This is a genomic window from Actinacidiphila alni (assembly GCF_900112845.1).
Classification (GTDB): Bacteria; Actinomycetota; Actinomycetes; order Streptomycetales; family Streptomycetaceae; genus Actinacidiphila; species Actinacidiphila alni.
On the sequence record NZ_FONG01000008.1, the window covers coordinates 230,687 to 283,638 of the forward strand.

69 protein-coding genes and 1 tRNA gene (2 of these 70 running past the window's edge) are annotated in these 52,952 nt (G+C 71.0%); 16 read left to right on the top strand and 54 right to left on the bottom strand.

Annotated features, from left to right (window positions below; genetic code table 11):
• A protein-coding gene (locus tag BM076_RS15785; RefSeq protein ID WP_093714164.1) for a TetR/AcrR family transcriptional regulator crosses the window boundary here: on the bottom strand, positions 1-75 show its start. It extends 594 nt beyond the left edge of the window; the window shows 75 of its 669 coding nt (coding positions 1-75); its start codon is at positions 73-75; the stop codon falls past the left edge of the window.
• A 212-nt stretch (positions 76-287) separates the two neighbouring features.
• Here BM076_RS15785 and BM076_RS15790 point away from each other — a divergent pair, with 212 nt between their 5' ends.
• A complete protein-coding gene (locus BM076_RS15790) occupies positions 288-773 on the top strand; it encodes a MarR family winged helix-turn-helix transcriptional regulator (RefSeq protein ID WP_093714165.1) in 486 nt (161 codons plus the stop codon).
• Between the two features lie 38 nt (positions 774-811).
• On the opposite strand, the gene BM076_RS15795 is transcribed toward BM076_RS15790, so the two are convergent.
• A complete protein-coding gene (locus tag BM076_RS15795; RefSeq protein ID WP_093714166.1) occupies positions 812-1,609 on the bottom strand; it encodes an ABC transporter ATP-binding protein in 798 nt (265 codons plus the stop codon).
• A 58-nt stretch (positions 1,610-1,667) separates the two neighbouring features.
• Positions 1,668-3,239, bottom strand: coding sequence for an MFS transporter (locus BM076_RS15800; RefSeq protein WP_093714167.1), 1,572 nt, complete (start codon positions 3,237-3,239; stop codon positions 1,668-1,670).
• A 642-nt stretch (positions 3,240-3,881) separates the two neighbouring features.
• Here BM076_RS15800 and BM076_RS15805 point away from each other — a divergent pair.
• A complete protein-coding gene (locus BM076_RS15805) occupies positions 3,882-5,219 on the top strand; it encodes a hypothetical protein (RefSeq protein WP_245796080.1) in 1,338 nt (445 codons plus the stop codon).
• A 52-nt stretch (positions 5,220-5,271) separates the two neighbouring features.
• Here the strand turns inward: BM076_RS15805 and BM076_RS15810 are convergent, their stop codons facing one another.
• Both BM076_RS15810 and BM076_RS15815 read right to left on the bottom strand, forming a co-directional pair.
• Complete coding sequence (locus BM076_RS15810) at positions 5,272-6,015, bottom strand: FMN reductase (protein ID WP_093714168.1); 744 nt, start codon at positions 6,013-6,015, stop codon at positions 5,272-5,274.
• The gene (locus BM076_RS15815) at positions 6,012-7,127 is read right to left on the bottom strand and encodes an LLM class flavin-dependent oxidoreductase (protein ID WP_093714169.1); all 1,116 of its coding nucleotides are present in this window, start codon (positions 7,125-7,127) and stop codon (positions 6,012-6,014) included. The genes BM076_RS15810 and BM076_RS15815 overlap by 4 nt, the downstream gene beginning before the upstream one ends.
• Positions 7,128-7,299: 172 nt before the next feature.
• On the opposite strand from BM076_RS15815, the gene BM076_RS15820 reads away from it, so the two are divergent.
• Positions 7,300-8,001: a type 1 glutamine amidotransferase domain-containing protein gene (locus BM076_RS15820; RefSeq protein WP_093714170.1), complete on the top strand. Its 702-nt coding sequence runs from the start codon at positions 7,300-7,302 to the stop codon at positions 7,999-8,001.
• A gap of 47 nt (positions 8,002-8,048) precedes the next feature.
• On the opposite strand, the gene BM076_RS15825 is transcribed toward BM076_RS15820, so the two are convergent.
• Positions 8,049-8,744 carry an NAD(P)-dependent oxidoreductase gene (locus BM076_RS15825; protein WP_093714171.1) on the bottom strand — a complete coding sequence of 232 codons (696 nt, stop codon included), beginning with the start codon at positions 8,742-8,744 and terminating at the stop codon, positions 8,049-8,051.
• Between the two features lie 75 nt (positions 8,745-8,819).
• On the opposite strand from BM076_RS15825, the gene BM076_RS15830 reads away from it, so the two are divergent.
• A complete protein-coding gene (locus tag BM076_RS15830) occupies positions 8,820-9,452 on the top strand; it encodes a TetR family transcriptional regulator (protein WP_093714172.1) in 633 nt (210 codons plus the stop codon).
• A 73-nt stretch (positions 9,453-9,525) separates the two neighbouring features.
• Here the strand turns inward: BM076_RS15830 and BM076_RS15835 are convergent, their stop codons facing one another.
• On the bottom strand, positions 9,526-11,529 hold the full coding sequence (locus BM076_RS15835) for a lamin tail domain-containing protein (RefSeq protein WP_093714173.1): 2,004 nt from the start codon (positions 11,527-11,529) through the stop codon (positions 9,526-9,528).
• Between the two features lie 174 nt (positions 11,530-11,703).
• Here BM076_RS15835 and BM076_RS15840 point away from each other — a divergent pair.
• A tRNA-Arg gene (locus tag BM076_RS15840) sits at positions 11,704-11,776 on the top strand.
• 515 nt (positions 11,777-12,291) lie between these two features.
• Positions 12,292-12,567: a helix-turn-helix transcriptional regulator gene (locus BM076_RS15845; RefSeq protein ID WP_093714174.1), complete on the top strand. Its 276-nt coding sequence runs from the start codon at positions 12,292-12,294 to the stop codon at positions 12,565-12,567.
• A 10-nt stretch (positions 12,568-12,577) separates the two neighbouring features.
• On the opposite strand, the gene BM076_RS36615 is transcribed toward BM076_RS15845, so the two are convergent.
• From BM076_RS36615 to BM076_RS15855, 3 genes are all read right to left on the bottom strand, one after another.
• Entirely contained in the window at positions 12,578-12,715 is a 138-nt protein-coding gene (locus BM076_RS36615) for a hypothetical protein (protein ID WP_177246459.1), read from the bottom strand.
• A 182-nt stretch (positions 12,716-12,897) separates the two neighbouring features.
• On the bottom strand, positions 12,898-13,080 hold the full coding sequence (locus BM076_RS15850; protein ID WP_093714175.1) for a hypothetical protein: 183 nt from the start codon (positions 13,078-13,080) through the stop codon (positions 12,898-12,900).
• Positions 13,077-13,295 carry a hypothetical protein gene (locus BM076_RS15855; protein WP_093714176.1) on the bottom strand — a complete coding sequence of 73 codons (219 nt, stop codon included), beginning with the start codon at positions 13,293-13,295 and terminating at the stop codon, positions 13,077-13,079. The genes BM076_RS15850 and BM076_RS15855 overlap by 4 nt, the downstream gene beginning before the upstream one ends.
• 267 nt (positions 13,296-13,562) lie before the next feature.
• Here BM076_RS15855 and BM076_RS15860 point away from each other — a divergent pair, with 267 nt between their 5' ends.
• The 5 genes from BM076_RS15860 to BM076_RS15880 are packed head-to-tail and all read left to right on the top strand — an operon-like array spanning position 13,563 to position 15,940.
• The gene (locus BM076_RS15860) at positions 13,563-13,826 is read left to right on the top strand and encodes a hypothetical protein (RefSeq protein ID WP_093714177.1); all 264 of its coding nucleotides are present in this window, start codon (positions 13,563-13,565) and stop codon (positions 13,824-13,826) included.
• Positions 13,807-14,328 (top strand): DUF6879 family protein, encoded by a 522-nt coding sequence (locus tag BM076_RS15865; protein WP_322935542.1) that lies wholly within the window; start codon positions 13,807-13,809, stop codon positions 14,326-14,328. The genes BM076_RS15860 and BM076_RS15865 overlap by 20 nt, the downstream gene beginning before the upstream one ends.
• Positions 14,329-14,331: 3 nt before the next feature.
• Positions 14,332-15,177 carry a helix-turn-helix domain-containing protein gene (locus BM076_RS15870; RefSeq protein WP_093714178.1) on the top strand — a complete coding sequence of 282 codons (846 nt, stop codon included), beginning with the start codon at positions 14,332-14,334 and terminating at the stop codon, positions 15,175-15,177.
• A gap of 47 nt (positions 15,178-15,224) precedes the next feature.
• Positions 15,225-15,542 carry a hypothetical protein gene (locus BM076_RS15875; protein ID WP_093714179.1) on the top strand — a complete coding sequence of 106 codons (318 nt, stop codon included), beginning with the start codon at positions 15,225-15,227 and terminating at the stop codon, positions 15,540-15,542.
• 50 nt (positions 15,543-15,592) lie between these two features.
• Positions 15,593-15,940 (top strand): DUF6233 domain-containing protein, encoded by a 348-nt coding sequence (locus tag BM076_RS15880; protein ID WP_093714180.1) that lies wholly within the window; start codon positions 15,593-15,595, stop codon positions 15,938-15,940.
• A 48-nt stretch (positions 15,941-15,988) separates the two neighbouring features.
• On the opposite strand, the gene BM076_RS15885 is transcribed toward BM076_RS15880, so the two are convergent.
• From BM076_RS15885 to BM076_RS15980, 20 genes are all read right to left on the bottom strand, one after another.
• Positions 15,989-16,303, bottom strand: coding sequence for a hypothetical protein (locus BM076_RS15885; protein ID WP_093714181.1), 315 nt, complete (start codon positions 16,301-16,303; stop codon positions 15,989-15,991).
• Positions 16,290-16,724, bottom strand: coding sequence for a hypothetical protein (locus BM076_RS15890; RefSeq protein WP_093714182.1), 435 nt, complete (start codon positions 16,722-16,724; stop codon positions 16,290-16,292). Before BM076_RS15890 ends, BM076_RS15885 begins: the two co-directional genes overlap by 14 nt.
• On the bottom strand, positions 16,724-17,230 hold the full coding sequence (locus BM076_RS37515; protein WP_245796081.1) for a hypothetical protein: 507 nt from the start codon (positions 17,228-17,230) through the stop codon (positions 16,724-16,726). The genes BM076_RS15890 and BM076_RS37515 overlap by 1 nt, the downstream gene beginning before the upstream one ends.
• Before the next feature lie 2 nt (positions 17,231-17,232).
• Positions 17,233-18,081: a hypothetical protein gene (locus tag BM076_RS15900; protein ID WP_093714183.1), complete on the bottom strand. Its 849-nt coding sequence runs from the start codon at positions 18,079-18,081 to the stop codon at positions 17,233-17,235.
• Between the two features lie 14 nt (positions 18,082-18,095).
• On the bottom strand, positions 18,096-18,632 hold the full coding sequence (locus BM076_RS15905) for a hypothetical protein (RefSeq protein ID WP_093714184.1): 537 nt from the start codon (positions 18,630-18,632) through the stop codon (positions 18,096-18,098).
• Between the two features lie 9 nt (positions 18,633-18,641).
• Positions 18,642-21,482 (bottom strand): hypothetical protein, encoded by a 2,841-nt coding sequence (locus BM076_RS15910; RefSeq protein WP_143120577.1) that lies wholly within the window; start codon positions 21,480-21,482, stop codon positions 18,642-18,644.
• 10 nt (positions 21,483-21,492) lie between these two features.
• Positions 21,493-24,954 carry a phage tail tape measure protein gene (locus tag BM076_RS15915; protein ID WP_093714186.1) on the bottom strand — a complete coding sequence of 1,154 codons (3,462 nt, stop codon included), beginning with the start codon at positions 24,952-24,954 and terminating at the stop codon, positions 21,493-21,495.
• A gap of 22 nt (positions 24,955-24,976) precedes the next feature.
• Positions 24,977-25,453, bottom strand: a complete 477-nt coding sequence (locus tag BM076_RS15920) for a hypothetical protein (RefSeq protein ID WP_093714187.1) — start codon at positions 25,451-25,453, stop codon at positions 24,977-24,979.
• A 204-nt stretch (positions 25,454-25,657) separates the two neighbouring features.
• On the bottom strand, positions 25,658-26,185 hold the full coding sequence (locus BM076_RS15930) for a hypothetical protein (protein ID WP_093714189.1): 528 nt from the start codon (positions 26,183-26,185) through the stop codon (positions 25,658-25,660).
• Positions 26,186-26,194: 9 nt separating this feature from the next.
• Positions 26,195-27,160 carry a phage tail tube protein gene (locus tag BM076_RS15935; RefSeq protein ID WP_093714190.1) on the bottom strand — a complete coding sequence of 322 codons (966 nt, stop codon included), beginning with the start codon at positions 27,158-27,160 and terminating at the stop codon, positions 26,195-26,197.
• Positions 27,160-27,444, bottom strand: a complete 285-nt coding sequence (locus BM076_RS15940; protein WP_093714191.1) for a hypothetical protein — start codon at positions 27,442-27,444, stop codon at positions 27,160-27,162. Before BM076_RS15940 ends, BM076_RS15935 begins: the two co-directional genes overlap by 1 nt.
• 14 nt (positions 27,445-27,458) lie before the next feature.
• Entirely contained in the window at positions 27,459-27,926 is a 468-nt protein-coding gene (locus BM076_RS15945; protein ID WP_093714192.1) for a hypothetical protein, read from the bottom strand.
• Positions 27,923-28,813: a phage gp6-like head-tail connector protein gene (locus BM076_RS15950; RefSeq protein WP_093714193.1), complete on the bottom strand. Its 891-nt coding sequence runs from the start codon at positions 28,811-28,813 to the stop codon at positions 27,923-27,925. Before BM076_RS15950 ends, BM076_RS15945 begins: the two co-directional genes overlap by 4 nt.
• 16 nt (positions 28,814-28,829) lie before the next feature.
• Complete coding sequence (locus BM076_RS15955) at positions 28,830-29,306, bottom strand: hypothetical protein (protein ID WP_093714194.1); 477 nt, start codon at positions 29,304-29,306, stop codon at positions 28,830-28,832.
• 72 nt (positions 29,307-29,378) lie between these two features.
• Complete coding sequence (locus BM076_RS15960; RefSeq protein ID WP_245796082.1) at positions 29,379-30,842, bottom strand: phage major capsid protein; 1,464 nt, start codon at positions 30,840-30,842, stop codon at positions 29,379-29,381.
• Between the two features lie 121 nt (positions 30,843-30,963).
• The gene (locus BM076_RS15965) at positions 30,964-31,674 is read right to left on the bottom strand and encodes an HK97 family phage prohead protease (RefSeq protein WP_093714196.1); all 711 of its coding nucleotides are present in this window, start codon (positions 31,672-31,674) and stop codon (positions 30,964-30,966) included.
• Positions 31,667-32,893, bottom strand: coding sequence for a phage portal protein (locus BM076_RS15970; protein ID WP_093714197.1), 1,227 nt, complete (start codon positions 32,891-32,893; stop codon positions 31,667-31,669). The genes BM076_RS15965 and BM076_RS15970 overlap by 8 nt, the downstream gene beginning before the upstream one ends.
• Positions 32,890-33,063: a hypothetical protein gene (locus BM076_RS36620; protein ID WP_177246460.1), complete on the bottom strand. Its 174-nt coding sequence runs from the start codon at positions 33,061-33,063 to the stop codon at positions 32,890-32,892. The genes BM076_RS15970 and BM076_RS36620 overlap by 4 nt, the downstream gene beginning before the upstream one ends.
• 9 nt (positions 33,064-33,072) lie before the next feature.
• The gene (locus BM076_RS15975; RefSeq protein ID WP_245796083.1) at positions 33,073-34,731 is read right to left on the bottom strand and encodes a terminase large subunit domain-containing protein; all 1,659 of its coding nucleotides are present in this window, start codon (positions 34,729-34,731) and stop codon (positions 33,073-33,075) included.
• A complete protein-coding gene (locus BM076_RS15980; protein ID WP_177246461.1) occupies positions 34,721-35,110 on the bottom strand; it encodes a phage terminase small subunit P27 family in 390 nt (129 codons plus the stop codon). Before BM076_RS15980 ends, BM076_RS15975 begins: the two co-directional genes overlap by 11 nt.
• Positions 35,111-35,388: 278 nt before the next feature.
• Here BM076_RS15980 and BM076_RS15985 point away from each other — a divergent pair, with 278 nt between their 5' ends.
• Positions 35,389-35,622, top strand: a complete 234-nt coding sequence (locus tag BM076_RS15985; protein ID WP_143120578.1) for a hypothetical protein — start codon at positions 35,389-35,391, stop codon at positions 35,620-35,622.
• Here BM076_RS15985 and BM076_RS15990 read toward each other — a convergent pair.
• From BM076_RS15990 to BM076_RS16025, 9 genes are all read right to left on the bottom strand, one after another.
• On the bottom strand, positions 35,619-35,957 hold the full coding sequence (locus BM076_RS15990; RefSeq protein ID WP_245796084.1) for an HNH endonuclease: 339 nt from the start codon (positions 35,955-35,957) through the stop codon (positions 35,619-35,621). The two genes, BM076_RS15985 and BM076_RS15990, sit on opposite strands and share 4 nt — an antisense overlap.
• A gap of 2 nt (positions 35,958-35,959) precedes the next feature.
• On the bottom strand, positions 35,960-36,340 hold the full coding sequence (locus BM076_RS15995; RefSeq protein ID WP_093714201.1) for a hypothetical protein: 381 nt from the start codon (positions 36,338-36,340) through the stop codon (positions 35,960-35,962).
• A gap of 104 nt (positions 36,341-36,444) precedes the next feature.
• Positions 36,445-36,636, bottom strand: a complete 192-nt coding sequence (locus BM076_RS16000; protein ID WP_093714202.1) for a hypothetical protein — start codon at positions 36,634-36,636, stop codon at positions 36,445-36,447.
• Positions 36,637-36,650: 14 nt separating this feature from the next.
• Positions 36,651-36,836: a hypothetical protein gene (locus BM076_RS16005; protein WP_093714203.1), complete on the bottom strand. Its 186-nt coding sequence runs from the start codon at positions 36,834-36,836 to the stop codon at positions 36,651-36,653.
• 189 nt (positions 36,837-37,025) lie between these two features.
• Positions 37,026-37,670, bottom strand: coding sequence for a hypothetical protein (locus tag BM076_RS16010; protein WP_093714204.1), 645 nt, complete (start codon positions 37,668-37,670; stop codon positions 37,026-37,028).
• Positions 37,667-38,158 (bottom strand): hypothetical protein, encoded by a 492-nt coding sequence (locus BM076_RS36130; RefSeq protein WP_093714205.1) that lies wholly within the window; start codon positions 38,156-38,158, stop codon positions 37,667-37,669. The genes BM076_RS16010 and BM076_RS36130 overlap by 4 nt, the downstream gene beginning before the upstream one ends.
• Entirely contained in the window at positions 38,155-38,682 is a 528-nt protein-coding gene (locus BM076_RS16020; RefSeq protein WP_093714206.1) for a hypothetical protein, read from the bottom strand. The genes BM076_RS36130 and BM076_RS16020 overlap by 4 nt, the downstream gene beginning before the upstream one ends.
• A complete protein-coding gene (locus BM076_RS36625; RefSeq protein WP_177246462.1) occupies positions 38,675-38,848 on the bottom strand; it encodes a hypothetical protein in 174 nt (57 codons plus the stop codon). The genes BM076_RS16020 and BM076_RS36625 overlap by 8 nt, the downstream gene beginning before the upstream one ends.
• Positions 38,849-39,006: 158 nt before the next feature.
• Positions 39,007-40,068: a hypothetical protein gene (locus BM076_RS16025; protein WP_245796085.1), complete on the bottom strand. Its 1,062-nt coding sequence runs from the start codon at positions 40,066-40,068 to the stop codon at positions 39,007-39,009.
• 499 nt (positions 40,069-40,567) lie between these two features.
• On the opposite strand from BM076_RS16025, the gene BM076_RS16035 reads away from it, so the two are divergent.
• Positions 40,568-40,759 carry a hypothetical protein gene (locus BM076_RS16035; RefSeq protein WP_093714208.1) on the top strand — a complete coding sequence of 64 codons (192 nt, stop codon included), beginning with the start codon at positions 40,568-40,570 and terminating at the stop codon, positions 40,757-40,759.
• A gap of 2 nt (positions 40,760-40,761) precedes the next feature.
• Here BM076_RS16035 and BM076_RS16040 read toward each other — a convergent pair whose 3' ends face one another.
• From BM076_RS16040 to BM076_RS38300, 15 genes are all read right to left on the bottom strand, one after another.
• Positions 40,762-41,367, bottom strand: coding sequence for a hypothetical protein (locus BM076_RS16040; protein ID WP_093714209.1), 606 nt, complete (start codon positions 41,365-41,367; stop codon positions 40,762-40,764).
• A gap of 22 nt (positions 41,368-41,389) precedes the next feature.
• Positions 41,390-41,566: a hypothetical protein gene (locus BM076_RS36630; RefSeq protein WP_177246463.1), complete on the bottom strand. Its 177-nt coding sequence runs from the start codon at positions 41,564-41,566 to the stop codon at positions 41,390-41,392.
• 1 nt (position 41,567) lies between these two features.
• On the bottom strand, positions 41,568-42,068 hold the full coding sequence (ssb, locus tag BM076_RS16045; RefSeq protein ID WP_177246464.1) for a single-stranded DNA-binding protein: 501 nt from the start codon (positions 42,066-42,068) through the stop codon (positions 41,568-41,570).
• Positions 42,069-42,084: 16 nt separating this feature from the next.
• Positions 42,085-43,419, bottom strand: a complete 1,335-nt coding sequence (locus BM076_RS16050) for an ATP-binding protein (RefSeq protein WP_093714211.1) — start codon at positions 43,417-43,419, stop codon at positions 42,085-42,087.
• Positions 43,419-44,306 carry a hypothetical protein gene (locus BM076_RS37060; protein ID WP_218160073.1) on the bottom strand — a complete coding sequence of 296 codons (888 nt, stop codon included), beginning with the start codon at positions 44,304-44,306 and terminating at the stop codon, positions 43,419-43,421. Before BM076_RS37060 ends, BM076_RS16050 begins: the two co-directional genes overlap by 1 nt.
• A gap of 215 nt (positions 44,307-44,521) precedes the next feature.
• A complete protein-coding gene (locus BM076_RS16060) occupies positions 44,522-44,821 on the bottom strand; it encodes a hypothetical protein (protein WP_093714212.1) in 300 nt (99 codons plus the stop codon).
• 605 nt (positions 44,822-45,426) lie between these two features.
• Positions 45,427-46,896, bottom strand: coding sequence for a UvrD-helicase domain-containing protein (locus BM076_RS16070; protein ID WP_093714214.1), 1,470 nt, complete (start codon positions 46,894-46,896; stop codon positions 45,427-45,429).
• Between the two features lie 72 nt (positions 46,897-46,968).
• On the bottom strand, positions 46,969-48,201 hold the full coding sequence (locus tag BM076_RS16075; RefSeq protein WP_093714215.1) for an AAA family ATPase: 1,233 nt from the start codon (positions 48,199-48,201) through the stop codon (positions 46,969-46,971).
• Positions 48,198-48,455, bottom strand: coding sequence for a hypothetical protein (locus BM076_RS16080; protein ID WP_093714216.1), 258 nt, complete (start codon positions 48,453-48,455; stop codon positions 48,198-48,200). The genes BM076_RS16075 and BM076_RS16080 overlap by 4 nt, the downstream gene beginning before the upstream one ends.
• Positions 48,452-48,580: a hypothetical protein gene (locus BM076_RS37995; RefSeq protein WP_265737096.1), complete on the bottom strand. Its 129-nt coding sequence runs from the start codon at positions 48,578-48,580 to the stop codon at positions 48,452-48,454. The genes BM076_RS16080 and BM076_RS37995 overlap by 4 nt, the downstream gene beginning before the upstream one ends.
• Positions 48,577-48,804: a hypothetical protein gene (locus tag BM076_RS16085; RefSeq protein ID WP_093714217.1), complete on the bottom strand. Its 228-nt coding sequence runs from the start codon at positions 48,802-48,804 to the stop codon at positions 48,577-48,579. The genes BM076_RS37995 and BM076_RS16085 overlap by 4 nt, the downstream gene beginning before the upstream one ends.
• Complete coding sequence (locus tag BM076_RS16090) at positions 48,804-49,454, bottom strand: hypothetical protein (RefSeq protein ID WP_093714218.1); 651 nt, start codon at positions 49,452-49,454, stop codon at positions 48,804-48,806. Before BM076_RS16090 ends, BM076_RS16085 begins: the two co-directional genes overlap by 1 nt.
• Positions 49,451-50,002, bottom strand: a complete 552-nt coding sequence (locus BM076_RS16095; protein ID WP_093714219.1) for a hypothetical protein — start codon at positions 50,000-50,002, stop codon at positions 49,451-49,453. The genes BM076_RS16090 and BM076_RS16095 overlap by 4 nt, the downstream gene beginning before the upstream one ends.
• A gap of 92 nt (positions 50,003-50,094) precedes the next feature.
• Positions 50,095-50,364 (bottom strand): hypothetical protein, encoded by a 270-nt coding sequence (locus BM076_RS16100; RefSeq protein ID WP_093714220.1) that lies wholly within the window; start codon positions 50,362-50,364, stop codon positions 50,095-50,097.
• Positions 50,361-50,576 (bottom strand): helix-turn-helix domain-containing protein, encoded by a 216-nt coding sequence (locus tag BM076_RS38300; RefSeq protein WP_177246465.1) that lies wholly within the window; start codon positions 50,574-50,576, stop codon positions 50,361-50,363. Before BM076_RS38300 ends, BM076_RS16100 begins: the two co-directional genes overlap by 4 nt.
• Positions 50,577-50,779: 203 nt before the next feature.
• Between BM076_RS38300 and BM076_RS16110 the strand changes: the two genes are divergently transcribed.
• The 3 genes from BM076_RS16110 to BM076_RS16120 form a co-directional block, all read left to right on the top strand.
• The gene (locus BM076_RS16110) at positions 50,780-51,277 is read left to right on the top strand and encodes a helix-turn-helix domain-containing protein (protein WP_093714222.1); all 498 of its coding nucleotides are present in this window, start codon (positions 50,780-50,782) and stop codon (positions 51,275-51,277) included.
• Positions 51,278-51,405: 128 nt separating this feature from the next.
• Complete coding sequence (locus BM076_RS38000; protein ID WP_265737097.1) at positions 51,406-51,537, top strand: hypothetical protein; 132 nt, start codon at positions 51,406-51,408, stop codon at positions 51,535-51,537.
• 91 nt (positions 51,538-51,628) lie between these two features.
• Positions 51,629-52,952, top strand: partial view of a hypothetical protein gene (locus BM076_RS16120; RefSeq protein WP_093714224.1) — the 5' portion only. It continues 2 nt past the right edge of the window; 1,324 of the gene's 1,326 nt are visible here — the first part of the coding sequence; its start codon is at positions 51,629-51,631; the stop codon is cut by the window's right edge — 1 of its three bases falls inside, at position 52,952.

The following is a 52,952-nucleotide window of genomic DNA, read 5'->3' on the forward strand; positions in this document are numbered from 1 at the left end:
GGTGGCGTCGGCGCGCAGCCGCACGGTCCGCGGCGGCTTGCTGCTGCTGGTCGTAGCAACGATGTCGACGGTCACGGCGTACGGCTCCTTCCGATCGATCCGGCAGTACGGGACACGGTCCCCGTAAGTTGAAGTTGAAACGGAAAGCTACTCCCCGTTTCGCGGACATCTGGCTAAACGGGGAGCGCGTCCCCGGATATTTCCTGTCACGCTTGTGACCTGCGTCACACTCGGAGAGCGGGCCACGACGGGCCATTTTTATTGAAACTTCAAGAAGTGCACGTACCATGAACACCATGACATGGCTGACCGAAGACCAGCAGGCGACCTGGCGCGCTTTCCTGCACGCCACGACGCTGCTCGAGGACCATCTGGACCGTCAGCTCCAGCGTGACGCGGGCATGCCGCACATGTACTACGCGCTGCTCAGCACGCTATCGGAGACGCCCGGCCGCAGTATGCGGATGACGGAACTCGCCGAGCGCGCCAAGATCACCCGCTCCCGGCTCTCGCACGCCGTCGCGCGGCTGGAGGGCAATGGGTGGCTGCGCCGCGAGAGCTGCCCGTCCGACCGCCGCGGTCAGGTCGTGGTGCTCACCGACGCCGGTTACGACGAGGTGGTGCGCACCGCACCCGGTCATGTCGACGCCGTGCGGTCGGCGATCTTCGACCGGCTCACTCCCGAGCAGACCGCCCAGCTAGGGGAGATCTCGCGCATCATCGCCGAGGGTCTGCACCGGCCGGACCGCGCCGACCTGCCGTGGCTTCGCTGAGGCCGTCAATACGGCGCCCGTGAAGTCACCCTTTGCGGTCAGCGCCGCCCGGAGCGGGCGAGCCACCGCCCTTCGTGCCGGCTGACCTCGATGGGCCGCCCGAAGCACTGCGTCATCCGCTCACCGGTCAGCACCTGCTCGGCAGGTCCCGATGTCAGCACCCGCCCTTCCTTGAGCAGCAGTACGTGCCCGATCGCGGGTGACAGCTCCTCCAGGTGGTGGGTGACGGTGATGGTCGCGAGACCCGTACGGGTGAGCGCGAGGCGGTGCATGGCGTCGATGAGATCCTCGCGGGAGGGCAGGTCGAGGGCGTTGAAGGGCTCGTCGAGCAGCAGCAGCGCAGGGTCGGCCATGAGTGCGCGCGCCACGAGGATGCGGGCGCGCTGACCGCCGGAGCAGACGCCGTACGCGCGGTCCGCCAGGTCCTTGATCTCCAGCTCCGCCAGCAGCTCGTGGGCGCGCTCGCGGACCTCCGCGTCGTACTTGCGCCACAGCGGCTGCACCGTGCCCGTGTGGCCGGTCAGCACGACGGTGTGCGCGGCGGCGTCCAGCGGGACCTTCTGCGACGACGACACCAGGCCGATGTGGGCGCGCAGTTCGCGCATGTCGACGCGGCCGAGGCGGTGGCCGAGCACGTCGACCGTGCCGGTGGTGGGGTGCATGAGGGCGCCGATGAGGCGGAGCACCGTCGTCTTGCCCGCGCCGTTGGCGCCCAGCAGGGCCCAGTGCTCGCCGGAGCGTACGGTCCAGCTGACGTCGTCGAGGATGACCTGGCCGGTGGTGAGGCGGCGGACGCTGGCGGCGTCGAGAGCGGCCACCACGGTGTTGGCTGTCATGACGGCACGGTAGCTGTATCCACCACCTTCCTGCGGCGGGGTTCCACCATGTGAGAGTTCACATGTGCACGGCGGGCGGCGCCTCGGGGTCGCCGTCACCATTGGCGCCGGTTTCGCCGGCCTGCGCCAGGCTGCGCGGCTTTCCGCTGCGGTAGAGGACGAAGGTCACCACCATGCCGACCGCGAAGAAGGCCGCCGACCACCAGTAAGCGGTGGAATAGCTGTGCAGCTGCGCCTGGGCGGCCGATGCCGGGGTGCGCTGGCGGCCCACCAGGTAGCTGGTGGCGGCGCTGGTGGCGAGGGTGTTCAGCAGTGAGGTGCCGACGGAACCGCCGACCTGTTGCGAGGTGTTCACCATGGCGGAGGCGACGCCCGCGTCGTGCGCCTGAACACCCGCGGTGGCCAGATTCATCGCCGTGGCGAAGATCGAGCCGAGGCCGAGACCCATCACCAGAAGCGGCGGCAATACGTGCGCGGCATAGGTGCTGTTGAGGTCGAGGGCGGTCAGCCACACCATGGCGACGCCTGCCAGCGCCATGCCCGTCGGCACGATCGGCCGCGCGCCGATGCGCGGCACCAGCACATTGGTGGTGGTCACCGACGTCACGATCATCACGGCGATCATCGGAAGAAATGCGAGGCCGGTGGAGACGGGCGAGTAATGCAGGCTCTGCTGGAGGTAGTACGTCAGGAACAGGAAGACGCCGAACATACCGGCGCCGGAGATGAACATCGCCAGGAAGGACGCGCCTCGGTCGCGGTCGGTCACCACCCGCAGCGGCAGCAGTGGGTGCTCGGCGCGGCGCTGCCAGGCGTAGAAGGCGATCAGCAGGATGCCGCCCGCCACCAGGAAGCCCCAGGTCTGCACGGAGCCCCAATGGTGGGTCTCGGCGTTGGAGAAGCCGTAGACGATGCAGAACAGGCCGGCCGACACCAGGGCGGTGCCGGGGATGTCCAGCTTGGGGCGGTCGGGCAGGGTGCCGCCGTGCAGCAGTTGTAGGCCGCCGACGAAGGCGAGCACGGCGAAGACCAGGTTGACGTACAGGCACCAGCGCCAGTCGAGGTATTCGGTGAGCAGGCCGCCGAGCAGCAGGCCGACGGCGCCGCCGGCGCCCGCGATGGCGCCGTAGATGCCGAACGCCTTGGCGCGCTCCTTGGCGTCGGTGAAGGTCGTGGTGAGCAGCGACAGGGCCGCGGGCGCCAGGAGGGCGCCGAACATGCCCTGGAGGGCGCGTGCGGTGACCAGGACGCCGAAGTTGGGGGCGGCGCCGCCGATCGCCGAGGCGACCGCGAAGCCGATCAGGCCGGTCAGGAAGACCGCCTTGCGGCCGACGAGGTCGGCGAGCCGGCCGCCGAGCAGCAGCAGCGACCCGAAGGCGAGGGCGTAGGCCGTCACGATCCACTGGCGGTTGCCGTCGGTGAAGCCGAGATCCTGCTGGGCGGAGGGCAGCGCGATGTTCACGATGGTCGCGTCGAGCACCACCATGAGCTGCGCCAGGCCGATCACGCCGAGCACCCACCAGCGGTGGGACGGGGTGCCGACGACGCTGCTGCGGCCCGGTTTCCCGCCGGGCTGGGGGCCGCTGCCGAGTCCGGATGCTGCTGAGGTGTCCGGCGTGCTACGGGCCATGACGTGGGTCTCCCTTGGCGCGGCCGTCCCCCGGGCAGTTCCACGCTAGGCGCAGCTCAGCGGCCTCGCCACGCGAGACGGCGGCGGCCGGGCGAGACGGCGGCGGCCGTCAGGACGGCCGCGCGGGTGGGCGCCGGCCCGTGTGCCGAGGGGCCGCCGCGGACCCGGTCCCCGTACCGGGAGCCGCGGCGGCCCCTCCGTTCCTGGTGTCGGTGACGTCCGCGGCGGTGGCCGCGCGCCGGGCCGGGAATTAACCGCGACCGCCATCGGACGACCGTCCCGGGTGGCGATGACGGTCACGGAGTGGTCCGCCGCGCGACCGGCGCTTCACCAGGTGTGCGGCACCGACACAACAATGAGTAACCACCCATTCCATACGACTAACGCATCGTCACTCGGATGGCGTGACCCGGTGAGCGGGCCGGTGCGCGGTGAGGTACCGCGACGTGTCACCCCACACCGCCACGGACTCCGCAAAAGGCGATTTGGCGACAACCCCGCCACCGTCGCCGCCGTAGACCCTGACGTACCAACTCCGCGCGCGCCCGCCGCGGGCAGCACGTTCCCTTGAGGGTGACCGGTCCGTTCGGGCGGTCACCGCACGAGCAGGGCGCGGGCAGCGCGCAGGCAGGGGGTACGTGGATGGCGGCCACCGCGGGCGGCCCCGCGTCGGGGGCGGGGCCGTTGGACGACGGCGAGCGCGCCGAATTGACGGCGTTGCGGGCGCGGGTGGCGGGGCTGACGTCACGGCACCGTTTGCGGTCGTTCTTCTCCGCTGTGCTGATCACACTGGCGGCGGTGTTCGCGCCGCTCAGCGCCGTGGCGGTGTGGGTGGCCGACGTCATGGGCAGCACCGACCGCTATGTGCAGACGATGGCGCCGCTGGCCGACAACCCGCATGTGCAGGCGGGCATATCCGACCGGGTGACGTCGGCGATCATGGACCGCGTCGACCTGGACTCGTTGCTGTCGAGCGTGACGCCGTCGGACCGGCCGGGGATCGAGGCGGCGCTCGGCGGGCTGAGCGGGCCGATCGGCGCCGGGGTGAAGGACTTCGTGCACGGCACGGTGCTGACCTTTGTGTCGAGCGGCGCCTTCTCGACGGTGTGGGAGCAGCTGAACCGTCAGGCGCACACCGCGGTCGTCGACGCGCTGACGGGCAGTAACGATTCCGCGGTGCAGGTCGAGAACAACACGGTGACGCTCGATCTGGCGCCGGTGGTCGCCACGGTGAAGCAGCAGTTGGTGGACCGCGGGCTGAAGGCGGCGGCGAGCATTCCCGAGGTGCGGACGGACTTCACGCTGGTGAAGTCCGACGAGATCGGGCGGGTGAAGACCGGTTTCCGGGCGCTGCAACTGGCCGGGGACTGGCTGCCGGTGGTGGCCGTCGTCGTCGCGGGCGCCGGGGTGCTGCTCGCGGTGCGCCGGCGGCGGGCACTGGTGGCCGCCGCGCTCGGCATCGCCGCGGGTGTCGCCGTCCTCGGTATCGCACTGGCCCTCTTCCGCACCTTCTACCTCGATCACCTCGCGCCCGATGTGCACCATGCGGCAGCGGCGGCGGTCTACGACCAAGTGGTGCGTTTTCTGCGGGCGAGTGTCCGGATGGTCATCACACTGGGGGTCGTGGTCGCGCTGGGTGCGTGGCTGAGCGGTCCGGGGCGGTGGGCGGTGCGGGTGCGCGCCATGTGGGAGTCGGGGATCGCGGCCGTACGGGAGGCCGCGGGGGTGACGTCGCTGGGGCCGGTGGGTCCGTGGGTGAACCGTTTCCGCGTCTGGCTGCGCTGGGCGGTCGTCGCCGTCGCGTCCGTGGTGCTGGCGCTGTGGTCGTACCCGACCGGCATGGTGATCTTCTGGATCGCGGTAGTGGCGCTTGCGGGGCTGGCGGTCGTGGAATTCCTGGACGACCGTCCAACCGACACCGACACCACCGCCGCGGCGGGCGGCCCGCACGGGCCCGGGTCCGGGGCGACCGCGTCGTAGCCGCCCGGACCCGTCAACCGGGATCGTCAATACGCCGCCCCGGAAGTCACCCTCACCCGCGTACGGTCAGTGCGGCGAGCTGCTCGGCGAACGGCACCACGGCGTCGTCGTCCGTTTCGTCACCCGCACCGGTCGCACCGGCCTCGCCGACCCCACCGACCGGGCGGGACGGGCGGGCGTTCATGAGGGCGGCGAGTTCGGCGCCTGCGCGGTCGATGCGTGCGGCGAGGGTGCCGTCAACGCCGTCGTCAACACCGTGGCCGGGACGGTCACCGTTTCGGGTGGCCGTCGCGCCCCAGTCCTCGGAGGCCGCGTACACGGCCGTCGGTACGACAATCGCCCGCAGGTAGGCGAAGAGCGGCCGCATGGCGTGCTCCAGGACCAGCGAGTGACGGGCGGTGCCGCCGGTGGCGGCCGCCAGCACCGGGGTGCCCGCCAGCGCGTCCTTGTCGATGACGTCGAAGAACGACTTGAACAGTCCGCTGAAGGAGCCGCTGAACACCGGGGTGACGGCGATCAGGCCGTCAGCGCCGGTCACCGCGTCGACGGCGTCGCGCAGACCCGGCGCAGGGAAGCCGGTGAGCATGTTGTGCGCGATGTCGTTGGCCAGGTCGCGCAGCTCGACCACCCGCACCTCGACGTCACCCGCGACGTGCCGCCGTACCGCCTCCGTGAGCCGGTCGGCCAGCAGCCGGGTCGACGACGGTTGGCTGAGACCGGCGGTGACGACGGTGAGCCGGCGCGCCCCCTCACCGTCGACACCGTTGACGCCGCTGACGGCGTTCGCGTACGTCATGCCCGCACCTCCATCGCGTTGCCGTCCGTGGCGGCCTCCGCGTCGCGGCGGGCGACGAGGGAGGCGTGGGTGGGCGCGTCGGGCACCTCGGCGGGCCGGCCCTTGGCGAATTCCTCGCGCAGCACGGGCACGACCTCCTCGCCGAGCAGGTCGAGCTGTTCCAGCACGGTCTTGAGCGGCAGCCCGGCGTGGTCCATCAGGAAGAGCTGGCGCTGGTAGTCGCCGACGGCGTCGCGGAAGGTCAGCGTCCGTTCGATGACCTCCTGCGGGGAGCCGACGGTCAGCGGCGTCTGCTCGGTGAAGTCCTCCAGCGAGGGGCCGTGCCCGTAGACGGGGGCGTTGTCGAAATACGGCCGGAATTCGCGCACGGCGTCCTGCGAATTGCGGCGCATGAACACCTGCCCGCCGAGCCCGACGACGGCCTGCTCCTCGGTGCCGTGCCCGTAGTGGGCGAACCGGCGCCGGTAGAGGCCGACCATCTTCTTGGTGTGCTCCATCGGCCAGAAGATGTTGTTGTGGAAGAAGCCGTCGCCGTAATACGCGGCCTGTTCGGCGATCTCGGGGCTGCGGATGGAGCCGTGCCACACGAACGGCGGCACGCCGTCCAGCGGGCGCGGCGTGGCGGTGAACGACTGCAACGGCGTACGGAATTTGCCCGCCCAGTCGACGACGTCCTCGCGCCACAGCTTGTGCAGCAGGGCGTAGTTCTCGACGGCCAGCGGGATGCCCTGCCGGATGTCCTTGCCGAACCACGGGTAGACCGGCCCGGTGTTGCCGCGCCCCATCATCAGGTCGACGCGGCCGTCCGCCAGGTGCTGGAGCATCGCGTAGTCCTCGGCGATCTTCACCGGGTCGTTCGTGGTGATCAGCGTGGTGGAGGTCGACAGGATGATGCGGTCGGTACGGGCCGCGATCCAGCCGAGCATGGTGGTGGGCGAGGACGGCACGAAGGGCGGATTGTGGTGCTCGCCGGTCGCGAAGACGTCCAGGCCGACCTCCTCGGCCTTCTGCGCGATGGTCACCATCGCCTTGATCCGCTCGTGCTCGCTCGGCGTCCGTCCGTTGGTCGGGTCCGTGGTGACGTCACCGACCGTGAAGATCCCGAACTGCATCGCACCCACCGTCCTGTCTCGCCCATCCTGTTTGGTTGAGCATTCAACTTCCCGAACAGTATGCCACGCCCGCGTATTCCTCCCCGCACCTCCCCGCGCCTCCCCGCCCGGTCCCGGCGTACGTTGGCCGGTGGGGGCAACGCATCGGCGAAAGAGAGAGAAGGGCATCTCCATGGCAAGGATCCTGTTCGTCCTGACCGGGGCCACCCACTGGACGCTCGCCGACGGCACCGCGCACCCGACCGGCTTCTGGGCGGAGGAGGCCGTGGTCCCGTACCGGACCTTCACCGAAGCGGGCCATGTGGTGACCGTCGCGACCCCGGGCGGTGTCGTGCCGGCCGTGGACCGCGCGAGCCTCGCGCCCGAGTTCAACGGCGGCGAGGAGGGCGCGGCGGCGATGGCCGACGAGCTGACGAAGATCACCGCCTTCCAGCACCCGGTGGCGCTGGCGGACGTCAGCCTCGACGACTACGACGCCGTCTTCTACCCCGGCGGCCACGGCCCCATGGAGGACCTGTCGGCCGACACCGACTCCGGCGCGCTGCTCAACGCGGCGCTGGCCTCCGGCAAGCCGCTCGGCATCGTCTGCCACGCGCCCGCCGCGCTGCTCGCCACCACCGGCCCGGACGGCGCCGCCCCCTCCCCCTTCGCGGGCTACCGGGTGACCGCCTTCACCAACGTCGAGGAGACCCAGGCGGGCTTCGCCGACAAGGCCCGCTGGCTGCTCCAGGACCGCCTCGTCCGGCTCGGCGTGGACTTCCAGGAAGGCGCCCCCTGGGCGCCGCACACCGTCAGCGACCGCAATCTGCACACCGGCCAGAACCCCGCCTCCGCGGGCCCGCTCGCCGCCGAGATCCTCGAACTGCTGCCGTGACCGGGCCCGGACGGCCCGGACGCCCCGAAAGGGCCAGGCCGCCCGGCTCACTTCTTCTTCACGCCCTCCTGCCAGATCAGCTTGGCGATGTTCGGCTTCACGGCGGTCGTGATGACACCCATGGCCATCCGGACGTACCGCCGTTCCTCCAGTTCGCGCAGCATGCTCGCGGCGAGGTCGGAGCGGGCGGTGAAGACGCCGTCGGCGCTGGTCCCGGCGGTGCGGTAGTCCGTGACGCCGGGGTGCTCGAAGAGGCCGGAGGGCCGTACGAGGGTCCAGTCGAGGTCCGTCCGGCGGATGACGTCCTCCATACGGCGCATGTCCTCGTGGAGGGTACGGCCGAGGCGCCGGTTCACCAGCGGGTCGAGCACATGGTTGAAGAAGTGCGCGCCGGTGGGGCGCCAGTCCGGATCGGCGATGCTGGAGCTGATGGCGAGCAGGCGCGTGACGCCGTGGCGGGCCATGGCCCCGGTGATGGCCGTGGCGCTCGCCGAGTACGTGGTGATGGTCTCCTTGCTGAAGCGCGTGCCCAGCGCGGACAGGACGGCGTCCGTGCCGGCGACCGCGTCGGCGACGGCCGCCGGATCGGTGGCGTCGGCGACGGCCACGGTCAGGCCCGGCCGCCCGGAGGGCAGGGAGCCGGGGCGGCGGGTCACGGCGACGACGTCGTGGCCGGCGGCGAGTGCCTGGTCGGTGAGGTGGCGGCCGGTGGGTCCGTTGGCGCCGAAGACTGCGATACGCATGGTGTCGGGTCGTCCGTTCGTCGGGTTGTCGGAACGCCTTGACTGTGCCGATCACCCACCGCAGGCTCAACGCTGATGAACTCCGCCGCACCTGCCCGCTCCCCCGCCCGCACCCGTGGCCGTCCCCGTGGCAGGCCGCCGACCCGCGAGTCGATCGTCACGGCGGCCCACGCGCTGTTCCTGGAACGCGGATACCGGCGTACGACCGTCCGCGCGGTGGCCGCCGCGGCCGGCGTCGACCCGGCGCTGATCGCGTACCACTTCGGCTCGAAGAAGGGCCTGTTCGCGGACGTGATGCAGTTCCAGTGCGTCAACGCGCTGGCGGTGGACGACGTGCTCGGCGGCGACCCGGTCACCCTGCCCGGCCGCCTGATCGACGCGGTGACGGGTCTGTGGGAGGACGCCGACTTCCTGCGGCTCACCGCCCGGAGCGACGAGGCCGCCGAGGTGATCCGGGAATTCCTCGAACGCGAGCTGCTGGCCCGTCTTGTTGAATTTCTCGGCGGCCGGGACGCCACGTCCCGTGCCACGGCCGTGGTGACGGTCCTCGGCGGCCTCATCTACACCCGCTACCTCAATCCGCTCCCCACGCCCGCCACTCTCACCCCGGCCGAGACGCGCCGCATCCTCACGCCGGCGCTGCGTGCGGCTCTGGCGCCGAGGCCGCACGCGAAAGCTCCCGGCGGCCGGGGGACCGTACGGCCCTGACCACCGGGAGCTTCGGACACGCGGATCAGTAGTCCACCGGCTCAGCGGTTCACCGGCTCACCGGCTCACCGGTTCAGCAGGGGAAGGTGCCGCTGTAGAGGGCGTGCCCGTAGGACGAGCTTCCGGAGCCGAAGCCGTAGATGCCGTCGTCGCTCCAGACCGCTTCGCGCTCGCCGTTGACGCAGGTGGAGGTCGGCGCGATCGCGAAGCCCTCCAGATTGTCGGTCGGCATGACGGCCGGGTTGGTGTAGGTCACGTCCGGCACGATCGCTCCCGCGGAGTTGACCTTCAGGAAGGTGTGCGTCTCGCCGCAGGTGTTGTCGCAGGTCGCCACGATGCGCTGGGTTCCGGCGTCGTAGGTCACGTCCATCACCGACGGCTTGCCGGTCGCGACGGTGCCGAAGGTGGTGAAGGTGCCGTTGGAGTTGAGGCCGTAGACGTGCAGGGTGCCGTCCCATTCCAGGCCGGCGAAGAACAGGCCCGAGCCGTGCAGCGGGTAGTTCGCCGGGTTGTAGGCGGCGCCGGTGAGCGGGTCGGTCCAGCCGTTCGCGGTCAGCCAGCTGTCCGGTACGTAGCCGACGCCCTCGAAGCCCAGGTTGGCGTCGTCCTTGCTGCCGGTGTCGAGCTGCGGGAACTGCGAGGTCATGTCCCACTGGTGGACCGGTGCGAGGGTCGTTCCGGTCGCGGCGGGGTCGAACTCCATGATCGTGTCCTTGGGGACCGAATTCTTGGTGTTGTCCCGCTCGGAGGTCACGTAGATGTGGCCGTTGCCGCCGACGGTGACGCCCTCGGAGTCCGGCTCGCCCGATCCGCCGGCGAAGCGGATCTGCTTGCCCTTCGCGCTCCAGGACGCGTCGGGGATCCACTTGCCGTTGCTCTTGACCAGCTTGTACAGCCAGTTCTTGTTCTTGGCGGCCCACAGCACCGACGGGTCGGCCGGGGCGAAGGCCAGGCCGCTCACGTCGCGGCCCTCGGGACCGGTGGACGTGGTGAACGCGCAGACGTTGTCGGCGATCGTGACGTCGAGACCGCCCGGCCACGCCGAGGTGCCCGACGGGGTGGAGCCCGTACCGGAGGGCGCTTCGGGTGTGCAGCCGCTGGTCAGCGAACCCCCGCCGCCGAGCAGATGGCCGGTGCCACCACCGGTGCCGCCACCGCCGGTGCCACCGCCTGTGCCGCCGTCGCCGGTGCCCGAGCAGGAGTTCGTGCCGCCGAGCGTCGCGGCCGTGGCGGTCCGGAACGCGCCGGTGCCGTTGGCGCAGCGGGCGTACGAGGGCTTGGCGCCGTCGGTGGCCCACGTCACGGAATCGACGGTGTTGCCGTTGCCGTCGAGCAGGAAGACCGAGTCGTTGTCGCCCAGGCCGATGGTGGAGTCGAAGGTGACGTAGCCGCCCGCGGGGACGGTGGTCGCGCTCGGCGAGGAGGACGAGACGGTCGCCGGGCTGTGGCCGGTGTCGCCGTCGACGTACTTCCACGACCCGATGTTCACCGCGGACGTGCCGCCGTTGAACAGCTCCACGGTGTCCGCGCCGCTGGAGGTGACCTCGTTGATCCGTACGCCGCTCGACGCGGGCACCGACGCGGGGCAGCCCGTGGCGTTCGCCGCGCCGAACGTGGTCGTCGCCGTCGTGGTGACCCACGTCCCGGTGCCGTCGCCGCCGCACCGCGCCATCGCCGGCTTGGCCTTGTCGGTCGCCCAGTCCACCCGGTCGACGACCGTGCCGCCGGAGGTGTGGATCACCAGCTTGTCGGAGTCGCCCAGTCCCTTGGGCGAGTTGAAGGTGACGAAGCCGCCCGCCGGGATCGTGCTCGACGAGGGGCTGAACGACTGCGCCGAGAAGCTGTCGTCGGACATCTTCCAGCCGCTGATGCTCACCGCGGTCGAGCCGGTGTTGTACAGCTCGACGGTGTCGCTGTTCGACGAGGTGACTTCGTTGATCCGAATGTTCTGGTAGCCGGCCGCGTCGGCGGCGACCGCGGGCCGCGCGACGACCAGACCGGTGAGGACGAGTCCGGACAGGGCCAGCCCCGCGGCGCCGGTGGAGGCGAGGCGGGACCGGGAGGAAGAAGTAGACACGAGGCGGAACTATGATGCCCCGGCCTTGAAGCCGGGTGTACGCAGGTTGAACGCCACCGGCTGCGCACCCGAACGCCGGACGCCCGGGCGGCGGTTCCACGCCGGCGGGCGGCCGCCGGGGAGGCTCCCGCGCTCGGTGGATCACCGCAGCGGCTATACTGCGCGGTGTTCCCCGCCCCAGTAGCTCAGGGGATAGAGCACAGCTCTCCTAAAGCTGGTGTCGCAGGTTCGAATCCTGCCTGGGGCACCGTTGCTCACCAGCAGCGGAGCACACGAACGGCCAGGTCAACGCGTATGCGGGCCCTGGCCGTTCGCCGTTTCCTGGAATCTCTCGGAATCCGCTGACCCTCTTCTGGAACCTACTTGAGGGCAGTCGTCCCCGATCCGTCCCCAAAATTCCCCGGACGGATCTCCCAGCGCGGCGAGGCAGAATGAAGAACGGCCCCCCGCGAGTTCACCGCGGGGGGCCGCCTTGCGCCGAGGTCCCGACACGGGGCCGCCCGATACGGTCCCCGGCGCGCTTATGGGGGTCAGATGCCTCCCACTGCCTAACGGATGCATGCTGACCTCGTTGTTCACCCGATCGTGTGAACATGTGTTCGGATTTCGCTCAGCAACTCTAGCCCCACGACGGAACGCGGTCGTGGGGCTCGATCACGGGATGCTCAGGTAGGTACCCGGGTATCCGCACCTCAATCATGATCACAAAAAGCGTCTAGCCAGACGCAGACAGATGATCTTGCGCCGCTCAAGGCTCAACGGGTGCCGACGAAGCCCCCGCCGAGATTCCCAGCCGAGCGACGCGCGCTCGGCGACCGCATCCGCCGACACCGGGAATGGGCCGGGCGCACCCAAGACGACATCGTCCGCGCCGGCCTCGACCGCCGCACCCTCCAGCGCATCGAGAACGGAGAGACGGACGCCCGCCTCTCCTGGCTGCTGCTGATCGCCCACACCATCGACATCACGATCGGCGAACTGCTCGACACCGACCCCCCGACCGCCAGCACGGGGGCAGCCAGCAGCCGGGGGGCGTAAGGGCGGGCGATCAGTTCGGGTGCCCGTTACGGCAGGACGCGGGACCGACGGGCGTCTCGCTGCCCGTCTCCTCGTCCACGATCACCGTCATGGCGACCAGGGCGCCGCACGTGGAGCACTGGCCGAACCGGATCTCCGGGTGCGGCATTCAGCTCCCGCCCTTCGCCGTACGGCCGTGGCACGGGCAGCCGCACGGTATCTGCGGCAAGGCTGGCGCACCGCCGCGAGGTGTCCCCGGGAGGTACGTCGGTCCGTTGCCGGGGCAGCGGTTATGTCCGACGGGGCCGAGCAGGGTGGCGGAGACGCAGTCCACAGACACGGCCGGCGCGGTCACCGCTGCACCAGTTGGTTCCGCTTCCGGCCGCCGTACGCGTTCACCGGGGTGCACAGCCAGCGGTGCAGCAGGACGTCGGCCGACGCACTGGTGCCCTGGTCGACCGGGATACGCCGGCCCTGCCCCGGCTGTACGGGCTGCTGGCAGCACGCGCACAACGCGACGGCCGCCGCAGTCACGCCGTCCGCCCGGCTTTGCTGTACGCCGCCCACAGCTCATTGGCGGTGGGGCAGGTGCGGGTACTCGTACGGCACTCGTCGCAGCCGCTGCGAGTGTGCTCAATGTAGGCCCGCCACGCGGCGACGGAGGGCGACTCCACGCCGCGCCCGACCGGGTGGTCCAGCAGTACCGGGCCCGCCCCGGTGTCGAGGGCGTGGCCTGTAGGCTCGTTCATGTCGACCCTTCCCGGTCGTCCACACCCCGGACCGTGGCGCGGTCGCGGGGCATTTTCTTGCCCGCCCCGATCGGCGACGAGGCGGGCGCCCTTCGACGCTAGGGAGCGCTGACCGCAGCCACCTAGTGGATTCTGCGAGATTCTGCGAGATCCCGCCCCGCCGGGCGACGGGCCGCCCCCGTGCGGCCGTAGGCGCTCTTGACGGCGCATCAGCCACGGACGACAGTCGGTGGAATCCCGTGCAATCCACTCGGAGGCGATGCGCCCATGGCCCTAAAGTTCCTCGGGATCATCAGCAACACCCCGGTCGACGAATCCCCAACCATCTGGCTCGACGACACCACCGGCGACCTGATCATCCAGTCGTACAAGGCCGACGAGGCCACCGTCCTCCAGGCCCAGGAGGTCGGCTCGATCCCCGGCCACTCCACCGCGATCCCGCCCCACGAGACGATGATCCGGCTGCCCGCCGAGATGTTGCAGTACATCCCCCGCCCGGACGGAGACGACAGTGCAACCCCCAGCACGTGAAGCCCTCGCGAAGGCCCGGCGGTCCGCGATCCATCTGGAGACGCGCGACAGCTACATGCTGGACGACCCGGCTTTCATCGCCTGGCAGAACGGGCGACGGCTCGACATCACCGATCGCAGCTCCTGGTGGAACGGCTGGCACGACCACGTCGCCGCCGCGGTCTCCCGGGGCGTGACCGTCCGCCGGGCCCGCGTCGTGTCCGAACCGCTGCACCCCTACGCCCTGTACGAGTACGACCTGACGCCCGGTAACCTCGCCGCCGGAGAGGCGGTGAGGTGGCTCGGACGGCGCCATGCCGTAGACCTGCTGCTCCCCGCCACGGACTTCTGGGTGTTCGACGACGAGACCGTGCTCTTCCACCACTTCACCGGCGAAGGGCAGCTCGCCGCCGAAGGCCGCGAGTACCGCACCGACCCCGACCTGGCCAAGGCCCTCACTGCGGCGTTCGAGGCCGTATGGGACAGGGCCATCCCGCACACGGAGTACACTCCGGCCATCTGACCCATGCCCACTTCCGCGTCATCGAGCGTGCAGCAGGCCCGGCGGGTCCTGGCCGACCGGCTGGCTGAGATCCGCCGGGAGGCCGGGCTCTCCGGCCGGGACCTCGCCGCCGCGTGCGGCTGGTACCCGTCCAAGGTCAGCCGTATCGAGCACGCCCGAACCGCGCCCTCGGCCGACGACATCAGGGTCTGGTGCCGCGCCTGCGCCGCCGACGCCCTGGCACCCGAACTCGTCGAATCCCTCCGCGCCGTCGAGGGCATGTTCATCGAGTGGCGCCGCCTGGAGCGCGCCGGCCTGAAGCACGCGCAGCTCGCCGTACGCCCGCTGTTCGAGCGCACCAGCCGGTTTCGGTCTTACTCGTCGTGGTTCATCCCCGGTCTGATCCAGAGCCGTACCTACACCGAGGCCGTGCTCCGCGCGGTCCAGCGGCGCCGCGTCGAGGTCGACGATGTGACCGCGGCCGTAGACGCCCGGATGGAGCGGCAAGCGGTGCTGCACCAGCCGGGCAAGACCTTCGCATTCCTCCTTGAGGAGTCCGTCCTGCGGTCCGGGATCGGCGGCGCCGAGGTAATGGTGGGGCAGCTCGGGCACCTGATCACGGTGAGCGCGCTGCCGAACGTCAGCGTGGGCGTCATCCCGGCCGGGCCGGACAGGACGAGGATGCCGGTTGAGGGGTTCTGGATCTTCGATGCGGAGCAGGTGAGCGTCGAGCTCGTCTCGGGGCACCTGACGATCACGCAGGCCCCGGAGATCGCCCTGTATGCCGACGCCTTCGCCGAGCTGGCGGCCCAAGCGGTCTACGGGGCGGACGCGCGGACGCTGATTGTCCGGGCTGTTCAGGCGCTGTGACGCGCGTCGGGTGCACCGTTGTCAGAGGCCCGTCGTAAGGTGCGCCCATGGCCGACGACACCGACTTCCCGCCCGAGCTGATCGCAGCACAGAAACGATCCCACCAGGCATGGGCCGCCGTCGAAGAGCACCGTACGGCCGTGGACACCGCGCGCCGCGCCGAGGCCGAGCCGGTCAAGGACGCCCCGAAATGGACCTCCCCGCACCTTCGCCCGTGGACCGAGGACGAGGACGCCCGGCACGAGGAGCTGATGATCGAAGCGTCTGCGGCGGCCGAGGCCCTGCACGTCGCGATCGCCGCGGCCGGAGTCGGACACGCCATCGACACGATCCAGGGCCTCCACAAGGCCGCGCGCGCAGCCTAGGCACGCCCGCCCGGATGCTCGTCTATCAGCGCGGAGCTAGTATCGAACACATGAGCGAGCTGCCACCGGATCTGCCGCGCCTCCGTGTCATCGAGACACACCTGCGGCTCCAGCTCGCGGAAGTGCAGCAGGCGATCGCGACGGCTGAGCGGAAGGCGCAGCGGGAAGCGGGCCGGCCCCTGCCACGGATACAGCCGCCCGCCGGCATGGAATGGTGGCGCCTGGAGCCGATCCAGGGCGATCGCATGCCGATCCTGCACCGGCACGGCTGCCCCGGCAGCACCGAGCAGATGTCCCCCCTCAACCGCGGCGCCGCGAGAGACTCCCTCGCCAACCCGGCGTACCCCGCGACCCCCTGCCCGCGGTGCCGGCCGGACCTCGCGCTGCGCGAGGACTGAACGCCGAAAGCGCCCCCGCGCGGCCGGAGCCGAGCGGGGGCGCAGTGGTCAGCCGCGTATCAGCGGCTCGTCTTCAGGGTCAGGGTCCGGCACCGGGACGCCCGCGCGCAGCAGGGCCGCCACCAGCACACGCTGATACCGGCCCTGCGCCGCGGTCTTCGCCTCCAGCGCGGAGATCTTCAGGGACTGACGGCTGACGACCGTGGCAATGCCCGCGATCGTCGTCAGGTCGGCGCCGTCCAGATCCGCGGGCTCGTACAACTGAACCTCTGGGCGGCCCCGGTTGATCCACTTCATCACGACCGCGCCGGCCGTCGTGATGGCGATGGCCAGCACGCCGAGCCAGGTCTCAGGATTCTCCATCGGCCCCCACCACCACGATCCGCGGCGGACGCGTCACCCGGGCAATCACGTAGATCAGTCCGGCGTGGGACGCCCACGGTGCCACCCCCGACCAGGCCACCCCCACCCCCACCATTCCCCCGAGCGCGTAGGCGACCGCCCACAGCAGCGGCGGTACCACCGCCGCCACCAATCCGGACTGGTCCCGCCCCGTGCCGGCCAGCGCGTAGAGCAGGCAGGCCACGCCGCACGCGATCCACAGACACCCCCAGGCCGTCATCGGCAGCAGGTGCAGCAGCACCGTGATCCCCCGGACGGTGCCGTACCGCGGCTGTACGGTCAGGCCGGCGCCGTAGGAGATCCAGGCGACCCCGGAGAGCACGAGTGCCAGGCCGCGCCAGCCGACCCGGGCGCACGCCAGCCGGACCGGCGCGGCCCGCATCACACCCCCTTGGCCAGCGAGGCGCTGTCCTTGGTGCCGAAGGCCCGCGCGAGGATGCCCTTCACGAGCGATCCCGCCGCGGCGACGCCGCCGGCCGCGACGCTCTGCCAGAAGCTCAGGTGCCCGACGGTGTCGGTGGTCGCGGTGATCAGGACACCGCCGGTCGCGACGACGAAGGTCGACGCCACCCGCTCGGCGAGGTCGACGGCGTACGTCCTGGCGTCCTTGACGACGGTGGTCACGGGCGGAAGTCCGATGCTGCTCATGGCGAATCCGTTCTGCTGGGTGGGGATCGGCGTCTCGGTGGCGCCGAAGACGTAGGCGACGAGGGCGGCGATGTCCGCCTCGGTCATGTCCGGTTGGTGCTCGGCCAGGCCGTCGACCAAGTCCCGGACGGCGAGCCCGGCCTTGCTGCGGCCCTCCTTGCGAGCGGCGGCTTCGGCCTCGGCGCCGGCCATCCACCACCGGTACTCAGGTGTGCCGCGCGCGGGGAGTTCGGCGGCCACGGTCACGCCTTGAGCCGGGCCGCGAGCAGGTCGGCGATCTCGGCCGCCGTCGCCGGGCGCGGGAGCAGCGCGGCCACCTTCGCCGCCAGGGCGTCCAGGTCGACGCCGCCGACCGCGAGCTTGGCGACCTTCGCGTCGAGCGCGGCGACGGCGGACGCGGCCTTGGCGCTGTTCGTCTCGGCGTTGACGAGCGCCTGGTGCATGTCGTGCTTGTCGCCGGCCTTGGTGTTCTTGTAGGCCCAGACATCGACGGGTGCGGGCATGGTGTCCTCCTCGGGCTTGTTCTGCGGGGTGGTGGGTGCGGCCGGTCCGGTCCAGCGCCAGGCGGCGACCGGCTTGCCGCCGCGCGGATCGGCGGGGTCGGCGGTCGGCGGGCAGATCCCGTCGGGAAAGCGCGGCGCGAAGTAGCCGACGACGTGCGACGAACGGCGGAGCGTCTTGTGCGACCAGACGCCGTTGCCCTGGCCGTTGTCGGTCGAGCCGGCCTTCACGGAGTTGCCGCCCTTGGTGTAGACGTAGACCTCGTCGAACCCCGTGACGATCTCCGTGTGGCCGCCGTTCGACAGGTTCACCCAGGCGCCGAGGCTGGGGTACTCCGACCACTGGCCGCGCTGCTTCGCCCAGTTGGTGAAGACGTTGACGTTGTCGACCTTCGGCACGACAGCCTTCAGGTCCACGTCGGCGTACATGTCCCAGTCGAAGATCACGCACCAGGAGACGCGGTTCTCGCCGAACTGCTTGCCGAACTCGGTGTCGTTGTCCCAGCCGTCGGAGCTGTTCCAGTGCTCGTAGATCCGCTCCGGAACGGCCATCACGTGGTCGACCAGGCGGCGCCAATCGGGTGTGACCATGAGCCCTCCCCGGGCTAGTTGCTCTCCCAGCGGGCGCGCAGGTAGCTGGTGTAGTCGAAGCCGCCGTTGCTGGTGGTGGACAGGGATCCGCCGCTGGACTGGTAGCCGCCCAGCTCGATGTAGTCGCCGACGGCGAGCGCGACGTCGGTGGCGGTGAACGCGGTCGTGGCGAAGCCGCTGACGGGCGCGATGATCTGCTCGCTGGTGGGGACGGTCGTGCCGTTCTTGGTGATCCGGGAGGCACGGAATCCGCTGGTGTTCGTTGCCCAGCAGACGCTGGCCTGGACGGAGTAGGTGCCGGCGACCTGGCACACGTACCGGCTGGTGTTGGTGGCGGTGGAGTGGCCGCCTTCTGTGTCGATGATCTCGGTGTCGAAGGTGATGCTGGCGAAGGTGGCGTTCGCGACGGCCTGGGCGGAGGACTGGTAGCCCCAGAAGGCGGGGGTTCCGGTGAGGAAGTCCCCGAGCGCCTTGACGTTGGCGTTCCACAGGGCGCCGGTGATCAGGTCGCCGGGGGCTTTCTGCGCCATCACGGGGACGATGCGGGGCACGGGCGCCTCCTAGTAGGCGAATGTCGCGGTGTCGAACATCGAGGTGGCGGTGTCCCATGCGGCCGGGTTGGTGAGTCCGGTGGGCAGCAGCTCGGTCACCGCAATGCCTGCGGCGTGGGCCTTGGCCAGCGGCGCGGTCAGGGTGATCACCGCCGACGTCCAGCCGGGGCTGGTGTTGCCGACGGACTGCACGGTGACGGTCTCGGCGTTGGTGACGCCGGGCTCGATCTTGAGCTGCTGCCCTTGGGCGAGCTGTGCGGCCAGCGGGTTGGTGTTGTCCTGGCTGTTGTTGACGGTGATCGTGGTCGCGCCGATCGCGGCGGCCGTCTTGAGGGTGGTGTGCCAGGCGGCGAAGAGGCCGTAGGGGGTGGTGTCGGCTGGGGAGGTCTGGACGGTCAGGACGGCGTCGCCCTTGTCGTCGAGCGTCCAGGCGAGGTTTTCGACGAACTGCTCGTAGCTGGTGGCCGGTGCGCCGACGGGGCGGCGCATGACGCGGACGCGGGTGCCCAGCTCCAGGGCGAGGCAGACCGGCCACAGCGCCGGGTAGGCCGACGGGTGGAGCTTGATGCCGGCCAGGCGCATCAGCGGCTGCCGGTAGCGGGAGGCGAGGTAAAACGCGGCGTCCTGGCACTCCAGCGGGTCCAGGGAGTTGATCGTGCGGGACAGCGTCCGGGGGGCGTATGCCTTGACGCTGGCGTCGTCGACGGCGGTGAAGACCTGCCCGGTGCCCTGCTGGGTGACCGCGATCTGGTTGCCGAGGTGGGCGCTGTCCTGGTCGGGCTGGCAGTCCTCGTACGGGAATTCGCCGAGGTCGACGCGCTCGCCGAAGACGTAGGCGGGGGTGAGGGTGTTGTAGCGGGCGGCGCGGGACTGGAAGGTGACGGTCCCGGAGCCGTCGACGAAGTGGGCGCCGCCTTCGGTGTCGACGACGGCCTGGAGGGCGGTGACGGCGTCCTGTCCGCCGAAGTCGGCCGGGCCCATGGCCGTGGTCAGGCCGGTCTGGATGCTGGTGGGCCCGGCGTATCCGGCGTAGCGCAGGATCCGCGCGTAGCGGGCGTCGGTGGATTCCCCGGCGCAGGAGGCTTTCCAGGCGCTGTAGAGGTTCTCGCGGTCGCTGACCGCCAGGGCGGTGGGGAATTCGGCGACGAAGGCGATCTCGCCGCCGAAGTTGCTGCTGGTGAAGCGGATCTGGTTGTCGACGAACGCGCCGATGCTGTCCATGGTCAGGCCCTGCGGGATGTTGCCCGCCGGGATGGTCTGGGTGAAGCCGCTGTCGTCGAGGCGGAAGGTCCGCTGGCCGGTGGCCGCGTTCTGGGTCAGGAACAGCAGGTGCCAGTTGCCGTCGGTGACCGCTGGCCACGGAGGGACGAAGAGATTGGCTCCGGCGGAGTTGGGGCCCGAGGAGTTCAGGGCCAGATGCCCGGTGCTGTCGATGCTGATGATCAGCGTGGTCCCGGCCGGGGCTCCGGCGGAGTTGCGGGTGTTGTCCATGCAGCACCACAGGTCCGCGGCGTAGGCGGGGGTCGGGCCGGTGTACCGGAACGCGATCATGCGCGTCCATCCGGCGCCGGCGTCGACCGGCCCGGTGATGCCCGCGCCGGTCAGCGACAGATACGTGCAGGGCCCGAAGGTGTTCGCGCCGACGCTGGGGTTGCCGAAGTGGGCCACGGTGCCGCTGCTGCCGGTGAAGACACCGGTCACCGTGTCGTTGGCGGTCACCGCGGCGCCGAACGACAAGGCCCCTTTGCCGTACTTGCTGCTGAGTACGGGCATGGGCGGGCTTTTGCCGGTGGAGTCAGCCGCCGAGGTGGATCCGGCGGGGTCGTCGAGCCGGTAGATGAACCGCGGGTTGTGGGAGGCGATCTCGGCGGCCAGCGGGTCCGGCAGCTTGACCTGCGACAGCAGCCCGAACGCGTCCGTGCTCGGCGGCAGCAGGGTGCCGTAGGTGCCGTCCATCTGCCACTGGCTGGGGTTGTGCTCGGTGAACCCGGCGAACATGCCGTACCAGGTGCCGGGCTGCACCCAGGTGGTCGCGGCGCTGCCCCGCTCCAGCTGCCAGGCGTCGACCTGGATGTTGGCGGCCGACCCGGGCGCGGTCACGACCTGCACGCCCACGAACTGCATCGCGGCGTTGGCTGCGGCCGTCGCGGTGAGCGTGAGCTGTGTCCAGGCGGCGGTGGCGTTGCCCACCAGGGTCGCGGTCGAGCCGACGGCGGTGGACGCCGCGGTGTTCTTCGCGTCGCGGGTGCGGTATCCGGCGGCGACCTGCACCGTGGTGCCGGGGGTGACGTTGCGGACCTGGAGCTGCACCGTGTAGGTCTGGCCGGCCCGTACGGCGGGCTGGGCGGTGTAGCAGATCCACTGCGTCGCGGTCGCGGTGGCCGCGACCGCGAACTGCGCGACCGTGCTGCCCTGGGCGGCCGTGCCGGACGTGAGGAACTGGCCGCCGGCCGGGTCGGTCTCGGTGAACATCGACGGCCCGGCCGCACTGGTGTCGATCACGGTGCCACCGAGCCCGGCACCGCAGGTGGCCTGCGTGGAGTTGAGCAGGTTCACCGACGGCGGCCACTGCGCGCGCTGCCGGAACGGCTGGAACGGCAGGATCCGCCCCGCGTACGGTCCCGTCGCGTTGGCCGGGTCGATGGCGCCGTCGGGGTTGGACAGCACCACCGACGCGGTCCCGGCCTGCACCTGGTCCAGCTCGGCCTGCCGGCCGCGGCTGCCGGAGAACGTCCCCAGCGTCCGCCCGGTGACGTCGACGTACCGGTCCGCGGGGACGGCGCCGGCGTTGTAGTCCCACGCCGGGCCCCAGGCGGACTCGATGACCGGATAGTTCGGGTTCACTGCCACCGGGCGCCTCCTAACGGCTGAACGCGGGGTACGTGGTGGGGTTGCGGGCCCCGAACCGGGCGAACCCGGCCTGGACGACGCCGACCAGCTGCTCGCCCGTGGTGAGCACCGACCCGTCGACGTGCACGGTCACGCTCTGGTTGACGACTTGGCCGCCGCCGGTGATGCCGCCGTAGCCGGGCCCCAGGCCCGGGGCGGACACCGCCGAGGCCATCGCGGCGACCGCCGCGGTGGCGTGGTGCGTGCCGGCCTCGATGCCGACGGCCAGGCCCTGCGGGATGAACTGGCCGAGGTCGGCGAACACCTGGCTGGGCGAGTGGATGCCCAGGGCCTTCTTGATGGCCTTCTGCATGGCCAGGGCGATCCGCAGCATCTGCGCCTCGATGGACGCCTCCTGGCTTTTCAGGCCCCGGATCAGGCCCTGCGCCGATTTGATCCCGGCCCCGTACATCGCGTCGGCCACCAGCTTGCCGGTCTGGCCGGCCTGGGCCTGCATGCCGGCCTGATCCCGGTTCATCTCCGCGATCTGGCCCTTGCTCGCCGCGGCGAGCGCCAGGGCGGTGGCTCCGGCCTGGTCGACGCCGGCGTTCGCCAGCTGCTCGATCAGGTCCGAGCGCAGACCCTTCTTGTGCAGCTCGTCCAGCTCGGCCGCGAAAGCCTTCGCGGCCTGGACCCGGTCGCGCATCTGGTCCAGGACGTCGTTGGCGTTGACCGCCCGGCCCTCGTCCGGGGACTGCGTGATGATGCTGGCGTTCTGCATGATCCCCGAGGCGATGCCCGACTTCTCGTCCGACCACGCCTTCTGGAGGGAGGCGAGGTTGGACTGCGCGGACTTCAGCCGGGCCGCGACGTTGTCGCGGTTCGCCGCGAGGTTCCGCAGCAGGTCGTTGTCCTTGGCGACGACGGCCTGGAGCTGCTTGTGGTGGGAACCGAAGTCCACGTACAGGCTGTTGGCGATCTTCGTGGTGGCGGTCTTGACCTGGGACTGGGAGCCGGTCAGCCCCTGCACCAGGCCCTGGATCACGTAGGCGCCCAGCGAAGCGAACTTCTTGGACGGGCTGTTGATCTCCAGCTCGGCGGAGAACGCGTCCACGGTGCCGGCCGCCACGCCGGTGACGGCGGTGTGGGCCAGGTGCGCGTTGTCGTTCACGCCGAGCGCGATGCCCTCGACGATCCCCGAGCCGACCTCGTCCGCGAACAGCTTGGACGGGGAGTTGATGCCGAGGAAGTGCTTCGCGGAACTCAGCGCGTCGTGCGCGAGGTTGCCCAGCTCGCCCTTGAGCGCGCCGCCGGCGGACTCGACGCCGCGGATGATGCCGTGCACGATGTCGACGCCGACCTGCACGAAGTCGTTGCCGATGTGCGCCACCGCGGTGTACGCGGCATGCAGGCCGCCGGAGACCGTGGCCTTGATCCGGCTGACGCCGCCGGCGATGGAGTGCTCGGCGCTGATCAGCGGGGTGACCATCGCCGACCGGATGGCGCCCCAGATGGCGCCCGCGACCGCGCGGGTGCCGGTCCAGGCCGCGGACAGCCAGGCCGCCGCGGTGTGCCAGACCGACTGCACGGTGTGCCAGGTCGCCATCGTCGGGGCGATGACGGCCAGCTCGATGGCCGCCCACACCACGTGGGCACCGGTCTGGATGCCGCCCCAGATGAACAGCAGGAACGCTGCGATGGCGCCCCACACCGCGTGCGCGGTGCCGGTGATCTCGCTGTGGAAGTGGTTCCAGATCGCCATGACGATCGCGACCGCCGGCAGGAAGATCACCAGCAGCAGCGGCCACCACGTCCGGAAAAACGCGGTGATGCTGTTCCACACGGCGGTCGTGGTGGCGGCCACCCAGTGCCAGCCGCCCACGATCGGGTCGGCGACGGTGTGCCAGGCCGAGGCGACCCACGCTGCGGTCGCCGACCAGGCGCCGGTCACGGTGCCGGTGATGGAGTGCCAGGCGTCCACCGTTCCGTCGCGGACGTCGTCCCAGATACCGACGATGAAGTGCCCGGTGGCCTCGGTGCCGGTCTTGATCGCCGACCAGACCTGGTCCCAGTGCATCGCCAGCAGCACCAGCGCGGCGATCAGCGCCATCACCCCGACGACGATCCACACCACGGGGTTGACCGCAGCTGCGGCGGCCATCTCGTACAGCCACGCTGTGGCGGCGGCCAGCGCGAAGACGAGCACGCCGCCGATGACGGCGGCAGCGGCCTTGGCTGCGGTCTGGTGCTGGGTCAGCCAGGTGGTGGCCTCGCCGATGACGTGGACGGCGGCCTGGACGTACGGGGTGAGGTACTGGCCGATCTCGATGCCCAGGGCCTCGGCGGAGGCTTTCGCCTCGGCCATCTCCTGGTTGAAGTTCTTCTGGACGTCCGCCCAGCCCTCGACTTCCTTGCCGCCGGCTTTGACGTGCTCGGCGACCCCGGCCGTGTTCTTCTCGAAATCGGCCATGTGGGGGCCGGTGAGCTGGAGGGCGCCCATCATGGACTTGGTGCCGCCGACCATGGTGGCCAGCGCACCGATGTACGTCTGCTGGGTGGGGGGCAGGTCGGCCAGCACCCGCTGGAACTCCGTCGCGGACTTGGACGCGCCGCGCAGGTGCTGGATCACGACGGTGCCGGCCGGGCCCATGTGGGCCTCAATGGCGTCGGTCAGGGTGGTCAGCGTCGCGGCCAGGCCCTTGTTCCCCAGTTCCTGGCCGACCTGCACCGCGTTCAGGCCGAGGTTCTTCATCTCCTCCGCGGCCTTGGCCGACGGGTTGGAGAGCATGCCGATGGTCTGCCGCAGGTAGGTGGCGGCGACCCGGGCCGGGGTGCCCTGCGCGGTCATCGTCGCCATCGCGCCGAGGACTTCGTTCAGCCCGACCTTGGCCGCCGCCGCGGTCGGGAGGATCGAGGACATCGATCCGGCGAGGTCTTCGAGGTTGGTTTTGCCCTCGGCCTCGGTGGCGATGAGCGCGTTCATCGTCGGCACCACGGAGTCGGCGCCGGACTTGTAGGCGTTCATCGCCGTGGTGACGGCGTCGGTGGTGGTCTTCAGGTCGGCGTTGCCGACCTTGGCGCCCTCGGCCGCCGTCTCCAGCACCTTCAGCGCATCGGCGCCGTGGTACGACGCCGACTCGGTCATGTAGAGGCCGGCGGTCAGTTCCTCGGTGGACTGGCCGACCCTGCCCGCCATCGACAGCACGCCGTCGGAGACGAGCTTCATGTTCCCGGCGGCCTCGCCCGCGCCGGTACGGACCCGGGTCATCTGCTGCTGGAAGTCGCCCGCCATCTCCACGGTGTGCTTGGCGACCTCCCCGGCGGCGACACCAAGGCCGAGCAGGGCGGCCTTGCCCATGATCCCGGTGCGCTGGAACGCGCCCGCACCGGAGGCGTCGACGCCGGCGAGTTCCGCCTCGACGCCGCGGATGGCGCCCTTGACGCCGGTGGTGCGGCCGAGGAATTCGATGAAGACGGGGGGCAGACCGCCCACGAGCCACCCCCCGCCGGTCAGGTCATGTTCGGGTGGCCTTCAGCCAGGCGGCCTGCCAGACGGCCGCCATCTTCGGTTCCGCCTTGCGGATCCCGGGCCTGAAGTACGGGTACTGCGCCTCCAGGCGCTTCTTGTAGAGGTTGCGGACGCCCTTGCCGACGCCGACGCCGCCGGCGAACCCGCCGCCCGGGATCGGCTTCGGGCGCCGCACCCCGCCGACGCCCTTGGACAAAGAGCCGGTCAGCCGCCCCGGGCCGCCGCCCTTGGTGACGTGGTGCGGGGACAGGTTGAGACTGACCGTGGCGCCGGTGCGGGTCGAGGCGCCGCGGTGGTCCCACCGGGGCCGGCCCCGCAGACCGGACCGGACCGACTTCTTGGCCAGCGCCTGGGTGGCCTTGAGCGCTTTGAGGGTGGCCACGTCGATCTCGCGGTTCATCACGCGCAGGCCCGCCTGCGCCTCCCGCACCCCGGTCACGCGGACGCCGATGCCGTTAGCCATGGGCGCGCATCTCCCTCTTCTCGCGGTTGCTGCGGGCCCTGGCCACCGTGTCGTCGACGGCCAGCAGCCAGTCGAGCTGCACCGCGCTCTCGTCCTCCAGCGCGGACGGCGGGCAGTGCAGCAGCGTGCACAGCCGCCAGATCCGCAGCTCCTCATGCGGCAGTTCGTCGGCGTCGTACTCGAACAGTCCCTCCAGCTGCCCCCTCAGCCGCTGGAGGGCCCGGTAGGGGACGCCGGGTCCGGCGTCGGGGCGAAGCTGGGGTTCAGGGCCCGCTGGTACGGGGCGACCGCCTTGCGCAGGGCATCCAGCGCCGGGGTCGGCAGGTCCAGGACCGCGTCGGCCGACACGGGGAAGTCCCAGGACCAGCCGCGGACCGCGGCGACCACCAGGCCATCCTGCAACTCCTCCAGGACGTCGAACGCCTCGCCCATCGAGGCGGCGATGGCGACCTGCTCGGCCATCGTCATCTCGCCGCCGGACTCGGTGGCCTTCTGACCCTCGCTGACCGCGTTCATGAACGAGGGGAACGAGGTGAGCCTGGCGGACAGGCGCTTGATGGGGCGCCGCATCCGCTCGGTAATGTCGGAGACGGGCCGCAGGTCGGCCCAGCCGCCCGGCAGCGGGATCCGGTTGGCCTGGGTGATGTCCAGGACCGGCGCGGCCGGGGCAGCCGGTTCGGCAGTCGTGCTGGGCGTCAGCGCGCCGCCGTCGATGTCGAGGGTGTCGGACACGGGGATTCCTTACTTGTAGGTGCCGGAGGCGACGGCGTTCTGGACCGTGACCTTGATCGGGGAGTAGCCGCCGGAGGCGCCGGCGTCAGTGGTGTTGGCCAGCGCGTCGTAGTCGACGGACAGCTCGATGTAGTCCTTGCCGCGGCTGACCTCGGCGCCTGTGTACGCCGCCTTGGTCATGTGCAGCTTGACCTGCACCGCCGAAGCGCCCGCGCCCTGGCTGTAGTTGATGTCCAGGGACGGTTTGGCGTTGGTCAGGTAGTTGGTGAGCTGCGCGTCGTCCTCCATCACCAGCGTCAGCTTCCCGCTGACGGAGACCGGGCCGGACCACAGCGAATACGGCGCCTGGGTGCCGTCGACCGCCTGCACGACGGTGACCGGGCGCTTGATGGTGCACTCGCCGTCGACCACGAACGTCGAGGCGACACCGCCGATGGTGACCGCGCCGACCCATCCGGCCAGCGGCGGCACCGCGGTGTAGGACGGCGTCGGCTTCGTCGACGGCGCCGACGCCAGCGAGGTCGCCTTCGCCGAGTAGGTCAGCATCCCGTCACCGGAGAACTTCAGCCCGACCTCGGAGAACTTCAGGCCCGCGAACTGCCGGGTGGTGATCGTGTAGTAGTCCGACAGCGTGTAGGACGGCGGCTGCCCGTTGCCGGAGTTCAGGGTGCTCATGGCGTGCGTGAACGGCGCGGACGCCCCGGTCGTGGTGACGTCGCCCAGCAGGCCAGCCAGCGCCCAGCCGAGGGTGTCGGGGAAGACGTCGCCGTCGAACCCGTACTCGGCCCAGATCTTCCCGGCGATCTTGTCGTAGACGTCGACCATCGAGCCGCGCATGCCCTGGTCGTCCAGCAGCGTCAGTTTGTCCGACGGCGACATCGTCTTGACCGGGATGAACGCGGTCGCCGCGGCCGGGGTGCCGAACACTGTCTCCTTGCCGATGCCCAGGAAGGACGTGAATGTGGGCTGAGGCATCACTCACCTGCCTTCTGGCCGCCGGCCGCGCTCTCGTCGGTGCTGGGGGTGTCCTCCGGCCGGGCCGGGGACGGGGTGGGCTTCTTCTTCGTCGGCTCCCACCGGCCGTCGTCGGGCACGTACCGCGCGCCCTCGTCGAACGGCGCCGGGCCGTCGCCGTCGGCCGGCGGCCGGGCGTCGAACTCCGCGACGGTGGCGGGCCCGGTGTCGTCGGCCGGTTTCGCGTCCAGGCCAAGCGTCGGATAGTGGCGGGCGTCGTCGCCCGTGTAGATGTACGCGGGCACAGTGGGCCCCCTTCTTAGATGCGGGCGTAGCACTCGATGTCGAGGTTCACGACGCTGTGGCGGCCTGAGGCGTCGGGATCCCACTCGCCCTCGGTCTGCGAGGTCATCGGGCGGGCGGTGAGGACGGCGCCCCCGAGCGTGGGGTCGGCGCGGACGATCGCGCACACCTGGTCGAGCAGCAGGCAGGCGCGGTCGAAGACGGCGGCCGGGTCATCGCCGCCGCGGAAGACGTCGATGGTGACCGCGATGTTGTACCGCTCGTCGAGCCAGCCCCCGCCCCCGCTGCCGACCATCGAGTTCACGCCGAACTGGCGGGTGACCGAGCCGACGATGATGACGTCGTCCTCGGCGTCGGTGCCGATGTCGTCGTAGGCGATGAGCAGTGAGGATCTGGAGCTGAGGGGGTCTTCGGTGATCTGCTGGGTGATCTGCGCGAACAGGTACTTGCGGGCGGCCGGGGCGGTCGAGGTGGGGATGGTCATGCGATTCCCGGGGGTCTCTTGTAGGGCTTCCACAGCTCCAGCACCCGGTTGGGCAGCGCGAAACCCTGCGGTACGCCCGCTCCGCTGTCGCCGTCCAGCGTGCTGCCGCCGACGGGACTGCGGCCACCGCGCTGCTGCGACATGGACCACAGGTGGCGGATCAGCTCCAGCGCGCCCAGCCGTACGGACCAGGGCATCGCGCCCCCGCGTCCGGCGGTGTAGACGACGCAGACGTTGTTGACGCCGACGGGGAACGGCACGGCGTCCCCGACGGCGCGGCGGGTGATCTGCCCGCGGTCGAGGTCAACGGTGTAGCCGTACGCGTCGGTGCTGGTGCCCAGCGGCTGGTCGGTGAGCGTCCAGCTGGTGGCCGCGATGTACTCGGTGACCGACAGCACGGAGGCGACCGGCCGCCAGTCCAGCGACAAGGTGGTGGTGCCGCCGTTGTGCCACTCGGTGTGCTGTTCGGGCAGCAGCGGGCCGACGACATCGCGGGCCAGGTCGGCGGCGGCCAGGATGAAACCCTGAAGCTCGTCGTCCTGGCGGTGGTCAGCCGCATTGAGGTTCAGGTGGGCTTTGACGCTGGCGAGGTCGACGACCTGCTCGACGCCGGGCGGCCGGACCTGGAACTGTCCCTCGTCGGCCCAGTTGACGCCGGTGCCGGTCGCGGTCCAGCGGTACCGCCACACACCGGCCGCGGCCACTGCGGGTACGACGGCGGTGTAGACGCCGGCGCCTGCCGCAGCGGGCGCCGGCGTCGACGTGGCGCCCGCGGGGTCGGTGACCGTGACCGTGACGGCCAGGTCGCCGGGCGCCGGGGCGCCGGTGGAGTCCAGGACCGTGGTGGTGATGCCCACGTCCTGCCCGGTGACGTAGACGAGCGCCACAGCAGCCCCCTTCCGGTCAGGTCTGCTCGGGCGCCTTCGGCGCGCCCGTGTTCCGCTTGCCGCGCGGGCCCGGCTTGCGCGTGGTGGGCGCCGGGTCGTCGGCGGTGCCGAGCCGGTCGGCCAGGCGCTGTTGTTCCTCGCGCTGCCGCAGGGTGTTGGCGGCGGCCAGCGCCCGCCCGCGGGCCTCGGCCAGGGCGACGCGGTCCTTCGGCTCGTCGGGTTCGCCTTCGCTGGCGGCGTCGGCGTCCAGCGCGGTACGGATGACCCGGGCGGCCACGGCGGCGTCACCGGCCCGCCCGTCCTGCCCCTGGTCGGTGAGGTCGGACGCCTCGGCCTCCAGCCGGTCGGCGTCCTCCGACAGCTCCGTACGCAGCCGCTCGATCTGTTCGCGGACGTCGTCGGCGGCGGCCTTGCGGGTTTCGCGCCGCGGCCCGTTCTCGCAGTTGTCCAGCTCGGCGCGCAGGCCGGCCAGCTCCGCAATGCGGTCGTGCATCGTGATGTCCCTTCCGGGCGTTGGGGCCCGGCCTGCCGCACCCTCGGACGGCAGGCCGGGAGCGGGGGCGGCTCAGAAGCCGGTCGGGCCGATCAGACCCGTGCCGGAGATCACGGAGATCGTCTCCGGGCGCCGGTCCGGCATGAACGCCGCGTAGTTGTAGACCTGGAAGCGGACCTGGAGCGTGCCGGAGAGGATCTCGGTGAGCACGCGGGTGCGCATCGACCCCTCCCACAGGTACAGGTCGGACGTGCGCATCGTGGCGATGCGGTCCTCGTTCGTGCCGGCGCCGAGGTTCTGCGGGATGTTCCCGTCGGCCAGCAGCGGGAAGTTCAGCATGCGGCCGACGGGGCCCTCGACGTCGCCGCCGGTCTGGAGCGCCAGCGGATTGAAGGGCGCCTGCGTCTCGGGGAGGATGAACGGCCGGTTCTGCGAGTCGAGCTGGGAGGCCATCCAGAACCACCGCTGCGGGGTGAGGAACACCGCCGACGGCATCATCTTGCGCTTGCGGGCGGACTGCGACAGGGCCTGCATCGACGGCAGGTACAGCTCCGGCAGCGTCGGCGTGGCGTCGGTGTAGGTGATCGCGTTGATGCCGGCCACGTTCAGGATGCCCTTGAGCTGTCCGGCGCTGCCGGAGCCGTTCCAGCACTGGGTGTCCAGCAGCGCGTTGTAGTCAGCGATCAGGTCGGCGAAGGTGATCTCGTCGAACCCGACCGGCGACTGGTCCAGGAGCTGAAGGGCCACGTCCTGCTGACCGGCGATGGTCCGCACGGGCGCGTTGACGAACGTGTCCGTCAGGTCCTGGGAGGTGACCGCGCCCGCGTCGGCGGTCTGCACACCCGTCGCGGTGCCGGTGGCCACCTTCGGCACGTTGATGCTGTCCGTGCCGGCCGGGAGCGCCATGTTCCGCACGGTGTTGGCGAAGGTGCGGCCGAACCGCGGCAGGTCGATGTAGTCGTCGACCAGCCACAGCGGCGGCACGAAGTACCCGCCCTGCCCGTCGGTGCGGTTGGGGTTGACGCGCTTCTCGAAGATCGTGCCGCGGTTGCCGCGCCGCACCTCGCGGTCCAGTGCGTCCCGGTCGCGCTCGGCGGCGGCCTGCCGGGCGCGTTCCCGCTTGGGGAACTCCACGTCCATCTCGGCGCCGTGCCGCTTCAGCCGGGCGACCGCCTCGGACACGCCGCCGTCGCCGTCGCCGCGGTTGAGCTGCATCCGCGCCAGGTCCAGGAAGTAGGAGTGCCCGCTTCCCTCCTGGTAGGTCAGGGGCTCGGAGCGGACCTCGACCTCGGGCTTGATGTCGTACCGCTTGCGGGTGGCCTCGGCGGCCTCGTCGCCGCGGACCTGCTCGTCCAGCTCGGCGATCCGCGCGTCGATGTCGCGGATCTCCTGCTCGCCCGCATCGAACGCGGCGCGCTCGTCGTCGGTGAGCTTGGTGCGCTCGTCCTTCTGCGCGGCCTCCAGGATCGCGTCGACAGCCTTGCGCTGCTCGGCACGCTTCTCCTGGAGGCTCTTGATCATTGCCCGCTTGTCCACGGGTGCCTCCGTACGTCGATGGGGATGGGCGTGCCTGACGTGCTCGGGTGGTGGCCCGGGTGGTGCCCCCTGCGGGGGTCCGGCGCGGGCTCCGGCGCAAGGCCGGTCAGGCGGGGTGGTGCTACAGGGCCAGCGCGCGGGCGCGCGCCAGGTACAGGTCGAGGCCGCCGGGCTCGTCGGCCGGGTGGTCCTCGGGCTTGTCGGCGAAGCGGACCGCCAGGCGCTCGTACAGCGCGCGCTGCTCGTCCTCCGGCAGCCGCGCGGCGCGCTCGGCCAGGTCGCGGGCGTTCATCTGCGCGCCCGCGGTGTTGGGATTCGCGCCGTAGTTCACCACGGACACGTCGCCCTTGTTGAGGTTGATCTCCAGGATGTCGCGCTGCTCGTAGTCCGGGGACCACTGCTGCCGCACGATCCAGAACGCCAGGCTCATCTCGTCGACGTCGCCGCGCTCCATCGCCGACTGGAGATCCTGCACCGCGTTGTTGCGCGGATCCAGACCGGCCTCGGTGTGCAGGCCGGTGGAGTCGTCGGCGAGCTTGAGCGTGCCAGACTTCGTCCGCGCGAGCGTCAGCCCGCTGTGGTTGACCAGGAACGGCACATCGGCGCCCTCGCTGACCGTCTTGGACGCCGCGCCAGCGCGCATCACCTCGGTGAACGGACCGAGCCAGTCCTGCATCTCGTACCCGATGTCGTAGACCGTGGCGTAGCCGCTGAAGGTCAGGGTGCTGCCGCCGGTGCCGTCCGGCTTCGCCCGCAGCTCGACGTCGCGGAACGGCAGGTTGCGGCGCTGGAGGTTCGCGGGCCGCTCGGCCCTGGCGGACAGGTCAGGCATCGGGGCCTCCCTCGGGCTCGGGCGGTTCGCCGGGCAGTTCGGTGTCGCCCGCGTGCGCGGAGTTCAGCGGGGCGTTGATGTCGTCGCCGCCGTCGACCGGCGGAAGGTTCTCCCGCGCGCGGGCCTCGTTCTGCGTGAGCAGCCCGGCCGTGCGGGCCTGGACGTAGGAGGCGTAGCGGCCGGCGGTGTCGGTGCGCTGGAGGCGGGTGGTGTCCAGGACGGCGGTCTGCCCGCGCGGCAGCATCCCCGTCCAGGCGTCCTCGAACATCTGCAACCAGTCGTCCATCGTGTAGGCCAGGAACCCGATCGACTGCTGCTCGATGCCGGTGCCCCAGCTGGTGGTGCGGTCGACCTGGCCGAGCATGTGCGGCGGGATGCCGTACAGCATCGCCATGTCGAGGTTGGCCGCCGCCCGGGTGCCGAGGAACTGCGCGTCCTCGGGCGGCACCGTGATGGGCGTCCACTTCGCGCCGCCGGACAGGATGCCCGCCGCATGGGCGTTCTTCAGCCCGGAGTGGCTGGCCTCCCAGGCCGCCTTCATCTCGCGGGCCTGGCCCACGGTCAGGTCGCCCTCGACGGTGATCACGCCGGTCAGGTGCGCGCCGTCGCCGAAGAACCCGGCGCCGAACTGCTCGGCGGCAAGTCCCAGGCCGATCGCCTGGCGGGCGTAGGCGATCGGGGACATGCCGGTGATCGCGCCGGGCATCGACATGCCCATCAGGTGCACCATGTCGACGGTGTCAACGGTGACGTTGTTGACCTTGTAGGTGCGGCCCAGTTCCTTGTCGGAGTCGACCTTCACCGTGTCCGGGTGGCAGACCGCGACCCGGGCCGGCCGGAAAAGCCAGTCGCGGGCGGTGACGATGGCGTAGCCGTTGCCGCGCAGCGCGGCCGAGACGACCAGCTGCTTCGCGCCGTCGCGCCGGGTCGGCCATGCGGCGCTGGTGGCGCCGCCGAACGGGTCCACGATGATCGGCGGTTGCTGCGGCAGCGGCACCTGGACGCCGTCGCGCATCACCATCGACCGCATCGGCAGTCCGGCCAGGGTGTTGGCCAGGATCCGCACGGATGCGTAGACGGCGATCAGCTTCATCGCGGTCTGGTCGTTGACCGGCACCCCGGAGGCCGTCAGGTGCGCGAGCTGGCCGTTGGTGGGGATCGAGCTGTCACCGAACTCCTTGACGGTGCGGCGCTCGGCCGCGCGGCGCGTGAGACTCACTGATCGATCACCCACCCGATGAACAGCAGCAGGCCGCCGAGCACGGCCAGTCCGGCGACCGGGTGGATCCACCAGGCCGCGCCGTCGAGGCACCCCAGGCCCGCGAGGTCGACCAGGTCGGAGACCGTGCGCTTGGGCCGGCGGGGCCGGGGGAACTTGGGCAGCCGCACGGGCACCTCCTACAGCTCGGCCCAGTTGAAGAACTGGGGCGTCGGGGGGCGCTCGGGCGGCGTGCAGGCCCGGTCCAGGGCAATGATCGAGGCCACGGCCAGGTCGATCTTCCGGGGGGATCCCTTGGTCTCCTTGAAGATCATGAATCCCTTCGGGGTGTTGCGGACGAAGGCGTTGGCCAGGTGCCGGGCCAGCCGCGGGTCGCCGGAGTGCGTGACCGTGGCGTTCATGACGCCTTCGTAGAACCGCTGTGTCGCGGGCACCATGCGGGCCGGGGACTGCGGGAACTCCACGACCGGCAGGCCCTCTTCCTCCAGGACCTGATAGGTGCGCGCCCACCGCGCCGGGTCGCACACGATCTCGCGGACCGTCCACTTCTTGCAGGCCGCCCGGATGGCGGCCTCGACCTCCAGGATCGGCACCGCCCAGTCAGGCGGTGCATCCTTCGGGCGCTCCCACGCCTGCACGACGTCGATGTGCGGCCGGCGCAGCCCGGCGTTCAGCTCGGCCGCCAGGCGGTCGCGTTCGTCCTCGTCGAGGTCGGCGTGTTCGGGGGCGTCCGGATCGAACTCCAGCGGCTCGCCGGGCCGTACGACGACCAGCGCGGTGCTGTCGTTGTTGAAGGACCCGTCGAAGCCCAGGCACACCTCGGCGCCGTCGGGGATCTCCTGCCCGCCGTCCTCGCACCGGTCCCACACGCCCTCGGGCAGCCACACCTTGGCCTGGGTGACCCAGATGTTCAGGCGCTTGGTCTTGAAGTCGGGCTCGGGCAGCTTCCGGCTGACCGCCGCCATCTTCTCCGGGTCGAGGAAGTCGCCGTACGCGGGGTTGGCCTGCTCCCACACCCGCTGGTCCAGGTACGTGAAACCGCGGACCTGGTCGTTGGTCTCGTAGATCCGCGCCCCGTACCGCGGGTCGTCGACCTCACCGGACATGACCTGCTTGGCGTACTGGTACTGCTGGTAGCAGACGGTGTCCTCGCCGTCGGTCTGCGTCTTCTTCCCGAACGTGCTGATCGCGATGATCAGCGGCTGCGCGCGGGTGTCGCTGCCCTGGTTCATCACGTTCCACAGCTCGTCGGTGGGCTGCGCGTGCAGCTCGTCGAACAGCACCCTCGACGGGTTGAGACCCTCTTTGGTGAACGCATCGCTGCTCAACGCGCGGTAGACCGATCCGGTCGCCGGGTACTCGATCGCGTCCCGGTAGACCTTCAGCAGGCCGCCCTGCTTCGCGTCCAGCTCAGGCGACATCTCCACGGCCGCGCGGACCTCGCCGAAGATGATTTTCGCCTGGTCCTTGTCGGCCGCGCACGAGTAGACCTCGGCACCCGGCTCGTCGAGGATGCCGTCGACGGCCAGCCCTGCCCCCAGCAGGGACTTGCTGTTCTTCCGGGGCACCAGCAGCAGGTACGTCCAGTACGCGCGCTGCCGGGTGCCCGGCACCAGCCGCAGGATGTCGCAGATCAGGTCGGCCTGCCAGGCCCGCAGCTGCACCAGCTCGCCGCGCCGCACGCCCTTGGTCAGCCGCAGATACGACTCGATCAGCTCGCACGCGAAGATCCCGTCGGTGTTGTCCTCGTTCCACCGGCTCGTCGACGCGTCCCACAGCTGCGGCCCGCGCGGCAGCACCTTCGGGAACCGCGGCGGCGCCGCCGGCCTACGCGCCACTGCCGCGCTCCGCCTTGCGCTGGAGCAGCTTCTCCAGGTTCGACTGCGCCTTCACCTCGGCGACACCAAGCCGCGTACGGTCCGCCGGCGTCAGGCCGAGCGCGCCCAGCAGCTTCGCCAACTCCTGCTCCAGCGTGGACAGCATCCCCACCAGCGGATTGGCGTAGGCGTACCCCTTGTCGGTGTACAGGACGGGGTCCGACGCCTCCAGGCGGGCCATGAAGTCCTGCCTGCGGTCGAACTTCTCGCACAGCATCACCAGCGTCGGCCGGTCGGACTCCGCCAGCCACTTGCACTGGTCAGTCACCAGCTCCCACACCGCCCGCCCGGCCGGGCCGAGCTGGGCGGGCGCATCGTCGGCGACCGGCGGCAGCGCCACGACGTTCGCAGCGTCCGGCAGAGCACGCTTCCCCGGGTTGCCGAGCTTCCGCTTACGCTCCGTAGGGGTCGGGGGTCGTCCGACCGGCATGAACCCCACCCCCTTTTCAGACCCCCCGGGGTCGAATTTCGCGGTCGTGTGTGGGGGCTGGGGGGCCGGGTCCGAAGACGATCATGCTTTCAAGATCGACCCACCCCCGGGTGCCCACGACGCCGCGCACGCTGAGTGACGAAGGTGACTGCCTGCGGTGGCGCGGTGCCGCTGGCTACCGTGCTGTGGTGGCCGCCACCGGGGCGGCCGAGGGGCGGTGCGCCATGGGGATGCTGGACCAAGCGCTGTTGCAACAGGCGAAGAAAGCGCAGGGCGAGACGAACCAGCGTCTCGATGCGCTGCTCGTCGAGCAGCAGAGGACGAACGCGCTGCTCGCACAGTTGGTGCAGCTGTTGCAGAACCAGCAGTCTGTGCCCCGCCCGCCCAGTCCGCCCGTGACTTGGGGTACGAACGGGCGCTAGGGCTGGGCGTGCTTCCTGCTGTTGCACGCACGGCACAGCACGGCCACGTTGTCGGGGTTGTCGCTGCCGCCGTTGGCCTTGGCCACGATGTGGTCGCCGGTCAGGTCGGTGGCGTGGTGGGGCAGTACGCCCCAGCCGGGGCACCAGTCGCCGTACTCGGCACGGTGGTCCTGCACGGCCTGGCTGGCGGTACGGGCCCACTGTGATCCGTAGCCGCGCTGGGTGGCCGAGCCGCGCCGCTGGTTCTGGCGGGCCTGCCAGGCGGCCTGGTGGGTATCGCAGCGGGAACGGTTGGTGGTGAGGGTGCCGCAGTCGAGGCACGGGCGCTTGGGCACGGTCACCAGCCGGCGGGCATCGCGGGCGGATCGGTGAGCGGGTCGGGCTGCGGTGCGGGCTCGGGCTTGCAGTCGCAGGCCGGAGGCGCTGCGCAGGTGGCCTGGTGGACGACGGCCGCGGCGTCGATGCTCAGCGCGTGCTGGGCGCAGGCGTGCACGATGACGGTGGAGTCGCTGAAGTCCATCGGCGGGAATTCGGGCGCCGGGAGCTGGGGGTCGGCCTCGGTGAGGATGGTGCTTCGCCGGTCCTGCTCGATGGCTTCCTGCGCTGCGATCTCGTCGGGCAGGAGACGCCGTTGCCAGTGGACGACGACGGTGCCGGTGCAGTCTCCGGCCCCGCAGGTGAGCGCGGGCGGGGCGATGGCGGGGATTTCGGTGGTCACGGTGGTCCCCTTCCGCTCATGCCGAAGGCCCCGGACCGGTGATGGTCGCGGGGCCTTCGGGCATACGTCTGCGGAAAGATCGTCACACCGTGGCTGACCTGGTGTCAAGCGGCAACGCGGGCGGCGAGGATGGCGAGCACCGCGGTGGTGTCGTAGTACGGCCGCCTCGGCGTACCGCCGGCCTTCACGAGTTGCCCGCGGGCGACGAGCTGGCGGACGCCGGACAGCCCGATGCCGAGGGCGGTGGCGGCCTGGTGGGCGGACATGTGGCCTGGGGGCACGGACAGCGGTTCCATGCCCCCAGTGTGGATCAGTCGTCGTCGGCGGTGAGGTGCGCGAGGCGGGCGCGCGCGTCGGCTTCGCTGATGGCGCCGGTCTCGACGTCGTGCTCGATGCCGTTGACCTCTTGCTCGGTGCAGGCGTCGCAGTCGCCGCAGCCGTCGTCGGGTGGCGTGGCGCCGCAGTCGGTGTAGTCGGGGTCGAACGCGTTCTTCATGATCGCTCCTTGGTGTCGTGGGTGTGGTCTTACCCGCGCTCGGCGCGGGGTCGTACTCCAATGCGCCTATTCGTGGCGGGTGTTGCTGGTGTGGTCAGCCCTGCCAGGGGGTGGTGTGTCCGCAGGCGGGGCGGGACCACCACCCGCAGATCCAGCAGTAGTCGGCGGCCAGTTCGGCGAAGCGGCGGATCATGCGCTCTCCGCCCGCTCTCCGGGCTTGGAGAGCGACGGAGAATCCTCGCTCTGACCTGCGTCTCCGTGCCGCTCTCCAGTGCCGCTCTCCGCAGGGGACAGGAGGGCTTCGGCGTCGGCTCGGCGGACGCCTGAGCGGCCCTGAATGGTGCCCACGCGGAGGCTGCGTTGGATGGGCACGCCGAGGGTGCGGAGGGCGGCCCGGAGGGCGGCGTCGTCGCGCCCTTCCTGGCCGGGCAGTTGGCGCATCGCGGGGTACAACTCGTAGAGGTGGATGCCGGGCCGGTCGCCGATGAGTGTGAGGAGCCATCTCGCGAAGCCGGTTCGCGGGTCGGCGGCCGGGGCCGGATCGGCGTCTTCCGGCTCGTCCTGGACGGCGGCCGGGGCGGCGCCGTGCCGGTAGGCGGCGACGAGCCAGGCCGGGGTGAGGAGCCACAGCAGGACGGGGGCGGCCCGGATGATCCGTACGGCGGCGTAGCCGAGGGCGAGCACGATGCCGGTCCGCACGAGGGGGCCGAGGGCGGCCCGCCAGCCGCTGAGGTCGGTCCGGCGGCCGCCTGCGATCCAGGTGGCGAGGCCGGTCCGGATGCGTCGGGTGAGGATCACCGAGCCGGTGAAGATCCGGGTGGCGTGGCGGTTCACAGCGCCCCCTGGATCGAGTTGCCGATGCTGTTGAGGGTGCCGGGCACCCAGGTGAGCAGGCCGACGACGCCGGCGGACAGGCAGAGCACGGAGGCGACGAAGGCGCCGCCGACGATGCGCTTCTTGTCCTTCTTCCCGGCTGCCCGCCAGGCGAGGACGACGCCGAAGGCGATGACCACGACGACGACGGCCCCGGCGGGGGTGAGGCCGGACAGGGCGCGGTGGGCGACGGGTGCGGTGGTCTGCACGCCGGTGGTACCCGAGGTGAGGCGGCTCCCGCCTTCGTTGGCGGCGGTGGCGGAGTGGGTGTGGGCCCAGCCGAGGATGCCGCCGGGGCAGACGGCGGACACGATGCCGAGCGCGCTCCCCTTCCCGAACGCGGCGAGCTGCTTGGCGTCGCGGTTACCGGCCCACCAGGGGCGGAGGTTGGCGTAGAGCACGACGAGGGCGGCGGCGAGCCCGGCGAGGGTGAGTCCTGTGGTGTTCATCGGGCGACTCCGGTGATCCACAGGATCGGGTCGTAGAGGCTGGCGGCGGACAGGGCGCCGAGGGCGGTGACGGCGAGGGCGGTGAGCCGGGGCACGGTGGCGCGCCGGTAGACGAGCCAGCTCGCGGCAATCAGGGCGCCGATGCCGAGGGTGTAGCCGAACCCTTGGCCTTGGTGGGCGCGGGTGGTCTGGACGCAGTACGCCCAGGTGACGGCGATGCTGTACCGGTTGGGGAGGATCGGCGCGAAGGCCAGCGCGAGGGCAGCGGCGAGCTGCCAGGGGCGGCCGAGCCGCTGCGCGAGCGCCCAGGCCCGGTCCCAGCGGGTGGGGGCGGGCTCCGGCTCGGGCATCCGGATTTCGTGCACGTGCCGGTGGGTGATGGTGATGTCGCCCGGCGGCGGTACGGCGGGCGGTGCCGGCGGGGCGGGCGGGGTGCGCCAGGGCGGCGCTTCGTCGGCGATGGGCGGCCGGGGCGGCAGCTCGGCGCTGGGGAAGACGCGGGTGGGGATGATCGGGTCAGACATGGCCGCCTCGCAGAGCGAGGACCACGGCGGCGTATCCGCCGAGGGCGATGACGAGGACGGCCGAGGTGAGTAGGGGCCGGAGGGCGCGGCGGTCGACGGCGAGCAGCCAGAGGCCGGAACCGACGAGGGCGGCGAGGAAGAAGGCCAGGCAGGCCAGGGTGAACATGGGGTGCTCCAGTCGGAGTGTCCGGATCTGGGGCGCGCGCGGGTCTGCTGCCGGGTCTGCACCGTGGTGCTCGCCGGGGCTCGCCGGTCTGCGGGCTGCGTCGGGCAGCCTCGGCCAGGGCCGCGCTCGAGCGCGGCCGTGACCGGGGTGGCCCGGCGTCAGGCGGTGGGCGTGTCTCCGTCGCGGGCGACGAGGGCGGCGTATGCGCGGCGGACGCGGTCTTCGGCTCCGACGAATCCGGCGACACGGAACGCGGACACGGCCTGCCGGTAGGAGAGCGGCGGGTCGGTCTGGTAGCGGAGCCAGCGGAGGACGACGTCGAGGTGAGCGTCGCTGAGGGGTTGGCCCGTCACGGGGACCGTCACGCCTGCGACAGCGGCGAGTTCGGCGAGCGTGACGGTGGGCGCGTCCTCGGTCTGCGCGGTGGGCGTGGCCTGCGCGACGGGCTCCGTCACGGGTGTGACGGGCTCGGCCTCGACCGGCAGCTCGGCGGGCTGCTCCGGGGCAGCGGTGAGCGCGGGCGTCACGGGCGCCGTCACGGCGTCACGGCTGCGTGTGACGGCCGGGGCGAACATCGTGGCCAGGGCGGCGTCGGCGCCTTCGGTGAGCCGTACGCGCTGGACATCGACGAGCTGCTCGCCGAGCGCGGTGTCGCCTTCGCCGACGCGGCGCGCGAGGCGCCAGGCTCGACGCTCCGCCTTCTCGCGCACGTCCTTGTCGGGGTGGCGCTCGGCGCGGGCCTGCTCGTAGGCGAGGGCGCGGACCGCGGCGGCCGTACGGCGGCGGGCCTCGACGTCGACTCCGGTGGTGCGTACCACGATCCGGCGGGCGAGCAGGCCGGCGCCTTCGGCCCCGGTGACCATGGCCAGCGGGGTCAGCCCGTAGACCACGGTGGACGTGGCCCCGTGGGCGGCGACGGCCCCGACGGTGGCGGCGACCGCGGGAAGCGCCCACAGGCCGGCCCGCACGGCGGCCGGGGCGGACTGGCCGAGCATCACCAGGCCGACGTAGACGAGCGCGAGGATGAAGGTGCTGCCCTCGCCCGCGACGACCGCGCCGAGCGCGGTGCCGCTGGGGAACGCGGTGGTGAGGTTGGTGTACGTGCCGTAGGCGCCGAGTCCGCCGATGCCGATGACGGCTAGTGCGGCGGTGCCGAGTACGGCGGCTTGGGCGGTGGTGAGGGGGCGCGCCTCGGCGCGGTGTTGCATGGGAAGATCCATGTCAGCCGTTCTCCTTGCGTGATCAAGGTGGCGGTCAGGCCCCGGCCAGGGAGTGGAGTCCCTGAGCTGGGGCCGTCTTGCGTTCAGGTCAGGGGCGGCAGAGCTGGTAGGCGTGGACGGTGCGTCCGTCCGTGGTGGTGATCTGACGGAGAGGGCGAGTCGGTGCGGTCGTGCCGCTCGGCCTCGGTCCGCTGGATGTCCGCGTATACGAGTGCCTGCGCCAGGGAGTACCGACCGGCGTCGGAGACGGACACGAATGTCTCGGGGTAGTTGGACACAGCGCGACTCCGGTCGTCGAGCACGGCCACGTATCCCGGCGCGGTGTGGAGGTGGGCCACGGTACCCGTGATGACGGGCTGTCCGGGGCGCCGGACGACGACTGCCTGTCCCTGCGAGTGCTTGATGCCCGTCATTTCCGTACTCCCTGCTCCGGGGTGGCTTGCCACCCAACTATGGCACACCCTTTGACGGGTGGCAAGCCACCTGAGATGATCCCCCCATGGCGAACCAGCACCGGCACCGGCAGCGCGTGATCCGCGGCATCCCCGACGAGGAAGTGGCCGCCCTCGACAGTGCCGCCGCGCGGGCCGGCAGCGACCGGAGCGCCATCACGCGCGCCCTGTGGGCGTGGTACGCCCGCCTGCCGGGTGCCGAGCTGCCCGAGCGCCCGCCAGCACCGACGGAGAGTTGACCTCACGCCGCGCTAACCTTCGTCTGCGCCATCCGGAGCGCGGCCCACACGCCGGGCGGGTACGTGGCCGAGCACCACTGGCACCGGAGCACCTGCTGCCCGTGCGGTAGCAGCAGCTCGGCCCCGCACACCGCGCCGTCCACGACGGCCGGGCAGCGGCCCATGCGGGCGGGCAGGTCGTCCGCGCCGACGACCGTACGGGCGCCGTCGTACAGGTCGCGCACCTCGCGGGCCAGGTCCGCGGCGGCCGGCCACGTCGCCGCGATCCACGGGACGGCGCCGCGCAGGACAGCGCAGGCCGCCGTGACCCGGGCGCCGAGGTCGTCCGCGCGCAGGACCTGCGCCGCCTGTTCCCGATCGTCGGCCAAGGCGCGCGCCCACGACGGCAGCACCGCGAAGGCGGTCCGATGGTCGACGACATCAAGGCGTACCGGGATCGGCGCGGTGACGACGGTCGCCGTACGGCCGCCGTCACCGCGTGCGGGCGCGAGCATGTCGCCGAGCTGCTCGTACAGCGCGGGCAGCAGGTCGAGCCGGTCGGCGAGGTCGGCGGCGCACGCCGGGCATAGGTAGGCGTCGGCGGGGCGCTCGCACAGCTCGCAGGACATCGTGCTCCTCGGGTGGTGCTGGTCAGGGGTTGCGGTAGTGGCCGACGTGCCAGGCGCCGCAGTGACGGCAGGCGTAGACGGTGACGCGGGTGTCGCCGAGGGCGAGCAGGCTGGCCCGGTGGGCGAGGGCGGCGGCCCGGTCCTGGTGGCGGCGCTTGCCGTCGCAGGACCGGGCCCGCGTGTGCGTGCGCCGCTTCACGTCAGAACGGGGGCTCGTCGTAGCTGCCACGGCCGCTGTTCGCCGGGGCAGGCGTTCCGGTGGCCCACGGGTCGTCCTGCGGCGCCTGGCGGGCCTGCTGGGGCCGCTGCTGGGCACGCTGACCGTTTGCGGGGGCCTGCTCGCGCGCCGACTTCGACACCTGCGCGACGGCGTACGCCAGGGATGGGCCGATCGAGCGGATCGACAGGGCGGGCGCCTGGTGCTTCTGGCCGTCCTTCTCCCACGACTCGGTGCGCAGCTCGCCGGAGACGAGGATCTCCATGCCCTTCTGGACGGTTTCGCAGATGTTCTCGGCGAGGAATTCCCAGGCGGTGCCGCGGACCCAGAAGGTGTCGCCGTCGACCCACTCGCCGGTGCGGTCGTCCTTCCGGCGGGAGTTGAAGGCGAGCCGCACGGTGGCGACGGCCTTGCCGGACTGGGTGAAGCGCAGCTCGGGGTCGGCGACTGCGCGGGCGATGCCGGTGATGGTGGGCAGGGGCATGACGTGTCCTCTCGGGTCAGGAAGTGGCGCCGGTCTCAGACCGGTTCTTGATCGGGTCCCAGTCGATGGGCTGGTAGGTGATCCAGGGCCAGGAACCGTGTCCCTGGCCCTGGCGGAGGAATTGCGGCCACTGGCGCTCATCGCGGGCGCCGCGCCAGGGCACCAGGCGCCGGGCGCGGTCCTCTTCGGCGCTGCGGTCGTCCTCGACGGGGCGGATGCCGTAGCCGAATTCGGGCCAGCGCATCCACAAGCTGCTGCCGGCAGGGCGCAGGGCGCGCGGCCCGTACCCGGAGGCGTGCGGGGCGTGTGCCTCCATCAGCAGCGCGCACCGGGCAGTCGTACGGGCCTCGGTGAGCGCGACGGTGACCGCACGAGCGTGCTTCTCGTCGTTCGGGTCGCCGGAGTGGAGCTGGTAGATCGGGCCGATGACCAGGACGTCGGGCATGACGGTCTCGACACGGCGCATGAGCCAGGCGCGGCCGTCGGCGCGGGTGAGGTCGACGCCTTCGGGACGGCAGTCGATCGCGAGCTGCCCGCGCTTGACGGGCATGTGCGCGGCGGCGGCCGTGTTCATCATCGGGCGGTACTGGCGGCGGGACTGGGATTCGCTGTTCTCGCAGTCGAGGACCAGGACGCGGGCGGGGCCGAGGGGGTTGGGGTCGTGGTGGAACGGGTGCAGGCCGGCGGCGAGGCAGACGGCGAGCTGCCGCATGAGGACGGACTTGCCGCCGCCTTCGCCGCCGGTGAGGATCAGCCGGTCCATGCGTTCCAGCAGGCCGGGGACGATCCAGTCGTGGGTCTCCTCGATGGCGAGGAAGTCCCACATGTCGAGGACGGGCTGGTCGTCGGCGGCGCGGCCGGCGTCGCGTACCTCGCGCGCCAGGGCGACGGCTTCCTCGGCCGCGTCTGTGGGCTCGATGCCGGGGTCGTAGCCGCGGGCGGCGATCCGGCCGCCGGTCTCGATCAGTGTGCGGCGCAGGGCCAGGGCGCGGATGCGGTCGGCGTAGAGGGGCGCCGAGCTGGCGACGCCGGGGAGGCTGGAGAGGACGCGGCTGAGGTAGAGCGGGCCGCCGATCCGCGTCAGGTCGCCTGTGCGCTGGAGTTCGGCGGTGAGGGTGATCAGGTCGATGGCCTCGGCGCGGTCGAGCAGGTTGCCGGTGGCGGTGTGGATGGTGGTGTGGGCGGGCCGGTAGAAGTCGGCGGGGGCGAGCAGTTGGTGGACGGCGCGCTGTTCGCGGGGCGGGGTGAGCATCAGGGCGGCGAGGTACGCCAGTTCGGTGTCGAGGTCGTGCGGCAGGGTGCGGTCGCCGGGGGCGTCCTCGTCGTACGGGGGCTGGTAGTCGTCGGTCATCAGAAGATCCCTCGGTCTGCGTAGCTGTTGGGGTTCTGGCGGGCGCGGCTGGCGGCTTCGCGTTGCTGCTGCTCGCGCTCGGCTGTGGCCTTGAGGCGCAGCTGGTCGTAGCGCTCGCGGAGTTTGGGCATCGACATGACGTTGGCCCGCCAGAAGGGGTCGGCCTGGCACCAGTCGATGGCGCGGAGGATCTGATCGACCTCTCGCTTGTCCTGGTCGATGAGCAGTCGGGCTGCGGTGCGCCAGCGGTCTGTGACGCGGGGGCGGCGGCTGCCGTTGGCCTCGATGCGGTCGGCGAGGTGGTTGCACACCTGCTCGACGTCTTCGCGTGGGGGGAGAGATCTTTTAGTAGTAGGGGGTTGAGGGGTAGGGGTCCCGTCCAGCGGGACACTGACGTCCCGCCCAGCGGGACTCTGAGATTTTTCAGTGTCCTGTGGGGCGGGACTCTGAGATTCGGTCAGTGTCCCGGTCTGCGGGACACTGAACTTCCCTTTAGCGTCCCGTCCCACGGGACGCTGAGGGGTTTCAGTGTCCTGTGGGGCGGGACTCTGAGAGGTTTCGTCAGCGTCCCGCTCGACGGGACTCTGACGGTCGAGCGGCAGCAGTTCGTACTTCGCGGTGGCGTTCTTCTGGCCGGCCGCGACCTTCTTGAGGACTCCGGCGGCGACGAGGGATTTGAGCACCTCGTAGAGCTGCGTGCGGGACAGGGAGGCGCGGCGTCGTACGGTTGGGGACTGGACGCTCCCCCAGGTGATCCGGGTGTCGTCGTTCGCGTCTTCCGCCAGTACGGCCAGGAGCAGTCGCTCCCGGTGCGAGAGCGTCTGGGGTGCGTGGTCGAGCACCTCGACGATCAGGCGGATTCCCACGTGCGTGTGCCTCTCGGTCATTGCTGCGAAGTTGGTAGAGATAGCCTCGGGCGCGTCCCACAACTCCACAAGATTTCGGCGAATTCCTACGCACTTCGATGCGCATAATTCCGTTGGCAATTGCAGGACTGCCAATTGAATTAGCACCCGAATATCTCTTGTGGATTCGGCAGGGATATTCGCCTTGGCTGGTTCCGGTGCCCGGCGGCCGGTGGCATCCGCCGGGCACCGGGGGTCTACGCGGGCGCGGGCTCCAGCTCGATGCCGGTCAGCTCCGTGTACAGGGCGCAGCAGGCGGCGCAGCCGCAGGTCTGGGGGCCGCTGTTCGTGCTCTCGCCCGCGAGCCTCTCGCCGGGCGGCACGATCCGCTCGACGGCGTTGCCCTTGACGTCGAACGTGGGCAGCAGCTCCGGCTCCTCGGTCCTGCGGCAGCGGGTGGTGCACCCGGCGCAGCCGCAGGACTGCTTGCCGTTCTTGTCGGTGGTGTGGCTGAGGTCGCCATGCCGGCACTTGCAGCGGTGTCCGATGCGGGCCATGTCAGGTGTCCTTCCGGTGGGTGGTGATGGGCCGGTTGTCGTCACGGCGGCGGACGACGCCGGGCCGGGGATTCGGCCAGCCAGGGCCGGGCTGCGGCTTGGGGAGACCGAGGCGGGCCCACGGGCTGTGCCGGTCGCACAGCCAGCCCGCGGGGTAGAACCGTGCGCGGGTCAGGCTGTGCCGGGCCTCGGGGGTCTGGCACGGCGGCGGACGGCGCATCACGCCGCAGCCGTCTTCCGTGCCAGCCGCCGCGCCCTGCGGGCGGCGTAAGAGATCCGGTGTGCCTCACGGCACGGATCGCACCGGCAGGCGTAGTTCTTGTAGGTCAAGGCCCGGCCGTGTCCGGCTCGGTCCGCGGCCTTCGGGTCTTTGCGGACGCGCGCCCGCCACTCCCGGCACTGCGCGGTTGCGGCAGCCCTGCACTCGTCGCACCGGCAGCCCTGCTGATACGTCGTTACGGCCCCGTGGCCACGGTCGACCCTCGGCCGGCCCTCGCGACCTGCGGGCTCGGGCAGAAGTCCGAGCATGGCGAGCACGCTGCGGCACTCGGCGACGTCCTCGGCGCGGGCAGCGACAGCGAGCTGTGCCCGTCGGGTAGCGGTGCTCATCCGGTCACCGCCGTAATGGTGTCGATCCAGGCGAGGGCGTCGCAGTCGAGCTGCTGCCGGGCCCGGGTGACGGCGACGTACGCGAGTCGGGCCTCTTCGCGGCGCAGGACGCGCAGACCGGTCTCAGGGTCCGGCTTGGGCGGTTGGAAATCGTGGTGGATCTGGACCTTCGGCCACTCGCGGCCCTTGGCCTTGTGCACCGTGCTCACGACCAGCTCGGCGGCGTCCTCGGAGGCGAGCGCGTCGGCCGCGCCGATGATGGATTTCGTGCCGTAGTCGTCGATCAGCTTCACCAGGACGCGCAGACTGCCGTCCTCTTCCTCGGCGTACTCGCGTACCGCCGCCCAGCTGTCGAACGCGATGAAGTCCGGGTGGTCGGTGGTGCGCCCGGACTGCAACGCCTCGGCGGCCCAGGCGAGCTTCTTCAGCTCGATGCCGCCGCCGACGAGCGCCGTTTTGCGGCCGGCGCCGATGGCCTCCATGACGATGCCGACTGCGCCGCCGTTGGTGCGGCACAGCACGGCGTCCGGTTCTTCGACGGGGCCGACGACGGATTCGGCGGTGGGCCAGCCGGTCAGGCGCAGCGGCGTACCGACGTGGTAGAGCCAGGCGTTGGCCTCGTCGGCGATCGGCTGCCCGAAGCGGAACGACTGGGACAGCGTGCGGACTTCGGCGCCCAGCTCCCGCTCGAACGTCGCGAGGGCGTCCTTGGCGCCGCGCCACTCGTAGATCTGCTGAGCGCTGTCGCCCACGGCGATCCGCTGGGAGTGCTCCTGGTCGAGCAGCACGCGGGCGAGCACGTCGTTGGTGTCCTGCGCCTCGTCGAGCAGCACCACGTCGGATTCGATCCGGGGGTGGCTGAGCGCCCAGATTTTCAAGTAGTGGTCGTGCGACATTTTCAGCGCACCGTCGTCGCCACTGGTGATGTCCGACCACGCCAGGCGGGCCACGGGCAGGACCAGTTCAGCGATCCGGTCGCGGGTCTCGGGCGCGGTGAGGTTGTCGTAGCGGGGCACGTGACGGCGGGCGATCTCGTCGTCGGCGCCGTGGCAGAACCGGCCAAGGGTGTCGAGCGCCATCCGCATCACGACCTTGGACGTGAGGGCGTGCTGCTTGCCCTGGTCGGTAAGGACGCGCTGCACACCGCCGGTCAGCCGCTCGATGCCGAGGGCCTTGGCGGCGTCGAGGGCGGTCTGCACGGGCCGTTGGATGCGCGGCAGGTAGCGCGGATCGAACGCCAGGCCGTGACCGGTCTTCGCGACGACGTTGCCGGGGAAGCTGCGCTTCGCGTCGGCCGCGATCGAGCGGTTGTAGGCGATGTACGTCATCGAGCGGCGCGGGTCGCTCTTGGCGATCAGCTTCAGCGTGCTGCTCTTGCCGCAGCCGGCCCCGGCCTGGAGCACCAGGTCGAGCCCGTCGCCGTACGTGGCGATCGCCTCGGCCTGCTCGGGGGTGGGGTCCACCATCGGGTGCACCTCCTCTCTGGGTGGTGCGGGCCCGGCACAGGGGAAGGGGTGCCGGGCCCGCGGGATGGTGGATCAGGCGGCCGGGGTGAACTCGGCGGCGAGCTTGTCGAGGGTCGCGGCGAAGCGCTCGCGCCCGCCGTCACCGTCGAACGCGGCGAGCGTGTCGATCAGCTCTGCGCCGTCGTTGAAGCTCAGTTCGTTCATCGAACCGACCGGGTGGCCGAGCAGCAGCCCGACGACCCGCAGCCGCTCCGTACGGTCCTCGGGGCCGCCGACCGCCTTCAGCAGCGCGAAGATCTTCCGCATCATCTGCGGGCTGATCGCGTCGCTGCCGGTCCGCGCGGGCGACGGCGCCTCGTCCTCTTTACGTGTTCCGTGTGCCGGGGTCGTCGGTGAGGAAGACGCCGCGGGCGCCGACGGCCTAAGCGCGATCCCCACCGCCTTGATGGCCTCGCCGAGCGGCATCGCCTCGCCCGTCACCGGGTGCGCGGCAGGAGCGCCCAGCAGGCCACGGCGCTCGGCCCGGCCATGGATCTCCAGAGCACCCTGATACGTCAGCCCCTCGGCCCGCAGCTCGTCGAGGAACACCGCGACCGGATCGACGCCCTGGCCGAGCTGCTCCAGGATCACCTCGCCGATGTCCTCGCCCGGGTGATGCACGACGAGGCCGGTCAACGGCTCGTACCGGGTCTTGGTCACGGTGGCGGTGCCCTCGACCATGTCCATCACGACGTCGAGTTCGTACTCCGCGCCCTCGCGCTGCACCGCCTTGACGCCGACCTTGGTCACCTTCTTGCCCTCGATCACGTAGTCGCCCTTGGTGCGCATGGTGACGATCAGGTGACCGCGGTAGTTGAGCAGGGCGTCGAGCATCTGCTGCTCGATCGGGTTGCCGGTGCGCCAGCCGCCGAAGGTGCCGCCGGAGCCCTTCGCGGATCCGGCTTCCTCGACGATCTCCAGCAGGCCGCCGCGCCCGTTCCAGAAGTGGGACCAGGAGTCGACGATGAGGACCTCGATCTGCGCGTCCTCGGCGGCGCGTACGGCCTGGACGAGGTTGCGGGGGTCGTGGGTGTCCATCGGCATGTGGCCGAACTCGTGGCCGCCGAGGTCGGGTCGGCCGGGCACGGTGGCGTATTTCTTGGCCGAGCCGCGCTCCGTGTCGACGACGCCGATCGGTCCGCCCTTGGCGAGGCCCTGCGCGATCCTGAGCGCCGTCTTGGTCTTGCCGGAACCGGCCGGTCCTTGAAGCCCGATGCGGGCTTTGGCCTGCTCGCGGGTGGCGGGAGCGAAGGTGAAGGTGGTCACTGGTTCTCACCGACCTTGTCGTCCGCGACGGCGCTGGCGGCGTTGCGCCAGGCGTTGTAGTCCTCGATCGGCATGCCGTCGTACGCGCCCGCGTCGGCCAGCGCCGTGGCGGCGGCCAGGGCGAGGGTGGCGTGGGCCGCAGCCTCGGTGGCGAATGCGGTGCCGGTGATCGGGTCGCCTCCGTCGCCGTACGTGTAGTGGTGGGCTCGGTCGAGCAGGCGCTCGGCCTCGCGGTAGTGCTCGGGTCCGGTCATCGGTTCCCCTTGGGTGTGGTGTTGCGGCGGCGGTCGGGCCGCACGGACTGGTGCCGGTAACCGGCGACTGCGGCGAGGACGTTGAAGGCGATGACGGCGCCGATGACGATCAAGGCGGTGCTCATCGGCTGCTCCCGTCGCGCTGGGCGGGAATGTGGCCGAGCAGTCTGCGGGCGTCACGGTGGGCGCGGGCGGGCGCCTCGCGGTACACCCCGGCCGGCGGGACGTGCAGGGCCTCGTGCGCGCGGGCCAGCTCGACACGGGCCTCGGCGCGGCGGCGACGCTGGTCGTCCAGGCCGCCGACGACGAAGACCACGAGCACGGCGGCACCGAGGTAGACGAGCCACATCACGGGCGCTCACCCGCCTCGGCGAGCGCGGCGTCGAGCGCCTGCTCCCGCGTCCAGCGGAAGATCTGCTCGTCCAGCAGCCCGTGCGTCGGCTGCCAGCCGTCCGGCGTCCACGCCTCGCGGCCGTGGAACGGGCTCGTCGTCACCGCCCACAGCCGGTCACCGACCGCCGACGGCCGCACGCGCAGGCGCCCACGGGTCTTGGTGGCGATCCGGTACTCGGTGACGAACTGGGCCTCGGCCAGCAGCTCCGCGACGCGCTCGCGCTCGGCGTTGGCGACCTTCTCCAGTTCGACGCGCTTCTGCTCTAGAGCGGCGACCGTGCCGACCGCCTCGCCGTATGCGCGCTTGTTGCTCTTGGCGACCGAGGTGAGGGTGTCGACCCGGTCAGCGAATTGGTCGCGCTCCGACCGCAGTCCCTCGACCTCGGCCTCTGCATCGAGCAGACGGCGCAGCACGGGTGCGGCCTTCTCGCCCATGTACGCAGCAAGGTTGAGGCAGAAGATGTCCTCCCACGTCGGGTGGGAGTGGCCGCGCCGGTCGGCGATGGACTTGCCGAAGGATTCCAGCAGGCCGTCAGTCGCAGGCTTCGCGTCACCGAGCTGCGCGAGGATCGTGGCCCGCTGTTCCGGGCTCAGCGGGGCGTTCACAGGGCACCGCCCGTCTCCGCGTCGGCGGCGGCGCGCGGCCCCGGGACAAGCCCGGTCCGCTCCGCCCACGCCTCGGGAGTCTCGGCGATCCCGGCGGCGACGTCGGCCGCAAAGCTGGCCTCGGCCAGCGGCATCACCTGCGTGACCGCCTCTGCCGCCTGGTGCCGCGCCTCCATGTCCGCGGCGCGGGCCCGACGCTCGGCGTCCTCCTGCGGCGACAGCGCCGCGCGGTCCGGCAGCAGCGGGGTCGAGCCGTAGACCTTCACCGGGACGCCCGCCACGATCGTGTCGAACTGGATCGAGGTGTAGTCGGAGTACCTGTCCAGGTGCACAGCGTCCGCCGGGACCTGGAGCGCGACGCGCCACGCCTCGACGTCCGCCCCCTTGTCCATCTGGAGGCTGATGGCGTTGGTCAGGTGACGGTGTCCCACCATGTACGCCGAAGGGAGTTCGGGGAACGTGGTGGCCAGGTAGGTGAGGGCCAGGAGCACGGGTCGCTGCTCGCCGATCGTGGCGAGCCGCCCCGGGTAGGTAGGCTGTTCGGACATGGCGAAACCTCTCTGATCTGCGTAGGTGGGTGAGGTGGAGCCGTGGGGGTCGTTCCGGATGGCCGTCCGGGCGGCCCCTCTGTGCGTCGGGGTCAGGCGCTGAGCGCGACCGGGCCGAATGCCTCGGCGGCGGTGTTCTTCGCGCAGTCCTCGCGGGTGAAGTAGATGCGCCCCGTCGGGACGCCGCCCTCGCGGTGGTGGTGGATCTGGTGCCGCTGCGCCTTCTTCTTCAAGGTGCTGGCGGTGTGCGTCGTGAGACCCAGCTCGACGACGCGCTCGGGCGTGAGCCGCTCCAGGGACTCGATGCTCGGCGGAGCGGCCTGAGTGGGGATGGCGGCCTTGCGCGTGGCCTTGGCGGTCACGGGGACTCCTCGGTCAGGGGGATGACGATGGCGTCGACCGGCACCCTCAAGGCCGTTGCGATCCGGCCGACCGTGTCGTCGCTCGCGCCGCACTGACCGCGCTCAAGGCGGCTGATGTGGCTCGGTTGGCGCTCGGTGGCACGGGCAAGTCCGCGGAGACTCAGATTCTGAGACCTGCGGATGGCCCGGATAAGGGGTCCGTTCGGTGTCACCCTTGGAATCTAAGACCTATCCCTTGGAATCCGCAAGCCTTCCGAGGGTTTTGGCGCGTCATGAACCCTCGGATTTCGAGACCTGGGGGCGCATCGCGGGCGCAGAATGCAACACGTGCGCCCTTAGAATCCGCCTACAGCGCTGGTCAAAAGGCCGGGAAGCGACTGCCCGTGTTGCATGAGTTGGTGCATCATGGGGTCTCATGGACGAACAGTGGACACGGCTAGGCCGAGCCTTCGCCGAGGGCCGGGCGGCTCAAGGTCTGACCCAAGAGGACGTGGTCGCGCGCTACGACATCAGCCTGTCCGTCGTCCAGAGCATCGAGCGGGGCGGACCCTTCAAGAGAATCAACGCGTCAATGCGGCTCTACGCCGTAGGGCTCGGGTGGGCGCCAGGCTCGATCGAAGCCGTCCTCCAAGGCGGCAAGCCGACCTACCTCGCACCGCCGGCAGCATCGACCGGCCCCACCTTGCGCCTTCGTGGGCTGCCTTACCGGATCACCCAGGCCCTCGCCGACGGGCAGGCCCTTGACACCCGGCTGATCCCCATCGGCCCCGACGGCGAAGCGGTGGTCATCCTCAAGGGCCGCGAAGGCGCAGGCGCGGAGGGACTCGGAGCCACGCTGAGGCGGTGGGAGGCACAGGAGGGACACCTCGATCGCCTCGGGGAAGTAGCAGACGAACCGTCAGATAACGGGTGACTGAATCTTTTTAGTCATCAGATGGCGCAATACGTTCACACCACGTACACGCTTGTGGCAGCATGACCGGACCGACGGGGGCCGCCCAGTATCGGGGTGAGGGGACCTGCATGGTCAGGTTTCTACGCGTGTCCAGCATGCCGTTCGGCGTGCTGCTGTGGGTGAGGCCGGTGCGATCCGGCCACGTGGTGTACGTGACTGACCAGTTGCTCGCCGGCCTCGTGCCACCCTGGCGAGAACCGGTCACCAAGGGCCGCTGAGCGCGGCGCCTGCCGAGGGGCGTACGGCGGTCTGGGGGGAATCAGGCCGCCGTCCCCAACACCACACCCACGCACCCACAGAGGTGAGCCAATGGCGTATGCCGAGAAGGTCTACCGCTACCGCAACGGGAAGCGGACCAAGCAGTACACGTGGCGCGGCCGGTACAAGGCCCCGCCCGGATCCAAGCCTGCCTGGCCGGGAAAGTCGGGCTTCCCCACCCAGGCGACCGCGCTGCGCTGGGCCGAGCAGGAAGAGGCCAAGGCGAACGCCGGCACCTGGATCGACCCGAAGCTCCAGGAGACCACGTTCGGGACCTTCTCCCGCCGCTTCATGGCCAACAATTCCAAACGCGGCCAGACCGTCACCACCAGGTGGCGCTACCTGGAGACCTACCTGCTGCCCAAGTGGGAGCACACGCCGATCCGGGCCTTCAACTGGTTCGACGTGGACGGCTGGCAGCAGACGATCCCCACGGACGACGTCACCCGCGGGCACGTCGTCAGCCTGCTGTCGACGATCCTCACCGCGGCGATGGACGCCGGCCTCCGCGACGTGAACCCGATCTACGGGCGCCGCCGTACGAAGCCGACCGGTGCGGGCGCGGTGAAGGACAAGCCGAAGAAGAAGGTGGGCAACGACGGGACGGTGCCGCCGGAAGAGGTGGTCCTGCTCGCAGACCGGCTCGGCCCTGTGCTCGGGCTGCGCGTCCTGGTGACCGCGTTCGCCACCGCCCGGTACGGCGAGGGCTTCGGTCTGCACCGAGACAACGCGCTGGGCATGCGTCAGCAGCGTTGGCGGGGCGGCATCTTCGAGTGCCCGGTCATGAAGATCGTGGAGGAGTGCGCCGAGTACGACCTGTTCGACGAGGCGGGCAACAAGATCGGCCTGTTCCACGGGATCGAGGAGACCAAGAACGACGGCAGTACACGGGACGTGGACCTGCCTCCGTTCCTCGCCCAGTTGATGCGGTATCACCTCGACGACTGGCCGTACGACCGCGTCTTCAGCACGCCCAACGGCAAGCTCTACCGGCGGGGCAACTGGTCCCGGGCGCTGCGCCCGGCGGCAGACGGCCGGCCGGAGCGCAAGCGGCGGCAGGGCGTGTCCTTCCGGGCCGCGTGGGAGCCGATCTCCCCCGGTGTCGATATCCAGGCCCTGCGCAGCACGCACGACTCGTGGCAGTCGGAGATCGGGGTGGCCGAGCCCCTCGCGTACGAGTCCATGGGGCACAAGAGGGCGGGCATCAAGGGCGTGTATCAGAAGCCCACGGTCGAGATGAGGCGCGCTAGGCTGGACGGGCTGGAGGAGATCTTCTGGCAGGCGATGAAGACCGTCGGGCTCCGAACGCTCTGGGGTCGAGTTGATCTCCGGAAAATCCCCGAAGCGGTGGCCGCCGAAGTTCAGGAAGCCGCCT

Excerpts from the sequence above, each read along its gene's own strand:
- BM076_RS15790 (WP_093714165.1), top strand. The coding sequence starts at position 288 with ATGAACACCATGACATGGCTGACCGAAGACCAGCAGGCGACCTGGCGC.
- BM076_RS15795 (WP_093714166.1), bottom strand. The coding sequence starts at position 1,609 with ATGACAGCCAACACCGTGGTGGCCGCTCTCGACGCCGCCAGCGTCCGC.
- BM076_RS15800 (WP_093714167.1), bottom strand. The coding sequence starts at position 3,239 with ATGGCCCGTAGCACGCCGGACACCTCAGCAGCATCCGGACTCGGCAGC.
- BM076_RS15805 (WP_245796080.1), top strand. The coding sequence starts at position 3,882 with ATGGCGGCCACCGCGGGCGGCCCCGCGTCGGGGGCGGGGCCGTTGGAC.
- BM076_RS15810 (WP_093714168.1), bottom strand. The coding sequence starts at position 6,015 with ATGACGTACGCGAACGCCGTCAGCGGCGTCAACGGTGTCGACGGTGAG.
- BM076_RS15815 (WP_093714169.1), bottom strand. The coding sequence starts at position 7,127 with ATGCAGTTCGGGATCTTCACGGTCGGTGACGTCACCACGGACCCGACC.
- BM076_RS15820 (WP_093714170.1), top strand. The coding sequence starts at position 7,300 with ATGGCAAGGATCCTGTTCGTCCTGACCGGGGCCACCCACTGGACGCTC.
- BM076_RS15825 (WP_093714171.1), bottom strand. The coding sequence starts at position 8,744 with ATGCGTATCGCAGTCTTCGGCGCCAACGGACCCACCGGCCGCCACCTC.
- BM076_RS15830 (WP_093714172.1), top strand. The coding sequence starts at position 8,820 with ATGAACTCCGCCGCACCTGCCCGCTCCCCCGCCCGCACCCGTGGCCGT.
- BM076_RS36615 (WP_177246459.1), bottom strand. The coding sequence starts at position 12,715 with ATGCCGCACCCGGAGATCCGGTTCGGCCAGTGCTCCACGTGCGGCGCC.
- BM076_RS15855 (WP_093714176.1), bottom strand. The coding sequence starts at position 13,295 with ATGAACGAGCCTACAGGCCACGCCCTCGACACCGGGGCGGGCCCGGTA.
- BM076_RS15860 (WP_093714177.1), top strand. The coding sequence starts at position 13,563 with ATGGCCCTAAAGTTCCTCGGGATCATCAGCAACACCCCGGTCGACGAA.
- BM076_RS15870 (WP_093714178.1), top strand. The coding sequence starts at position 14,332 with ATGCCCACTTCCGCGTCATCGAGCGTGCAGCAGGCCCGGCGGGTCCTG.
- BM076_RS15875 (WP_093714179.1), top strand. The coding sequence starts at position 15,225 with ATGGCCGACGACACCGACTTCCCGCCCGAGCTGATCGCAGCACAGAAA.
- BM076_RS15880 (WP_093714180.1), top strand. The coding sequence starts at position 15,593 with ATGAGCGAGCTGCCACCGGATCTGCCGCGCCTCCGTGTCATCGAGACA.
- BM076_RS15885 (WP_093714181.1), bottom strand. The coding sequence starts at position 16,303 with ATGGAGAATCCTGAGACCTGGCTCGGCGTGCTGGCCATCGCCATCACG.
- BM076_RS15890 (WP_093714182.1), bottom strand. The coding sequence starts at position 16,724 with ATGCGGGCCGCGCCGGTCCGGCTGGCGTGCGCCCGGGTCGGCTGGCGC.
- BM076_RS15900 (WP_093714183.1), bottom strand. The coding sequence starts at position 18,081 with ATGGTCACACCCGATTGGCGCCGCCTGGTCGACCACGTGATGGCCGTT.
- BM076_RS15920 (WP_093714187.1), bottom strand. The coding sequence starts at position 25,453 with ATGGCTAACGGCATCGGCGTCCGCGTGACCGGGGTGCGGGAGGCGCAG.
- BM076_RS15935 (WP_093714190.1), bottom strand. The coding sequence starts at position 27,160 with ATGCCTCAGCCCACATTCACGTCCTTCCTGGGCATCGGCAAGGAGACA.
- BM076_RS15945 (WP_093714192.1), bottom strand. The coding sequence starts at position 27,926 with ATGACCATCCCCACCTCGACCGCCCCGGCCGCCCGCAAGTACCTGTTC.
- BM076_RS15955 (WP_093714194.1), bottom strand. The coding sequence starts at position 29,306 with ATGCACGACCGCATTGCGGAGCTGGCCGGCCTGCGCGCCGAGCTGGAC.
- BM076_RS15965 (WP_093714196.1), bottom strand. The coding sequence starts at position 31,674 with ATGCCTGACCTGTCCGCCAGGGCCGAGCGGCCCGCGAACCTCCAGCGC.
- BM076_RS16000 (WP_093714202.1), bottom strand. The coding sequence starts at position 36,636 with ATGGAACCGCTGTCCGTGCCCCCAGGCCACATGTCCGCCCACCAGGCC.
- BM076_RS16005 (WP_093714203.1), bottom strand. The coding sequence starts at position 36,836 with ATGAAGAACGCGTTCGACCCCGACTACACCGACTGCGGCGCCACGCCA.
- BM076_RS36130 (WP_093714205.1), bottom strand. The coding sequence starts at position 38,158 with ATGAACACCACAGGACTCACCCTCGCCGGGCTCGCCGCCGCCCTCGTC.
- BM076_RS16020 (WP_093714206.1), bottom strand. The coding sequence starts at position 38,682 with ATGTCTGACCCGATCATCCCCACCCGCGTCTTCCCCAGCGCCGAGCTG.
- BM076_RS36625 (WP_177246462.1), bottom strand. The coding sequence starts at position 38,848 with ATGTTCACCCTGGCCTGCCTGGCCTTCTTCCTCGCCGCCCTCGTCGGT.
- BM076_RS16025 (WP_245796085.1), bottom strand. The coding sequence starts at position 40,068 with ATGGATCTTCCCATGCAACACCGCGCCGAGGCGCGCCCCCTCACCACC.
- BM076_RS16035 (WP_093714208.1), top strand. The coding sequence starts at position 40,568 with ATGGCGAACCAGCACCGGCACCGGCAGCGCGTGATCCGCGGCATCCCC.
- BM076_RS16040 (WP_093714209.1), bottom strand. The coding sequence starts at position 41,367 with ATGTCCTGCGAGCTGTGCGAGCGCCCCGCCGACGCCTACCTATGCCCG.
- ssb (WP_177246464.1), bottom strand. The coding sequence starts at position 42,068 with ATGCCCCTGCCCACCATCACCGGCATCGCCCGCGCAGTCGCCGACCCC.
- BM076_RS16050 (WP_093714211.1), bottom strand. The coding sequence starts at position 43,419 with ATGACCGACGACTACCAGCCCCCGTACGACGAGGACGCCCCCGGCGAC.
- BM076_RS37060 (WP_218160073.1), bottom strand. The coding sequence starts at position 44,306 with ATGACCGAGAGGCACACGCACGTGGGAATCCGCCTGATCGTCGAGGTG.
- BM076_RS16060 (WP_093714212.1), bottom strand. The coding sequence starts at position 44,821 with ATGGCCCGCATCGGACACCGCTGCAAGTGCCGGCATGGCGACCTCAGC.
- BM076_RS16070 (WP_093714214.1), bottom strand. The coding sequence starts at position 46,896 with ATGGTGGACCCCACCCCCGAGCAGGCCGAGGCGATCGCCACGTACGGC.
- BM076_RS16080 (WP_093714216.1), bottom strand. The coding sequence starts at position 48,455 with ATGACCGGACCCGAGCACTACCGCGAGGCCGAGCGCCTGCTCGACCGA.
- BM076_RS37995 (WP_265737096.1), bottom strand. The coding sequence starts at position 48,580 with ATGAGCACCGCCTTGATCGTCATCGGCGCCGTCATCGCCTTCAACGTC.
- BM076_RS16085 (WP_093714217.1), bottom strand. The coding sequence starts at position 48,804 with ATGTGGCTCGTCTACCTCGGTGCCGCCGTGCTCGTGGTCTTCGTCGTC.
- BM076_RS16095 (WP_093714219.1), bottom strand. The coding sequence starts at position 50,002 with ATGTCCGAACAGCCTACCTACCCGGGGCGGCTCGCCACGATCGGCGAG.
- BM076_RS16110 (WP_093714222.1), top strand. The coding sequence starts at position 50,780 with ATGGACGAACAGTGGACACGGCTAGGCCGAGCCTTCGCCGAGGGCCGG.